This is a genomic window from Aeromonas sp. 30P (assembly GCF_051919805.1).
Taxonomy (GTDB): Bacteria; Pseudomonadota; Gammaproteobacteria; order Enterobacterales; family Aeromonadaceae; genus Aeromonas; species Aeromonas veronii.
In genome coordinates this window covers 130,001-187,220 of record NZ_JBQBEA010000001.1, presented here as the reverse complement: position 1 = coordinate 187,220, position 57,220 = coordinate 130,001, and the positions used below count along the sequence as shown (strand labels likewise).

At 59.8% G+C, this 57,220-nt stretch carries 50 protein-coding genes, 1 tRNA gene, 3 rRNA genes and 1 pseudogene (2 of these 55 cut by a window edge); 17 read left to right on the top strand and 38 right to left on the bottom strand.

Going from position 1 to position 57,220, the window contains the following annotated elements; all coding sequences use genetic code 11:
* Nucleotides 1-744: the 5' portion of an aspartate aminotransferase family protein gene (locus ACTG2B_RS00875; protein WP_439995041.1), read on the bottom strand. The gene continues 588 nt to the left of window position 1, outside the view; the window shows 744 of its 1,332 coding nt (coding positions 1-744); its start codon is at nt 742-744; its stop codon lies beyond the left edge, outside the window.
* A 186-nt stretch (nt 745-930) separates the two neighbouring features.
* On the opposite strand from ACTG2B_RS00875, the gene ACTG2B_RS00870 reads away from it, so the two are divergent.
* The 6 genes from ACTG2B_RS00870 to ACTG2B_RS00845 all read left to right on the top strand — a co-directional run bounded on the left by ACTG2B_RS00870 (nt 931) and on the right by ACTG2B_RS00845 (nt 7,479).
* The gene (locus ACTG2B_RS00870) at nt 931-1,473 is read left to right on the top strand and encodes a cupin domain-containing protein (RefSeq protein WP_005339643.1); all 543 of its coding nucleotides are present in this window, start codon (nt 931-933) and stop codon (nt 1,471-1,473) included.
* Nucleotides 1,474-1,597: 124 nt separating this feature from the next.
* On the top strand, nt 1,598-3,091 hold the full coding sequence (locus ACTG2B_RS00865; protein WP_439995040.1) for an aldehyde dehydrogenase: 1,494 nt from the start codon (nt 1,598-1,600) through the stop codon (nt 3,089-3,091).
* Nucleotides 3,092-3,217: 126 nt separating this feature from the next.
* Nucleotides 3,218-3,388, top strand: coding sequence for a hypothetical protein (locus ACTG2B_RS00860; RefSeq protein ID WP_005341999.1), 171 nt, complete (start codon nt 3,218-3,220; stop codon nt 3,386-3,388).
* Nucleotides 3,389-3,513: 125 nt separating this feature from the next.
* Entirely contained in the window at nt 3,514-4,446 is a 933-nt protein-coding gene (gene rarD / locus ACTG2B_RS00855) for an EamA family transporter RarD (protein ID WP_439995039.1), read from the top strand.
* A gap of 181 nt (nt 4,447-4,627) precedes the next feature.
* Nucleotides 4,628-6,247, top strand: coding sequence for a methyl-accepting chemotaxis protein (locus ACTG2B_RS00850; protein WP_439995038.1), 1,620 nt, complete (start codon nt 4,628-4,630; stop codon nt 6,245-6,247).
* 122 nt (nt 6,248-6,369) lie between these two features.
* On the top strand, nt 6,370-7,479 hold the full coding sequence (locus ACTG2B_RS00845; protein ID WP_439995037.1) for a YeeE/YedE thiosulfate transporter family protein: 1,110 nt from the start codon (nt 6,370-6,372) through the stop codon (nt 7,477-7,479).
* Between the two features lie 78 nt (nt 7,480-7,557).
* On the opposite strand, the gene ompA is transcribed toward ACTG2B_RS00845, so the two are convergent.
* Nucleotides 7,558-8,652, bottom strand: coding sequence for a porin OmpA (ompA, locus tag ACTG2B_RS00840; protein WP_439995036.1), 1,095 nt, complete (start codon nt 8,650-8,652; stop codon nt 7,558-7,560).
* 125 nt (nt 8,653-8,777) lie between these two features.
* Complete coding sequence (locus ACTG2B_RS00835; protein WP_439995035.1) at nt 8,778-9,344, bottom strand: TetR/AcrR family transcriptional regulator; 567 nt, start codon at nt 9,342-9,344, stop codon at nt 8,778-8,780.
* A gap of 76 nt (nt 9,345-9,420) precedes the next feature.
* Between ACTG2B_RS00835 and ACTG2B_RS00830 the strand changes: the two genes are divergently transcribed.
* Nucleotides 9,421-9,873, top strand: a complete 453-nt coding sequence (locus tag ACTG2B_RS00830; RefSeq protein ID WP_236327023.1) for an HPP family protein — start codon at nt 9,421-9,423, stop codon at nt 9,871-9,873.
* Between the two features lie 43 nt (nt 9,874-9,916).
* Here ACTG2B_RS00830 and ACTG2B_RS00825 read toward each other — a convergent pair whose 3' ends face one another.
* The 3 genes from ACTG2B_RS00825 to ACTG2B_RS00815 all read right to left on the bottom strand — a co-directional run bounded on the left by ACTG2B_RS00825 (nt 9,917) and on the right by ACTG2B_RS00815 (nt 11,490).
* Entirely contained in the window at nt 9,917-10,075 is a 159-nt protein-coding gene (locus ACTG2B_RS00825) for a hypothetical protein (protein WP_429202387.1), read from the bottom strand.
* A 133-nt stretch (nt 10,076-10,208) separates the two neighbouring features.
* Nucleotides 10,209-10,913, bottom strand: coding sequence for a tetratricopeptide repeat protein (locus ACTG2B_RS00820; protein ID WP_439995034.1), 705 nt, complete (start codon nt 10,911-10,913; stop codon nt 10,209-10,211).
* On the bottom strand, nt 10,900-11,490 hold the full coding sequence (locus ACTG2B_RS00815) for a hypothetical protein (RefSeq protein ID WP_429202348.1): 591 nt from the start codon (nt 11,488-11,490) through the stop codon (nt 10,900-10,902). Before ACTG2B_RS00815 ends, ACTG2B_RS00820 begins: the two co-directional genes overlap by 14 nt.
* Nucleotides 11,491-11,929: 439 nt before the next feature.
* Between ACTG2B_RS00815 and ACTG2B_RS00810 the strand changes: the two genes are divergently transcribed.
* Nucleotides 11,930-12,922, top strand: a complete 993-nt coding sequence (locus ACTG2B_RS00810; RefSeq protein ID WP_439995033.1) for a helix-turn-helix transcriptional regulator — start codon at nt 11,930-11,932, stop codon at nt 12,920-12,922.
* Here ACTG2B_RS00810 and ACTG2B_RS00805 read toward each other — a convergent pair.
* From ACTG2B_RS00805 to ilvG, 8 genes are all read right to left on the bottom strand, one after another.
* On the bottom strand, nt 12,919-13,446 hold the full coding sequence (locus ACTG2B_RS00805; RefSeq protein ID WP_254204752.1) for an McrC family protein: 528 nt from the start codon (nt 13,444-13,446) through the stop codon (nt 12,919-12,921). The genes ACTG2B_RS00810 and ACTG2B_RS00805 overlap by 4 nt on opposite strands.
* A 174-nt stretch (nt 13,447-13,620) precedes the next feature.
* The gene (locus ACTG2B_RS00800) at nt 13,621-14,196 is read right to left on the bottom strand and encodes a hypothetical protein (protein ID WP_216947707.1); all 576 of its coding nucleotides are present in this window, start codon (nt 14,194-14,196) and stop codon (nt 13,621-13,623) included.
* A 134-nt stretch (nt 14,197-14,330) separates the two neighbouring features.
* On the bottom strand, nt 14,331-14,960 hold the full coding sequence (locus ACTG2B_RS00795; RefSeq protein ID WP_216947706.1) for a hypothetical protein: 630 nt from the start codon (nt 14,958-14,960) through the stop codon (nt 14,331-14,333).
* A gap of 175 nt (nt 14,961-15,135) precedes the next feature.
* Nucleotides 15,136-16,656 carry a threonine ammonia-lyase, biosynthetic gene (ilvA, locus tag ACTG2B_RS00790; protein ID WP_323969229.1) on the bottom strand — a complete coding sequence of 507 codons (1,521 nt, stop codon included), beginning with the start codon at nt 16,654-16,656 and terminating at the stop codon, nt 15,136-15,138.
* A 3-nt stretch (nt 16,657-16,659) separates the two neighbouring features.
* Nucleotides 16,660-18,501 carry a dihydroxy-acid dehydratase gene (gene ilvD, locus ACTG2B_RS00785; protein WP_429202353.1) on the bottom strand — a complete coding sequence of 614 codons (1,842 nt, stop codon included), beginning with the start codon at nt 18,499-18,501 and terminating at the stop codon, nt 16,660-16,662.
* 143 nt (nt 18,502-18,644) lie between these two features.
* The gene (locus ACTG2B_RS00780; RefSeq protein WP_118880123.1) at nt 18,645-19,589 is read right to left on the bottom strand and encodes a branched-chain amino acid transaminase; all 945 of its coding nucleotides are present in this window, start codon (nt 19,587-19,589) and stop codon (nt 18,645-18,647) included.
* A 12-nt stretch (nt 19,590-19,601) separates the two neighbouring features.
* The gene (ilvM, locus tag ACTG2B_RS00775) at nt 19,602-19,892 is read right to left on the bottom strand and encodes an acetolactate synthase 2 small subunit (RefSeq protein ID WP_042079763.1); all 291 of its coding nucleotides are present in this window, start codon (nt 19,890-19,892) and stop codon (nt 19,602-19,604) included.
* A complete protein-coding gene (ilvG, locus tag ACTG2B_RS00770) occupies nt 19,889-21,535 on the bottom strand; it encodes an acetolactate synthase 2 catalytic subunit (protein ID WP_439995032.1) in 1,647 nt (548 codons plus the stop codon). Before ilvG ends, ilvM begins: the two co-directional genes overlap by 4 nt.
* A 384-nt stretch (nt 21,536-21,919) precedes the next feature.
* Between ilvG and ACTG2B_RS00765 the strand changes: the two genes are divergently transcribed.
* The 3 genes from ACTG2B_RS00765 (at nt 21,920) to ACTG2B_RS00755 (ending at nt 25,432) form a co-directional block, all read left to right on the top strand.
* The gene (locus ACTG2B_RS00765) at nt 21,920-23,434 is read left to right on the top strand and encodes a YifB family Mg chelatase-like AAA ATPase (RefSeq protein WP_439995031.1); all 1,515 of its coding nucleotides are present in this window, start codon (nt 21,920-21,922) and stop codon (nt 23,432-23,434) included.
* 126 nt (nt 23,435-23,560) lie between these two features.
* A complete protein-coding gene (locus ACTG2B_RS00760; RefSeq protein ID WP_005339610.1) occupies nt 23,561-24,460 on the top strand; it encodes an acyltransferase in 900 nt (299 codons plus the stop codon).
* A gap of 6 nt (nt 24,461-24,466) precedes the next feature.
* A complete protein-coding gene (locus ACTG2B_RS00755) occupies nt 24,467-25,432 on the top strand; it encodes an acyltransferase (protein ID WP_439995030.1) in 966 nt (321 codons plus the stop codon).
* Here ACTG2B_RS00755 and ACTG2B_RS00750 read toward each other — a convergent pair.
* Both ACTG2B_RS00750 and ACTG2B_RS00745 read right to left on the bottom strand, forming a co-directional pair.
* Complete coding sequence (locus tag ACTG2B_RS00750; protein ID WP_129504936.1) at nt 25,357-25,863, bottom strand: DUF523 domain-containing protein; 507 nt, start codon at nt 25,861-25,863, stop codon at nt 25,357-25,359. The genes ACTG2B_RS00755 and ACTG2B_RS00750 overlap by 76 nt on opposite strands.
* Nucleotides 25,860-26,510: an NUDIX hydrolase gene (locus tag ACTG2B_RS00745; protein WP_005339607.1), complete on the bottom strand. Its 651-nt coding sequence runs from the start codon at nt 26,508-26,510 to the stop codon at nt 25,860-25,862. The genes ACTG2B_RS00750 and ACTG2B_RS00745 overlap by 4 nt, the downstream gene beginning before the upstream one ends.
* 74 nt (nt 26,511-26,584) lie before the next feature.
* On the opposite strand from ACTG2B_RS00745, the gene ACTG2B_RS00740 reads away from it, so the two are divergent.
* Both ACTG2B_RS00740 and pncB read left to right on the top strand, forming a co-directional pair.
* A complete protein-coding gene (locus tag ACTG2B_RS00740; RefSeq protein WP_005356142.1) occupies nt 26,585-27,220 on the top strand; it encodes a nicotinamidase in 636 nt (211 codons plus the stop codon).
* 101 nt (nt 27,221-27,321) lie between these two features.
* A complete protein-coding gene (gene pncB, locus ACTG2B_RS00735) occupies nt 27,322-28,500 on the top strand; it encodes a nicotinate phosphoribosyltransferase (RefSeq protein WP_005339605.1) in 1,179 nt (392 codons plus the stop codon).
* Nucleotides 28,501-28,571: 71 nt separating this feature from the next.
* Here the strand turns inward: pncB and ACTG2B_RS00730 are convergent, their stop codons facing one another.
* The 9 genes from ACTG2B_RS00730 to rph form a co-directional block, all read right to left on the bottom strand.
* On the bottom strand, nt 28,572-29,180 hold the full coding sequence (locus ACTG2B_RS00730) for a thiol:disulfide interchange protein DsbA/DsbL (RefSeq protein WP_005339604.1): 609 nt from the start codon (nt 29,178-29,180) through the stop codon (nt 28,572-28,574).
* 137 nt (nt 29,181-29,317) lie between these two features.
* Entirely contained in the window at nt 29,318-30,307 is a 990-nt protein-coding gene (locus ACTG2B_RS00725; protein ID WP_040095068.1) for a serine/threonine protein kinase, read from the bottom strand.
* Nucleotides 30,308-30,410: 103 nt separating this feature from the next.
* Nucleotides 30,411-31,862, bottom strand: a complete 1,452-nt coding sequence (gene ccoG, locus ACTG2B_RS00720; protein WP_005357450.1) for a cytochrome c oxidase accessory protein CcoG — start codon at nt 31,860-31,862, stop codon at nt 30,411-30,413.
* A gap of 155 nt (nt 31,863-32,017) precedes the next feature.
* On the bottom strand, nt 32,018-32,281 hold the full coding sequence (locus ACTG2B_RS00715; RefSeq protein WP_005339598.1) for a YihD family protein: 264 nt from the start codon (nt 32,279-32,281) through the stop codon (nt 32,018-32,020).
* Nucleotides 32,282-32,311: 30 nt separating this feature from the next.
* On the bottom strand, nt 32,312-33,466 hold the full coding sequence (locus ACTG2B_RS00710) for a diguanylate cyclase domain-containing protein (protein ID WP_439995029.1): 1,155 nt from the start codon (nt 33,464-33,466) through the stop codon (nt 32,312-32,314).
* Between the two features lie 127 nt (nt 33,467-33,593).
* Nucleotides 33,594-33,983, bottom strand: a complete 390-nt coding sequence (gene cueR, locus ACTG2B_RS00705; protein ID WP_005356117.1) for a Cu(I)-responsive transcriptional regulator — start codon at nt 33,981-33,983, stop codon at nt 33,594-33,596.
* Nucleotides 33,984-36,413 (bottom strand): heavy metal translocating P-type ATPase, encoded by a 2,430-nt coding sequence (locus ACTG2B_RS00700; RefSeq protein WP_439995028.1) that lies wholly within the window; start codon nt 36,411-36,413, stop codon nt 33,984-33,986.
* Between the two features lie 178 nt (nt 36,414-36,591).
* Nucleotides 36,592-37,257: an orotate phosphoribosyltransferase gene (gene pyrE, locus ACTG2B_RS00695; protein WP_421286503.1), complete on the bottom strand. Its 666-nt coding sequence runs from the start codon at nt 37,255-37,257 to the stop codon at nt 36,592-36,594.
* A 75-nt stretch (nt 37,258-37,332) separates the two neighbouring features.
* Nucleotides 37,333-38,049 (bottom strand): ribonuclease PH, encoded by a 717-nt coding sequence (gene rph, locus ACTG2B_RS00690; protein ID WP_005339589.1) that lies wholly within the window; start codon nt 38,047-38,049, stop codon nt 37,333-37,335.
* 147 nt (nt 38,050-38,196) lie between these two features.
* Between rph and ACTG2B_RS00685 the strand changes: the two genes are divergently transcribed.
* A complete protein-coding gene (locus ACTG2B_RS00685; RefSeq protein ID WP_139460233.1) occupies nt 38,197-39,060 on the top strand; it encodes a YicC/YloC family endoribonuclease in 864 nt (287 codons plus the stop codon).
* Nucleotides 39,061-39,180: 120 nt separating this feature from the next.
* Here ACTG2B_RS00685 and ACTG2B_RS00680 read toward each other — a convergent pair whose 3' ends face one another.
* The gene (locus ACTG2B_RS00680; protein WP_439995027.1) at nt 39,181-40,086 is read right to left on the bottom strand and encodes a LysR substrate-binding domain-containing protein; all 906 of its coding nucleotides are present in this window, start codon (nt 40,084-40,086) and stop codon (nt 39,181-39,183) included.
* A 120-nt stretch (nt 40,087-40,206) separates the two neighbouring features.
* Between ACTG2B_RS00680 and ACTG2B_RS00675 the strand changes: the two genes are divergently transcribed.
* Both ACTG2B_RS00675 and fghA read left to right on the top strand, forming a co-directional pair.
* Entirely contained in the window at nt 40,207-41,334 is a 1,128-nt protein-coding gene (locus tag ACTG2B_RS00675) for an S-(hydroxymethyl)glutathione dehydrogenase/class III alcohol dehydrogenase (protein ID WP_439995026.1), read from the top strand.
* A gap of 48 nt (nt 41,335-41,382) precedes the next feature.
* Nucleotides 41,383-42,219 (top strand): S-formylglutathione hydrolase, encoded by an 837-nt coding sequence (gene fghA, locus ACTG2B_RS00670; protein ID WP_439995025.1) that lies wholly within the window; start codon nt 41,383-41,385, stop codon nt 42,217-42,219.
* Nucleotides 42,220-42,269: 50 nt separating this feature from the next.
* On the opposite strand, the gene ACTG2B_RS00665 is transcribed toward fghA, so the two are convergent.
* Nucleotides 42,270-42,992, bottom strand: coding sequence for a head GIN domain-containing protein (locus ACTG2B_RS00665; RefSeq protein WP_041209455.1), 723 nt, complete (start codon nt 42,990-42,992; stop codon nt 42,270-42,272).
* 395 nt (nt 42,993-43,387) lie between these two features.
* Between ACTG2B_RS00665 and ovoA the strand changes: the two genes are divergently transcribed.
* On the top strand, nt 43,388-45,535 hold the full coding sequence (gene ovoA, locus ACTG2B_RS00660; RefSeq protein WP_439995024.1) for a 5-histidylcysteine sulfoxide synthase: 2,148 nt from the start codon (nt 43,388-43,390) through the stop codon (nt 45,533-45,535).
* Between the two features lie 79 nt (nt 45,536-45,614).
* On the opposite strand, the pseudogene ACTG2B_RS00655 reads toward ovoA, so the two are convergent.
* From ACTG2B_RS00655 to ACTG2B_RS00605, 11 genes and pseudogenes are all read right to left on the bottom strand, one after another.
* Nucleotides 45,615-46,564 (bottom strand): annotated as a pseudogene (locus tag ACTG2B_RS00655) (bile acid:sodium symporter family protein).
* 293 nt (nt 46,565-46,857) lie between these two features.
* Nucleotides 46,858-48,303 carry an amino acid permease gene (locus tag ACTG2B_RS00650; protein ID WP_439995023.1) on the bottom strand — a complete coding sequence of 482 codons (1,446 nt, stop codon included), beginning with the start codon at nt 48,301-48,303 and terminating at the stop codon, nt 46,858-46,860.
* Between the two features lie 166 nt (nt 48,304-48,469).
* On the bottom strand, nt 48,470-48,808 hold the full coding sequence (locus ACTG2B_RS00645) for a tRNA-binding protein (protein ID WP_005342042.1): 339 nt from the start codon (nt 48,806-48,808) through the stop codon (nt 48,470-48,472).
* 76 nt (nt 48,809-48,884) lie between these two features.
* A complete protein-coding gene (locus ACTG2B_RS00640; protein WP_102989700.1) occupies nt 48,885-50,330 on the bottom strand; it encodes an amino acid permease in 1,446 nt (481 codons plus the stop codon).
* A gap of 103 nt (nt 50,331-50,433) precedes the next feature.
* The gene (locus ACTG2B_RS00635; RefSeq protein WP_439995022.1) at nt 50,434-50,889 is read right to left on the bottom strand and encodes a beta-galactosidase subunit beta; all 456 of its coding nucleotides are present in this window, start codon (nt 50,887-50,889) and stop codon (nt 50,434-50,436) included.
* Nucleotides 50,886-53,960, bottom strand: coding sequence for a beta-galactosidase subunit alpha (gene ebgA / locus ACTG2B_RS00630; protein WP_439995021.1), 3,075 nt, complete (start codon nt 53,958-53,960; stop codon nt 50,886-50,888). The genes ACTG2B_RS00635 and ebgA overlap by 4 nt, the downstream gene beginning before the upstream one ends.
* Before the next feature lie 321 nt (nt 53,961-54,281).
* Complete coding sequence (gene ebgR / locus ACTG2B_RS00625) at nt 54,282-55,247, bottom strand: transcriptional regulator EbgR (RefSeq protein ID WP_019446210.1); 966 nt, start codon at nt 55,245-55,247, stop codon at nt 54,282-54,284.
* A 165-nt stretch (nt 55,248-55,412) separates the two neighbouring features.
* Nucleotides 55,413-55,527 (bottom strand): 5S ribosomal RNA (gene rrf / locus ACTG2B_RS00620).
* Between the two features lie 27 nt (nt 55,528-55,554).
* Nucleotides 55,555-55,630, bottom strand: a tRNA-Thr gene (locus tag ACTG2B_RS00615).
* A gap of 46 nt (nt 55,631-55,676) precedes the next feature.
* A 5S ribosomal RNA gene (gene rrf, locus ACTG2B_RS00610) occupies nt 55,677-55,791 on the bottom strand.
* A gap of 124 nt (nt 55,792-55,915) precedes the next feature.
* Nucleotides 55,916-57,220: ribosomal RNA gene (locus ACTG2B_RS00605) — 23S ribosomal RNA — on the bottom strand (it continues 1,587 nt past the right edge of the window).

The window sequence follows — 57,220 nt, the reverse complement described above, 5'->3', positions numbered from 1 at the left end:
CTTGGTGCAGATCTCCCGCAGCCGCTTGAGATAGCCTTTGGGGGGCATCAGCACGCCGGTACTGCCGGCGATGGGCTCGACGATCACCGCCGCGATATTGCTGGCATCGTGCAGAAAGACGATCTTCTCCAGCTCGTCGGCCAGCGCCACATCCTCCTCGGGCAACCCTTTGGTGAAGGCATTTTTGGCGATATTGAGGGTATGGGGCAGATGATCCACCCCGGTCAGCAGGGAGCCGAACCACTTGCGGTTGCCGGGAATCCCCCCCACCGAGATACCGCCAAAGCCGACCCCGTGATAGCCACGCTCGCGACCAATCAGCCGGGTTCGGGTGCCCTGACCGCGAGCCCGCTGCCAGGCCAGCGCGATTTTCAGCGCGGTATCGACCGACTCGGAACCAGAGTTGGTATAGAAGACGTGGCCAAAGCCCTTGGGAGCGATCTCCACCAGCCGGTTGGCCAGCTCAAACGGCAGCGGGTGGCCCATCTGGAAAGTGGGGGCAAAATCGAGGTGGGAAATCTGCTGGGAGACCGCCTCGGCAATCTCGCGCCGACCATGGCCCGCGTTGCAACACCAGAGTCCGGCTGTGCCATCCAGTATCTTGCGGCCATCCTCTGAGTAATAATACATCCCCTCTGCCGACTTCAGGATGCGCGGCGCCGCCTTGAACTGCTGGTTGGCGGTGAACGGCATCCAGAAGGCGGACATGTCGGAGGGCGTATTGATGTCGCTGATCGGTTTCATGGTCACCTCATCCTTAAGGTGTTTAGCAACTGTCGGCCAATGCCTATTAAATTAAACACCTGAATCCATAAAAAAGGGCCCGTTATCGCCCTGTCTGGTGCCACCCCTAGCTAGACGCATCAGCAGGGTGGTATAAGATATTTAACACAATTTTAATAATAGTAAACAGTCAAGGAGTGTCTATAGATGGATATCGGTCACCGCCTCAAGGCGGTCCGCACCAAGGCGGCCCTCTCCCAGCGCGAGCTGGCCAAGCGCTCCGGTGTGACCAACGGATTTATCTCCCAGATCGAGAAAAATCAGGTGAGCCCCTCTGTCGCCTCCCTGCGCAAGGTGCTGGAAGGGATCCCCATGTCGCTGGCCAGCTTCTTCACCGAAGAGACTGAAATGGGCACCGAAGTGATCTTCCGCGCCGCCGATATGCCGGATCTTGGCACCCATCCCATCAGCTACCGGCTGGTCGGGCACAGCCGTGCCAACCGCGCCATCGGCATGTTGCAGGAGGTGCTGCCACCGGGCGCCGACACCGGCGACGACATGCTGAGCCACGAGGGTGAAGAGTGCGGCATCGTCATCAAGGGCGAAGTTGAAGTGACCGTGGGCGAGCAGATCTACCTGCTAGGCGCCGGGGATGGCTACTACTTCGACAGCCGCACCCCCCACCGTTTTCGCAATAGCGGCGAGCAGGAGTGCGTGCTGATCTCGGCCAACACCCCCGCCAGTTTCTGACATTCAGACGCGCATCGGCAGGGGAGCAATGTTTAATGAATTGTTACAAGATGGATTTACAAGCGGCAGGATGTTTAGCATATTGATACGCGGAAACTGACTTTTGCCGGTTCAAGGAGTGAACATGAGTGACCTGACCCTGGCCCAGTGGCAACACAAGGCCGCCCATCTGACCCTGCCCTCGCAAGCCTTTATCAACGGCAGCTATCGGGATGCCGTCAATGGCGCCATCGATTGCATCAACCCGGCCAACGGCAAGCTGCTGACCAAGGTGGCGGCCTGCGATTCCGCCGATGCCGAGTTGGCGGTACAGGCCGCTCGTGATGCCTTCAACGACAAGCGTTGGAGCGGCCTGCCGCCGAAACAGCGCAAACAGATCATGCAGCGCTTCGCCGAGCTGATGCGCCTCAACAAGGTGGAGCTGGCGCTGCTGGAGTCGCTGGATATGGGCAAACCCATCGGCGACGCTATGGGCTATGACGCCCCCGCCGCCGCCAACTGCATCGCCTGGAACGCCGAAGCGATCGACAAGATCTACGATCAGGTCGCCCCGGTCGAGGAGTCCGCCCTGGCACTGGTGACCCGCGAAGCGCTCGGGGTAGTCGCCGCCATAGTGCCCTGGAACTTCCCGCTGGTGATGGCCTGCTGGAAGCTGGGCCCGGCGCTCGCTACCGGCAACTCGGTCATTCTCAAGCCTTCCGAAAAATCCCCCCTGACCGCCCTGCGTATCGCCGGTCTGGCCAAGGAGGCGGGTATTCCGGACGGCGTGTTCAACGTGCTGCCAGGCTTTGGTCATACCGTGGGCGAGGCGCTGGCCATGCATATGGATGTGGACTGCATCACCTTCACCGGCTCCACCAAGATCGGTAAACATCTGGTGGAGTGCTCCGGCAAGTCCAACCTCAAGCGCGCCTTTATGGAGTGCGGCGGCAAGAGCCCCAACATCATACTGGCCGACGCACCGGATCTGGACGCCGCGGCCAAGAGCGCCGCAGGTGCCATTTTCTACAACCAGGGCGAGGTGTGTACCGCCGCCTCTCGCCTGCTGGTGCAAAACAGCATCAAGCCACAATTTATGGAGCGACTGCTGGCCCATGCCCGCGAGTGGATCTCGAGCAACCCGCTCGACCCTGCGACCCGCATCGGCGCCATGGTGGATCACATCCAGATGGAGCAGGTGCTGCGCTATATCGAGATTGGCAAGCAGGAGGGGGCCAAGCTGCTGCTGGGCGGCAACCGCACCAATATGGAGAGTGGTGGCTTCTATATCGAACCCACCATCTTCGATGACGTGACCCCGCAGATGCGCATCTTCCGCGAGGAAATCTTCGGCCCTGTGCTGGCGGTGACCGGCTTCGATACGCTGGAAGAGGCTATCGCGCTCGGCAACGACACCGACTATGGGCTGGCGGCGGCGATCTGGACGGCGGATCTCAACAAGGCGGTGAAAGGCTCCCGCGCCCTGCGCGCCGGTACCGTGTTCGTCAACAACTGGGACGGTGGTGACATGACCATGCCATTTGGCGGCTTCAAACAGTCCGGTAACGGTCGCGACAAGTCACTTCATGCGCTGGAGAAGTACACCGAGCTGAAAAGCACCTGGATTCAGCTGGAATAACACGACAAAGCAGCACTATCGGATCAAAAAGGGGGAGAAATCCCCCTTTTGCATTTTTGGCCTTCCATCACCGGGCTCAATCCTTATAATGATAAAAAAGCCAACATGTTAAATATAAAGACAAAAATGCTATTTTTTCTGGGAAGCGTACTTTTTCTGGTGATCGGTTTGCCCCTGCTGTTCTTCGTGCTGGGGCACGGCGAGGCCTACGTGACCTGGGGCCCCTGGATCTCCGCCATCGCCCTGATGTTGTGGTTGTTGATGGACGTCGACAAGATCCGCCGCGGTAAAGGCTGACCGGCCAGCAACACACCTCCTTTCCCTCAAACTTCGTTTATTCGCTTCTTTCCCCGCAAAAGGATCGCTACACTGATTTTTTGCGATGTTTTCCCGCATCCAACGCTTCAGTAAAGGTCATCCGCATGCCGCAACAGATCCAGCGTCAGGGCGTCATCTACGCCCTGTGCGCCTATACCCTTTGGGGCATAGCCCCCATCTATTTCAAGACCATCTCTGCTGTTCCGGCCGCCGAGATCCTGACCCACCGGATGATCTGGTCCTGCGTGCTGCTGATGGTACTCACCCTGGCAGGGCGCCAGTGGCACAAGGTGCAGGCGGTGCTGCGCCAGCCAAAAGTGTTGCTCACCCTGGCGTTCACCTCGGTCACCGTCGGCGGCAACTGGTTGCTGTTCATCTGGGCCATCAACAACGGCCATATGCTGGATGCCAGCCTCGGCTACTACATAAACCCGCTGTTCAACGTACTGTTGGGTATGGTGTTTCTGAGCGAGAAGCTGCGCCGCCTGCAGTGGTGGGCGGTGGCGCTAGCCTTTGCCGGGGTGGCGATCCAGCTTATCGCCTTTGGCTCCTTGCCCTGGATTGCGCTGGTGCTGGCGTCGAGCTTTGCCATCTATGGGCTGGTGCGCAAAAAACTGGCCCTCGATGCCCTCACCGGTCTGCTGATCGAAACCATGATCATGCTGCCGCCAGCGGCCATCTATCTGTGGGGCTTTGCCGACAGCCCCACCAGCCATCTCACCCAAAACGACTGGCACCTCAACCTGTTGCTGATCGCCGCAGGCGCCGTCACCACGGCCCCCCTGCTTTGCTTCACCGCCGCCGTCACCACGGCCCCCCTGCTTTGCTTCACCGCCGCCGCAACCAAGCTCAAGCTCTCCACCCTGGGCTTCTTCCAGTACATAGGCCCCAGCCTGATGTTTATCCTCGCAGTCACCCTCTATGGGGAAGCGCTGGCGATGGACAAACTGCTCACCTTCGCCTGCATCTGGAGCGCGCTGGTACTGTTCAGTCTGGATGGGCTGCGCAGCGGCAAAGCCGCGCCAAACCGGACCTGACGCCGCCTCACCACCAGCGACCCCGGCTCATCAGCCGGGGTTCTTTTTCGTGCCACCAGCGGTCTTCAGACTGATACTTCCCCTTCTCCAGAGCCGACTCGCTATCAACAGACCACACCCGAGTCTCACCATCCCGCCAGAGAGCTATGCTATCCATGGAACGGAGCCGAATGGAGGCAACATGCTCAAGCATATTCACGACAGATCCCTGCTCTTTGGTCAGGTTCTGGGGATCATGGTCATTATCACGCTGATCTCCATCAGCTTTTTCGGGCTTTATTCGGTCCGGAGCGCAGCCGATCAGATGGGACAGGGGAAGGATGTGGTAGCCGATATTCTGCCGCCGCCTCTCTACCTCATCGAATCCCAGTTGCAGGTCTACACCCTGCTCCATGCCAAACCGGAGGAGCGGGAGGCCCTGCTGCAAACCCTCGCTCGACTGCAGCAAGAGTTCGAGAGCCGTAACCGCTTCTGGCAAGAGAGCAGCCTGAACGAGCCCCTCAGGGAGCTGCTGCTGGGGGAGCAAAAAGTGCAGGGGGAACTGTTCTGGCAGTTGCTCAACGACAAGTTTGTCCCCGCCATCAAGGCGGGGGATCTGGCGCAGGCGGGCGCGCTTGCAGCACGCCTGCACACCCTCTATAACGCCCACCGGATAGGGGTGGACGCCACCGTCATCCGCGGTAACGAGTATGCCGCCGAGCAGATGGCACATCTCGCCAACACCACCCGACTCTGCTACGCCCTGCTGTTGTGCGCCGCACTGCTGGGGGCCGGACTCATCTTCTGGCTGGGACGCCCCACCCAACAGCGGCTGCTGGCCGCTGGCAAGGCCACCGCCGCCATCGCCGAAGGGGAGTTGAACCGCCCCATGCCGGAGCCGGGCCTCGACGCCATCGGCGAGTTGATCCGCCAGATCGGGGCCATGCGTGACCAACTGGCAACCCTGGTGGAGTCGCTGCAACGCAGCGCCAGTACGCTGGATGATCGCGCCACCAGCCTGACCGCCATAGCACAACGGCACACCGATGACAGTCAGGCGCAGGTCGGGGCGGCCCACCATATCGAACAGGCCATCGAACAGCTCACCCACTCCATTGAACAGGCGGGTAGCCAGCTGCATCAGGTGGGGGAGCAAACCCTGCTGTCAGCAGAGCGGGCACAAAAGGCGACACTCGCCATCCACACCGTGGAACAGGTGATCGGGGAACAAGTCACGGGAGTGAAGCAGGTCTCCCATACCATTTCGGATCTGGCTGGCCTCTCGCAGCAGATTGCCGGGCTGGCAGGCGCCATTCACGATATTGCGGAGCAGACCAATTTGCTGGCACTGAACGCCGCCATTGAAGCGGCGCGGGCAGGTGAACAGGGACGCGGTTTTGCCGTGGTGGCCGATGAAGTACGCTCGCTGGCGACCCGCACCGGCAGCGCCACCACAGAGATCAACACCATCATCGGCAAGATCCAGGATGTCAGCCTGCGCGCCGCCAGCGAGATGGATACCGAGCTGGCCCGGGTCGAACAGGCGGTCACTCACACGATGACAGCGCGCCAAAGCGTCGCCCGGATCGCGCAGAGCTGCGAGGAGATCAACCAGCGCATCGCTCAGGTCGATCAGTTGATGAGCGATGAGACCCGGCTGGTGCAAGGGATCCACCATCAGGTCGGGGAGATGTCGCGGTTGGCGGCCGAGGCCAACCAGAGCGCCAGTCAGGCCGCCGAAGAGGCGACCATGGTCGCCCAACACGCCCGCATCCTGACCAGGCAGACTCACCACTTCCATCTCGACACCACCCGCCATTGATCCCCGGCGCTGACGGGAGTCAGCGCCCCCCTTTTTCTCTGCATTGGTTAAATGGGTAGCATTAGACTCCATGAGGGAATAGGATCCGCCCCTCTGAAAACCAACTGCAAGGATCAACTGACATGACTCGAAAATGGTCGCTCCCCATCGTGGTAATCGCGGGGGGAGCGTTACTCTGGCTTGGCAACACCTTTGGTATGAAATGGGCTCTGATGGCCCTGATCGGATTCGGCTTCGGCTTCACCCTCTCCTTCAGTCGCTTCGGCATCGTATTCGGTTGGCGCGAAATGCTGACCAAACGCAACAGCTACTACGTGCGGGTTCACCTGCTCACCATCGCCATCGAAATTCTGCTGTTCACCACCTTCCTCTCCTTTAGCCACGCCCTCTTTGGCGATGCCATGGTGGGTAACGTGATGGCTATCGGCATTCCTTTCATCGTCGGTGCCTTCCTGTTCGGCATCGGCATGCAGCTGGCTGGCGTCTGCGCCACCGGCACCCTTTACTGCTGCGGCGAGGGACAACCCCGCTTCTGGCTGGTGCTGATCTGCTACGGCATCGGCACCCTTATCAGCAACCAGTTCCGCCCCGAACTGGAGGCTACCTTCTCCAGCCATGTGGTATTGGCCCGGGATCTGACCGGCAATATCTGGAGCGGCATGCTGCTCAACCTGGCGCTGGTCGCTGCGCTGTTCCTGCTGTTTCGCAAGAGCGAGCTCAAGCGCACCGGCGAGCTCAAGCCCCTCTTCAGCGGCGGCAATCTGTTCTGGCGCGATGGCCGCTTCACCGTGCTGACCGGCGGCATCATCATCGCTCTGCTCAACTCGTCCGTGGTCGCTCTGCACGGCTCGGCCTGGACCATCACCGGCGCCGTCTATGACATGGCGCTGCGCGGTGCCTCCCTGTTTGGCCTGTTCGAGGGGAACCCGAAACTGGCCCAGCCGCTCTTTATCAACCCCATGGTCGGCATGTTCTGGCTCGGTATTCTGGGGGCCATGCTGGCGCGCAGCCTGAGCGGTGGCGGCAACTTCGCCCCGATGCGGCTCGGCAACAGTCTGGCCTCCATCATCGGCGGCCTGCTGATGGGGATGGGCGCCATGTACGCCGCCTGCAACCTCGGCGGCTTTTTCGATGGCACCGCCTCTGGCAGCCTGCACGGCTGGGTCTGGATGCTGATGGCCCTCGCTGGCAGCCTCATCGGCATTCGCCTGCGCCCGCTGTTCGGGCTCTGAGGCTCAACATCGTAAACACCCCATAAGAAACGGGAGGCTAAGCCTCCCGTTTTTACATTTATCGACCCGTTGCTCTGCTTATTGGACAGGCTGGGAGACCCCTTCCAGATGGATTTCTACCCGGCGATCCGGTGCCAGACAGGCGATCAGCTCCTGCTTGGAGCGGCTGGCACAGCTGCTGCCAGTGACCGGATTGGCCTTGCCACGTCCCTCGACTCGTACCTTGTCGGCATACAAGCCTTTGGACACCAGATAGCTGGCCACGCTCTGGGCCCGCTTCTCGGAGAGCGCCAGGTTGTAGTTGTCGGAGCCGATGCGGTCGGTATAACCGATGACAGTTGCGACACCATCTTTCGGATTGGCCGCCACAATCTGGCTGAACAGGGCATCGAGCGCCTGATTGGCAGCCGGTTTCAGGGTCGCCTTGTTGAACTCGAACAGCACATCGGAACTCAGACTGAAGGTCTTGGGCTCAACCACGGCTACAGGTGCCGGTTCGGCTGCCGGAGCGGGCGCCGGTGCTACCACCTCGCCACCTTGCTGACCGAAGCGATAGAGCATCCCGAACGAGATCAGGCCGTTATCCATCTCGATACCGGAGCGATCGAGAGAGGCATCTCCCAGCGGCGTGGTGTACTGGTACTCCAGACGGGCAGCCCAGTCACGATCGATGGCATATTCGGCACCCAGCGCACCAACGAAGGCGGCGCCATGCTTCTTGCCGGTCTCGCTGGTATTGGCGAAGCTAATCTCGCTATCCGTCCAGGCATAGGCACCGCCCAGTCGGCCATAAAGATCGAGCACATTCGTTGCCGGGAAGCTGATCTTCATGGTGGCCTGAATCATCTGGCCTTTGGCTTCGGTATTGAGGGTATTGGCGCCAGTACCCGAAGTGGTGTCGTATTTGCCAAGCCAGTCATAGCCCAGCTCGAAACCTAGGTTGGGGTTGAGCTGGTAACCGGCAAACAGGCCCAGGCCCAGATCATCCGTGTTCTCGCTGGTATTACCCAACGTCTGGGCAATCGACTCGGCATACTGGTTGTGGTCAACGCCATAGTAATTGGACCAACCGGCCTTGCCACCGACATACCAGGTATTGTCCTGAGCGGCGGCCTGCACGGCTCCGGCCGCCAGCAAACCACTGACCAATACGGCAAGCATGGATTTATTCATATTTTCGCCTCTGCAATAAGTCGTTATGGGCGCCTGAGTGCGCACTTTCCCTGTGTGAAGCCGTCAGGCGGCCTCTCCGCTATTCAGGGTATCCCATCCGAACGCAGCCTCAAATGACCAAGCCATCAGGAGTGTGAAGCGGCCTGCATTATCGCGGTATCGTCGGTCAAAATGGTCTTTGCCAGCATTCTGGCCTGCTCCAGCGCCAGTGGCTGCTGATAGCTGTGAGCCATCACGATCGCCCCCTCCAGCAACAGGCAAAGCTCGGTGGCCTGTGCCAGAGAACAGTTGAGCTGGTTTATCACCCAGCCCAGTAACGCCTGCTTGTGGGCCATCACCAGCTTGCGCACCGGATGGCGCGGGTCGGCAAACTCGGCACTGGCGTTGATAAAGTTGCAGCCATAGAAATCAGAGCGGCCAAACCACTCTGCAAAGCCGTCAAACAACGCCTGCAGGCGATCTTCACGTCCGCTCACTCCGGCCAGCCGTTGGTCAAGCAGGGCGAAGAACTCCCGGTCACGAGCGAGCAGCACCTCCTCTATCAAGGCATCCTTGGTCGGGAAGTGGCGATAGAGGGTGCGCTTGGTACTCCCCGCCTCGGCCCAGATGCGATCTATGCCGGTGGCATGAAAGCCATGACGGTTGAACAGACGGTAGGCCGTCGCTACCAGTTGTTGACGCTTCTCGCTCATCATTTCCCTCTTGAAGTACACCGATCTGTCTACCTGATGTGCCTAAGCAGTTCTGACAAACCAAGAGGAAAACATGATGACAAAATGGTATGGCCCGCTATGGGCAGGTGTGGGCGCCGCACTCACCATCGGCATATTGGGATGGCTCAATCTTAGCTGGCATGTCGCGCTAGTCATGGCACCTTTCGGGGCCAGCTGTGTGTTGTTGTTTTCCCTGCCCGATAGCCCGCTGGCGCGCCCCAAAAATGTGCTGGGTGGTCACCTGCTGACGGCCTGCGTCGGACTGGTGATCGGCATGCTTCCCCTCCCCGCAGAAGTGCAGATGGCTCTGGCAACCGGGCTGGCCATCGCCCTGATGCAGGGACTAAATATCCTCCATCCTCCAGCGGGCGCCAATCCCTTGCTGATCCTGATGACAGGACAAGAGCCAGCCTTCCTGTGGCAAACGGTACTGCCCGGCACCCTGCTACTGATGGCGCTGGCTTATGGATTTCAATGGCTCAGACAGAAGTGGCCAATTACAGCCTAAAAACAGAGGGAGGCCAACACCTCCCTCTCTCCTCATCGCAGCATCAACTGGCCAGAAACAGCCGGTAGGCGGGGGCGTCGCTCACCTCTTTCCAGCCGTAGCCAATCTCGCGCAGGTAGTCGTAGCGGCGGACTATATCTTCATCCTGCAGCTTGAGAGAGGCAGGTGTATGGAAAGTGGTCTGTTTTGTACCAACGGCCAAGCTGGCAACTGTTGATCAATCATGGGGGTGATCTCGGCCCAATAATCTGAGGGCAAGAAACATCGCTCTTCAGGCAACAGGTCATCAGGCAACGATGACAGCTCTGCAATCAAGGTACGTAGCTGGCAGCAAGTCACGCCCCCCTTAGGGCAAGCCTTCCCTGCTCAACTTCTCGAACCAGCCAGGAAATTGCCGTTACATGCCGCATCACACATGCCATCTCTAACCATTGAATCCCCCGCTTACCCTTCTTGGCTTCCAGTAAAGCAAAACACATGACACTCGCCTTGTGCCGCAAACTGACACCTTTCTTGAGCCATTCACGAGATGCCTTCTGCTCTGCCGGCGATCCGGACTCAAGCAATCTGGCAAGGCAGTAGATAGCCCATGTATGCCCCCTGGTTGCCGCCCGGCGATACCAATACATCGCCAACCTCTCATCCTGACGGCCTCCCCGCCCATGCTGGATGTTAAAAGCCAGAGAATACATCGCACTATCTGACCCGGATTGTGCTGCCTGCAGAAAACAGGCGTTTGCCTGCTCCCACTCTCCCGCCAGAGAGTGGATATCGCCCAGGGCACACATAGCGATTGCGCTTCCCTGCTGCGCAGCGGTCTCATACCAGTGGCAGCCTTCCATCGGGTGTTCACTGGTGCCCGCCAACATATTCATGGCATCGGCACAGCCTTCGCTCGCCCCCTGTAGCCACAATTGGCGAGCGTGATTTTTATCGATCTGTTTACGTTCATTTGACGACCCGACCCCGTAATAGAATTCAATCCCGAGATTGCATAGTCGCGCCAATCGCCGCCTTTTAGCTTTATCAAAGCAAGACATTGCGTGGATGCCTTGACAACAATAAGCAGCTTGCCTGCGGTAGGTAATTAAACAAGGCGTTGTGTAACACCTTGGGCGCCAGCAATGCTTTGAGTTGCTGATACTGGTTCTCAAAATCCTCTAACGTCATCCCCATGCATTCCTCCTCTGAAGCAATCCTCAGTGAGTAATCAATTCCTTGCAGAGACGCGGCATGGCGCGGCAAATCATTCTGCGCCAACAACCAACCATAACGATGAGACTGCAATAATGTCTGAACCTCATGACATTGACCTGGTTGCAAATAATCATCCGGTGCCATCCAGCCATACAACCAATTGATAACAGCCACCCCATCAACCCCAGGAGCATGTAGCTGTGACTGGTGTTCCGGGGTCAGAAACGAGGGGGATAACCAGATAGTAATCCTGGTGCGGTTTGCCACCCATTCCAAAAAGGCGAGAGAGGGAGACGCCAGGTCAATCACTACAGCAACAGGGGTATTGGCATCTGTATGTGCCAACTCATCCGGGGTGCGATAAAGGATGCCTTCAGGCTCAACACCTATTGGCGGCGACTCGGTAATCAACATCAGCATGGGAACATTCCGGGTTAATCGGCTGGCAGTTATTGAATAACACACTGACGTCATCCGGTGACGCTTGCCGCAACAACTCTGAGTGACGCAACTCCCGTTTATAACGTTGCACACATCACAGCAACCAAGTTAGCAGGAGAGTTCAATGAGTCATTACTTCACCATCCTCTGTCCACATTGTGGTACGACAACCACAGTTTCCACCGCCGTAGCACGTAATGGTACCGGTGTCGGCCAGTGTCGCAATTGCCGAAAATTGGTGCGTATTCAGGTCGATCATCGTGGTGGAATCGTAAGAGTTAAATGACATCAGACCTAACAACAGCTTGTTCTGGCAACAAACTTGGCTCTGGTTCAGAAAATATCAACGCGTCACTTGAGTCAGACTAAAATCGGGGGCTAGTATGCCCCCTCTTCAATAGGCTCTGACTCCATTGCCATGTCCGATACCCAAACCCAACGCCATTTCGCCATCCTTAGCTATTTGCCTTACGAACCCCAATCAATTTCTACGACAGAAATCGTACTCAAACTGGAGCGCGATGGCTTTGATGTCACACTGCGCAAAGTGCAGCGCGATCTGGAGAGCCTGAGCTGCCGTCATAGCATCCTCAGCGATGAGACAGTGCGTCCGTATCGCTGGTCACGCAAACAAGGCAGTAAAGGTTGGCTGGATATGACGCCCAGTACAGCCTTGGCACTTTGTATGGCCAAGCAACACCTTCAGGGGCTGTTGCCACGCCAGTTACAAGGTAATCTGGCCGATTTCTTTGCCCAAGCGGAGCAGCGGCTCGCCAATTCCCACGAAAAGCTGGCGATGTGGCCCAACTGCATTGCCTCCCATCCGGCAGGTTTTCAGTTATGTCCACCCAAAGTGAATACGCTGGTACTGGAAGGTGTCGAACAGGCGCTGCTGGAAAAACGGGTTATCGATATCGAATATACCCCCCGCCCGCCAAACGTGGCCAAGCATTATCTGGTTAATCCTCTTGCCCTGGTAACCAAGGGGTCAACCCTCTATCTCATCGCAACGCTGGTAGATAACGGGGAATATCGAAACTTTGCCCTCCATAGAGCAACCCAGATCGAAATCATTGATAAGCCAGCCACCACGCCCCCGGGATTTAGGCTTACCGACTATCTGGCCAAGGGGAACCTGGCCTTCGCCCGACACCGCAGCATTGAGCTGGCATTGCGAGTGGATTATATCAAGGGGTATCACCTGCAAGAGAGCTGGCTAAGTGAAAATCAGCGCATCGAACCAGACGGCTCATACCATTTCATCATCCATGCCACCGTCAATGACACGGAGGAGTTGTGTTGGTGGCTGATGTCTATTGCAGATATCAGCGAGGTGATATCTCCGCCCGACTTGCGCGACACCATGCTGGCCAGACTGCGTAAAGGGCTGGCCAATTATGCTGTCCGCTAGCTGGCCACGGGCTGCCGTGACGACGAACGTATCTCATCGGGAAGGTGCATCTGCCCGGAATCCAGGTCAAACGGTACGGCCCAGAGCCGCAAAGGCTGCCTGGCCGCATTGGCCAACAAGAATAGTCCAATGACCCGGTTCAGCCCACGCCATTTGGGGTAAATAAGGAGCATATCCCCCACCCCCTTCTGATAGGTCTGCCCATAGGCCAGCATTTGATAAAAATCTTGCTGGCAAAGGCCGAACTTGTCTCGACGATTATCCTGCTCGAGCCGTTTCCACTTGGTATCCATGACCCGCAGGCTGGCGTGCCCTTCCAGCAGCAAATCCGGCTTTAGCTGAAACATGGCTCCCTCAGCATGACCCAGCTGACCATAGTGGCAAAGATATTCAGCGCTCGATTGAGTTTTCAGGCCAAGACCTGAGGGGAGCTGACGCCTCAGTTGGCGAGCAACATAAGCCTCAAATAGTCGCTCCATAGGATAGAGCAGGCTGAGCCCTCGCCACTGCCCGTGGAGCGCCATCGGCACCTGTCGATGCAAAATGATGATGGAGGGTCAAATCCCCTACAACATGTTCAAGAAGGGTCTGAAATTGATACCGAAGGAAGTGCGCACTAAAGTAGCGTAAACAAAACACCGGTTTGATGCCGGTGTCAGGCGATAACTAGATCTGTACAACAGGATATTCACTTGAATTTAACTTGCGTTAAAGTTTACGTTTATAAGTGGTTGCCTTTCATTATTTGAATTCCACTCCTGTGCAATTTTTATTAGCTGTTTTTCAAGAAAATCAATTTCATCAATGTTATTTACGGGTAACAAGGCGAACCAAATTTTATCGATACCCTCCTGAGCAAATCTCAGAGAACCATTGAGTCGCACAAGACTATTTCCATGGTTTTTTCGATACCAGTCACGGATCTCAATGGGAAAGCCGGCGAGTCCGCACTCAAGGAGAAGTGGGGCATATTTTTTTGCCAAATTACACTGGGATTTGCTTCCCCATATGTATCGCCCAAATCGCTTCTTGAAGCTTGTCGTCGTTTTACCTATGTAAACAGGGGAATGGTCTCCGCCCCATATATATATACCTGGTGAATTAAAAATTTCCTTGTCTTGCTCTCTTGCCAACTTGCCATCTTCCCAAAAAACCCTTTTATTGGTTACACTTCCTGACTTCCACAGGTCATTTTCCATTAGTGTATTTATATAATGAGAGAAAGCATCATAGAGCGCGACACCATTATTACTTTCTTTTAATAACTCATGCATTTAATATTCCTTTTGGGAATGCTTTTCATTTTTATGTAGTATGTAGAAAATCGGAACTGGCGTTTGTGTATCAGTGCTACTTGACATATTGATGTCATCTTTCCACAAGTATGCCAATACAGGTCAGGTCAATGTCACTGAACAAATAACTCTCGTTTTAGTTGATGATGTTGAGTCCAAATTTTTTTATTGCTTGTACTGACTTGAATAAAGCAAAAAATGCACGATTCAACATCAGCTAAACTCATAGATGTAGCTCTAGCCAAGATGGTGCAAAAATGATGATAGTGCTTGTATTGCTCATCACTACAGCCATAGTCACCCGCTTCGCGGATACGGGAATCGAGCACAGGAAAGTTATCATTAAAGAATCGGACGAACTTGGTTGCATAAGTATCGCCAATACCTTTGATTTTTTTTATCTCTTTCAAGCACCCAAAATCTAGTCGACTGGCTAATACATAAGCTTGTTTAAGTATCAGATTATAATCGCGCTGGTTATCGATGAAGTGTGTCGAGCTACGGCCCCAGATCCGATAGCCGCCCCCAAAGGTCACAATGACAGCATGCAATAATGGCTCCATCATCTCTGCCTCGAAGCCACTCTCTATCCAGAGAGAGACGCTCTGTTTTGCTGTTTCAGTATCGACAGAGTGATTGAATGTATTGAGAAGTTGCGGCATCTGATCAATATGAAAAGAGGCCCCTTTGGGGAAAATAGAGGAAACGGGAAATACAACACGATTATCCAGCAACTGCAACATAATGACCTCTAAGCGAAAAGATTGAAATTCCTAACTCTTGCTAGAGGCATTATCTGCAATCAAGCGTCATTTCATGACGCTTGATTGTTTTGATGAAAACAATATTTATTGCTCAATTTAAAAACAAGCTGGGCATAACGCCTCCCTCCCGACGAGTTGTTGAAGCCCCCCTTGCTCAACTGGCCAGAAACAGCCGGTAGGCGGGGTCGTCGCTCACCTCTTTCCAGCCGTAGCCAATCTCGCGCAGGTAGTCGTGGAAGGCGGCCACGTCCTCGTCCGGCAGCTCGAAGGCGCAGAGCACCCGGCCGTAGTCAGCACCGTGGTTACGGTAGTGGAACAGGCTGATGTTCCAGCGACAGCCCAGAGTCTCGAGGAAGCGCATCAGGGCGCCAGGCTGCTCCGGAAACTTGAAACTGTAGAGACGCTCACCAAGGGGCCGGGCCGGGCGGCCGCCAATCATGTAGCGCACGTGGTTCTTGGCCAGCTCGCTCTCGGTCATGTTGACCACCGGATAGCCGTTGCCGCCGAGCTGATCGATGATCTGACCCAGCTCCTCGTCACCGCCGGTGAGGCGCACCGAGACGAACAGCGACGCCTGCTCGGCATCCGCATAGCGATAGTTGAACTCGGTCACCATGCGCGGCCCGAGCTGACGGCAGAAGTCGAGGAAGGCCCCCTTGCGCTCGGGGATGGTCACCGCCAGCATGCCCTCGCGCTTCTCGCCAATCTCGCAGCGCTCCGACACGTAGCGCAGGCTGTGGAAGTTGACGTTGGCACCGGACAGAATGGCTGCCATCCGGCCACCCCTGACCTGCTCCCGCTCGCTGTAGGCCTTGAGGCCCGCCAGCGACAGGGCACCCGACGGCTCGGCGATAGCACGGCAGTCGTCGAAGATGTCTTTCAGTGCCGCGCAGATCTGGTCGTTGGAGACGGTCACCACCTCGTCCAGATACTGGTTGCAGAGGCGGAAAGTCTCCTCGCCGATGCGCTTGACCGCCACCCCGTCGGCAAACAGCGAGACCCGCTCCAGATTGACCGGTTCACCGGCCGCCATGGCAGCCTTGAGACAAGCGGAACCCTCCGCCTCCACCCCGATCACCTTCACATCCGGCAGCAGTTGCTTGATATAGACCGCCACCCCGGCGGCCAACCCGCCCCCCCCCACCGGCACGAATACGTGGGTGAGGTGGGTATCCTGCTCCAACAGCTCCTTGCCGATGGTGCCCTGCCCGGCGATCACCTCGACATCGTCAAACGGCGGGATCAGGGTGTAGCCCTCAAGCGTGGAGAGGCGGCGACTCTCGCCATAGGCCTCATCGAAGCTGTTGCCAAACAGCATGACGTTGCCGCCCTGCCGGCGCACCGCGTCGATCTTGATATCCGGCGTGGTCTTGGGCATCACGATGATCGCCTTGATACCGAGCTTGGCGGCCGACAGGGCGACCCCCTGCGCGTGGTTGCCAGCAGAGGCGGCGATAACGCCGCGCGCCTTCTGCTCCTCGGTCAGGGTGGCGATCTTGTGGTAGGCACCGCGCAGCTTGAAGGAGTGGACCGGTTGCAGATCCTCCCGCTTCAGGCTGACGTGGTTGCCGAGCCGCTCGGAGAGTTTCTTCAGGGTTTGCAAGGGGGTGACCCGCGCCGCCTCGTAGACGGGGGAGAGCAACACCTTGCGTAGATAATCCGCCGCAGAGACCATGATTTATTCCCCCAGCATTGAGCGATCGCGCACCGCGCCTTTATCAGCGCTGGTGGCGAACATGGCGTAGGCGCGCAGGGCAAAGGAGACCTGACGCTGACGATCGAGCGGCTTCCAGCCACGGGCTTCAACGGCAACACGGCGGGCAGCCAGCACGCTGTCGGCCACCTCCAGCACCATGCTGCGGGCCGGGATATTGATGCTGATGATGTCGCCATCCTCCACCAGACCTATGGTGCCGCCGGAAGCAGCCTCCGGCGAGACGTGGCCGATGGAGAGGCCCGAGGTACCGCCGGAGAAACGGCCATCGGTGATCAGGGCACACGCCTTGCCCAATCCCATGGATTTCAGATAGGTGGTGGGATAGAGCATCTCCTGCATGCCCGGGCCCCCTTTCGGCCCTTCGTAGCGGATCACCACCACCTCGCCCGCTTTCACGGTACCGTCGAGGATGCCGCTCACCGCGCTCTCCTGACTCTCGAATACCCGTGCCGGGCCACGGAAGGTGAGGTTCTCCTCATCCACCCCGGCAGTCTTGACGATGGCGCCGTTGACCGCGAGGTTGCCAGAGAGCACCGCCAGGCCGCCCTCCTGGCTGTAAGCGTTGTCCAGCGAGCGGATGCACCCTTCGGCGCGGTCCAGATCCAGCTCCGGCCAGCGGCAATCCTGACTGAACGCCTTGGTGGTGCGGATCCCGGCCGGGCCAGCGCGGTAGAAGTCCACCACCTCCTGACTCGGCTGGCGGCTGACGTCATACTCATTGAGCTGTTCGACGAGGGAGCAACCCAGCACGGTACGGGTATATCCATGCACCAGACCCGCTTTTTCCAGCTGACCCAGAATGGCGACCACGCCGCCGGCGCGGTGTACATCTTCCATATGGTACTTCTGGGTGGAGGGTGCCACCTTGCAGAGCTGTGGCACCTTGCGCGACATGCGGTCGATATCGGCCATGGTGAAGTCGACGCCCGCCTCCTGCGCCGCCGCCAGCAGGTGCAGCACGGTATTGGTGGAGCCGCCCATGGCGATATCGAGCGCCATGGCGTTCTCGAACGCCGCCTTGGTGGCGATGTTGCGCGGCAGGGCGGTCTCGTCATCCTGCTCATACCAGCGCTTGGCCAGGGTCACGATACGCTGGCCCGCCAGCTTGAACAGCTGCTCGCGATCGCTGTGGGTCGCCAGCATGGAGCCATTGCCCGGCTGGGAAAGGCCGAGCGCCTCGGTCAGACAGTTCATGGAGTTGGCGGTGAACATGCCGGAGCAGGAGCCACAGGTGGGGCAGGCGCTGCGCTCCACCTGTTCGCTCTGGGCGTCCGATACCTTGGGATCGGCGCCCTGGATCATGGCATCCACCAGATCCAGCTTGATGATCTGGTCGGAGAGCTTGGTCTTGCCCGCTTCCATCGGGCCGCCGGAGACAAAAATGACCGGGATATTGATGCGCAGGGCCGCCATCAGCATCCCCGGGGTGATCTTGTCGCAGTTGGAGATACAGACCATGGCGTCGGCGCAGTGGGCGTTGACCATATACTCCACCGAGTCTGCAATCAGCTCGCGCGATGGCAGGGAATAGAGCATGCCGCCGTGGCCCATGGCGATGCCGTCATCCACGGCGATGGTGTTGAACTCCTTGGCGACGCCGCCGGCAGCTTCGATTTCGCGTGCCACCAGCTGGCCCAGATCCTTGAGGTGGACGTGGCCCGGTACGAACTGGGTGAAGGAGTTGACCACGGCGATGATGGGTTTGCCGAAATCCTGATCGGTCATTCCGGTGGCACGCCACAGGGCGCGGGCCCCGGCCATGTTACGTCCGTGGGTGGTGGTGGCGGATCTCAACTTCGGCATGTCTCTACTCCCTGAATGCCCATATGGGCTCGATGCGTTATGCGGTGATGATACGAGTGGATCGGAATCGATCCTGGTGAAGACTCCTCTGGGAAGCGCTCACCGGAAGCGACTCGGGGAGGCATGACGCCTCCCCTCTCTCATCAGTCGTTGACTGGGGTCAGCCAACCCCACTTGTCTTCGGTCTTGCCATTGAACAGGCCGAAGAAGGCGTTCTGCAGCTGCTCGGTCACCGGGCCACGGCTGCCAGCGCCCACCTTCATCCGATCGACGGAACGCACCGGGGTCACCTCGGCCGCCGTGCCAGTCATGAAGATCTCGTCTGCGACATAGAGCGCTTCGCGGGGCAGCGCCTGCTCGCGCACCTCGTAACCGAGATCGCGGGCCAGCGTCATGATGGTGTCGCGGGTGATGCCGGGCAGGATGGCAGCGGTAGCGGGCGGGGTGAACAGTACGCCGTTCTTCACCAGAAACAGGTTCTCCCCCGCCCCTTCGCTCAGATAGCCGTTCACATCCAGCGCCAGCCCCTCGGCGAAGCCGTTGCGCTTGGCTTCGCGGCTGATCAGCTGGGATGACAAATAGTTGCCGCCCGCCTTGGCACCGGTGGGAATGGTGTTGGGAGCGAGCCGGTTCCACGAGGTGACACAGACATCCACCCCATTTTTCAGCCCCTCCTCCCCCAGATAGGCGCCCCACGGCAGGGCCGCCACCATCAGGTCGGCCTTGGCATCCAGCGGCGGATGCAGCCCCAGCCCCACGTTGCCGACAAAGGCCAGCGGGCGAAGGTAGCCGCTCTTCAGGCCGTTCTCGCGCACCACGGTGCGGCAGGCTTCATTCACGTCGGACTCGCTGTAGGGGACGTCCATCCAGTAGATCTTGGCGGAGTCGAACAGGCGGCGGGTGTGTTCCTGCAGACGGAAGATGCAGGTGCCTTTGGGGGTATCGTAGGCACGCACACCCTCAAACACCGAGGAGCCGTAGTGCAGGGCGTGGCTCATCACGTGTATCTGGGCATCCTGCCAGGGCACCAGTTTGCCGTTGAACCAGATGTATTGGGGATGAGTGGCGGATTGGGAAGGCTGTGACATTGGCTTGGCTCCTTAAGCTCTGATCCGGGGTTGCTGTTCCAGTGCATCGACCCGGGAGACGTCCACCAGCTTAACCAGCTGGCTCCACAACTGCTGGATGGGACGCACCGACTCGACAGTAACCGTGATCCGCAGCTGTTGGCAATCCTGCTCCGCTCTCGTTTCCATAGTGAGGGCGCAGAGATTGAAGCCACGGTGACGCACCACCCGCAGCACCCGCTCCATCACTTCCGGTCTGGGCTGGGCATGGATATGCAGGGTGTGCTGTGCAAATGCGGGCTGGGCAAGGGTGTGCGGGTTCATGGGCGTTGCTCCATCATCTTGTGGTTGGCGACTCCCGGCGGAACCAGGGGCCAGACGTTTTCTTCCTCTGAAATAGCCACATGCAGCAGGTAGGCACTCTCGCTTGTCAGCAGGCGATCGAGGGCGCCGGCTATCTGCTCCTTGCATGTGATGGTCTCGCCGGGGATGCCGAAAGCAGCAGCCAGGGCGACGAAATCGGGGTTGTCGGAGAGGATGGTCTCGCTGTAGCGGCCGTCGAAGAACAGCTCCTGCCACTGGCGCACCATGCCGAGGCGCTGGTTATCCAGCAGCACCATCTTCACCTTGAGCTGGGCGCGGCGGATGGTGCCGAGCTCTTGCACGTTCATCATGAAAGAGCCATCACCGCTCACCAGCACCACTTCATCCTCCGGGCGCGACATCTTGGCCCCGATGGCGGCCGGCAGACCGAACCCCATGGTGCCGAGACCGGCGCTGGAGAGGTGGTTGCGCGGACTGGTGAAGCGCATGTGCTGGGCCACCCACATCTGGTGCTGACCCACGTCGCAGGCGACCACGCTGCTCTCCGGCAGCCGAGCTGAGAGCTGCTTGAGCAGGGCCGGCGCATAGATAGCCTGACCCGGGTGGTCGTAGCGAAACGCATATTCGCGGGCCATGTTCGCGCAGTGCTCACGCCAAGGGGCGATGTCGAGAGTCATGGCGAGGCGTGGCAACACCTGCTTGAGATCCGTGGTGATACCCACCTCGGCGGCGCGGCGCTTGCCGAACTCGGCGGCATCCACATCGAGATGGATCACCTTGGCCTCGGGGGCGAACTCCTCCAGCTTGCCGGTCACCCTGTCGTCGAAACGGGCACCCACCACCAGCAGCAGATCGCACTGCTGCACCGCATAGTTGGCCGCCTTGGTGCCGTGCATGCCGAGCATGCCGAGGTAAACGGGGCTATCGGGGTCGAGCGCGCCAATCCCCTTGAGAGTGGTGACCGCAGGCATGCCGGTTGCGGCAGCAAAGTCGCGCAACTGCTGCTCGGCATTGGCCATGCCCACTCCACCACCGACGTAGAGCACCGGGCGCTCGGCAGCAGCGATCAGAGTGCGGGCTGCGGTCAGTTCCGAGGGGTTGAGCGCCTCCGGCTCTTCCACTGCAAACAGCGGGCTCTGGGCAGGCACGGCGGCCAGTTGCACATCCTTGGGGAGATCGATCAGCACAGGGCCGGGGCGCCCTTCGGTGGCGATGGCGAAAGCCTCTGCCAACACCCGCCCCAGATCGGCGGCATCGGTCACCATGAAGGAGTGCTTGGTGCAGGAGAGGGACATGCCGAGCACGTCGACCTCCTGAAACGCATCGGTGCCGATGGCAGAACAGGGCACCTGACCGCTGATGGCCACCAGCGGCACCGAATCGAGCAGCGCCTCCGCCAGACCGGTTACCAAATTGGTGGCGCCGGGGCCGGAAGTAGCGATGCAGACCCCCACCTGACCGGAGGCGCGAGCATAACCGACCGCGGCCATGGCGGCACCCTGCTCATGGCGGCAGAGCTGATGGGCCAGACCACCGTCATACAGAGCATCGTAGACCGGCATGATGGCCCCGCCCGGGTAACCAAACACCTGGGTCACACCCTGTTTCTTGAGAGCCTGTACCAAAAACTGCGCGCCGTTCATGTGGAAAATCCTGTCCTTTGGTCGAAAAAAAACCCCCGAGCTGTGAGGCTCGGGGGTCGCTTGTTTCGTTCTGTCCGGTGGTGGGTCTATCCCTTGTTCCGTGCAGCTAAACGAGCCCCGAGCGGTGAGATAATAATCACCACTAGGACCACAATAATGCTGACGAAACGGGAGGCCATGTTCATAGTTACAACCGGAAATCCTGTGAAATTGGGGCGGTTTCTACCGCGAATGGCTATTAGAACTAGCACGGTGATTTTTATTGGGCAAGCCTTTTTTCTGTGACAACCCACTGATTTTGGCTATTCCTCAACCGGAACTCTGGAATAAAAAACCAACAACAAGCAGTTAGTCAGAACATATATCAACTCAAGGACGGGATTTATGTCATTAGCTGTGGTTTATAGCCGTGCCAGCCTCGGGATCGCGGCCCCGCAAGTTACGGTGGAAGTTCACCTCTCCAACGGCCTGCCCGCCTTCAACATGGTCGGCCTGCCGGAAACCTCGGTGAAGGAGTCGCGGGATCGGGTGCGCAGCGCCCTGCTCAACGGCAATTTCGAGTTCCCGAGCAAACACATCACGGTCAATCTGGCCCCCGCCGATCTGCCCAAGGAGGGAGGCCGCTTCGATCTGGCTATCGCCATCGGCATTCTCGCCGCTTCCAAGCAGATACCTGCAAAATATCTGCTCGATCATGAATTTTTAGGGGAATTGGCCCTGACCGGAGAGATCCGCCCTGTGCTCGGGGTGCTGCCCGCCGTGCTCGCCTGCCGGGATGCGGGGCGCACCCTGCTGGTACCGCGAGAGAACGGCCCGGAAGCCTCTCTCATTCAGGATGCCGAGGTGCGCACCGCCCACCAACTGCTGGCCGTCACCGCTTGGCTGGCAGGCCAATACGAGCTGCCGCTGCCGGATCCCCAAAGCGCGGAGAGCCTGCCCGATGTACCGGATCTGCAGGATGTGATCGGCCAGTCTCAGGCCAAGCGGGCGCTGGAGATCGCCGCTGCTGGCAGCCACAACCTGCTGTTCATCGGCCCGCCCGGCACCGGCAAGAGCATGCTGGCCAGCCGCTTGCCCGGCATTCTGCCACCGCTCAGCGAGCAGGAGGCGCAGCAGACCGCCGCCATCCACTCCATCGGCGGCCTCACCCCGCGCGCCGGTCACTGGCACCACAGACCCTATCGCACACCCCACCACAGCGCCTCAGCAGTGGCGCTGGTCGGCGGTGGCAGCCACCCGCGGCCCGGCGAAATTTCGTTGGCCCACAACGGGGTGCTGTTTCTCGACGAGCTGCCCGAATTCGAGCGCAAAGTGCTCGACTCCTTGCGCGAGCCACTGGAGACGGGCCATATCACCATCAGCCGGGCCGCCCGTCAGGTGGATTTTCCCGCCCGCTTCCAGCTGGTCGGCGCCATGAATCCCAGCCCCTGCGGCCACTATGGTGACGGCCAGACCCGCTCCAGCCCGGATCAGATCTTGCGCTACCTCGGCAAGCTCTCCGGCCCCTTTCTCGACCGCTTCGACCTGACGGTGGAGGTGCCACTGCTGCCCAAGGGGAGCCTGACCGGCAAGGCAGAGCGGGGGGAGTCTAGCCAGCAGATCCGCGATCGGGTACTGGCGGCACGGGAGCGCATGCTGAGTCGCAACGGCAAGCTCAACAACCTGCTGGATAGCAGCGAGATTGAGGATATTTGCCGACTATCACCACAAGATGCCGAATTTTTGGAGAGTGCCATCCAGAAGCTGGGGCTCAGCATCCGAGCCTGGCATCGCATCCTGCGGGTGTCACGCACCATCGCCGATCTAGCAGGGCAACCCGCCATCGGCAAGGAGCATCTTATCGAGGCGCTCGGTTATCGCGCCATGGACAGGCTGCTGTCGCGACTGCGCAGCAGCTGACAGAAGGGAAAGGGTGAGTCCAACCCCGTAAAGGCTCTGAATGGTCTCACGGGCAATCGGCTGATATTATGGCCACAGATCTGACCACTTGATGGCCCTTCATCGACAGCAAGACGGACCCGACTCATGCCCAACAAGCTGACAGAGCGACTGCGCGGCAGCCTCTCCACCCTGCTCTATTTTTTCAACACCCTCTTCTGGTTTGTCCCCATCTTCTCGCTGGGTCTGCTCAAGCTCCTGCTCCCCCTCAAGGGGTGGCGCACCCTCTGCAACTGGCTGCTGGATGGCTGTGCCAGCTGCTGGATCGGTTTCAACAATCTGATCCAGAAAACCATCATCAAAACCCCTTTCGAGGTGGTCGGAGTGGACAAAGGGCGCCGGAATGAGTGGTATATGGTGATTGCCAACCATCAATCCTGGGTCGACATACTGGTACTGCAGCGGGTTTTTAACCAAAAAATCCCCTTCCTGAAGTTTTTCCTCAAGAAAGAGCTGATTTGGGTACCTTTTCTCGGTCTGGCATGGTGGGCGCTCGACTTCCCCTTCATGCGGCGATATTCCAGGAAATTTCTGGAAAAGCATCCCCATCTGAAGGGAAAAGACATAGAAACAACCCGTAAAGCCTGTGCCAGGTTCCGCCACATTCCGGTGAGTGTGATGAACTTCGTCGAAGGCACCCGCTTCACCAAGGGCAAACATCAGAAGCAGGGTTCGCCCTATCGTCACCTGCTCCACCCGAAAGCAGGCGGCATCGCCTTTACCTTGGCAGCCATGGGTGACCAGTTGCATCAACTGGTGGATGTCACCATCGCCTATCCGGACGGCATTCCCAGCTACTGGGACTTCATGTGTGGCCGGGTCGGGCAAATCAAGGTTCAGGTCCGCTATTTGCCGATCGACCGCAAGCTGGTGGGGGATTACTTCAATGACCCCGAGTTCCAACAAGAGTTTCAACAGTGGTTGAACGGGATCTGGCACGAAAAGGACCAGACCCTGAGCCAACTGCTGGCAACCAAGGCGCAGTAAACATTCATGCTATCCCTGCTTCCCGGCCCGCTGGTGCTGATCATCAGCGCGGGCCTGACCATCCTTTTCACCGCCTTGTGCGCCAGCCTGATCCTGCTGGTGTCGCTGGCCAAACTGTTGCTGCCGATCCCGGCCTTTAGCCGCGCCTGCAGCCGGCTCAACAACCGCTTCATGAGACTGTGGCTGGCCTGCAATGCGCTGGTGATCCGCCTCACCACCCGCATTGACTGGCAGGTGGAGGACAATACCAAGCTGCGCAAGGATGGCTGGTATCTCATCATCAGCAACCATATGAGCTGGACCGATATCGTGGTGCTCGGCCACCTGTTCCGCGACCGGCTGCCGGTGCCCAAGTTCTTCATGAAGCACGAGCTCATCTACATCCCGCTGCTGGGGCTCGCCTGCTGGGGGCTCGATATGCCCTTTATGCGTCGCTACTCACGGGAGTTTTTGCTGAAGAACCCGCACCTGCGCGGCAAGGATATCGAGACCACCCGCAATGCCTGCGAGAAGTTTCGCGATATCCCCACTACCGTCATCAACTTCGTGGAAGGGACCCGCTTCACCGAGCAGAAACGGGACGCATCACGCTCCCGCTACCGCCATCTGATGCCGCCCAAGGCGGCGGGGCTGGCCTTTACGCTGGCAGCCATGGGCGAGCAGTTCGACAGCCTGATCAACGTCACCATCCGCTATCCGGACAACGCCGAGACCCCGTTCAAGGACTTCCTGATGGGACGGGTAAAACGCATTCAGGTGCGGATTGAGGAGCTGCCGGTGAATGAACAGCTGATAGGAGATTACTTCAACGACAAGCAGTTCAAGCGCGGTTTTCAGGAGTGGCTAAACCAGCGCTGGCAGGAGAAGGACGAGGTGCTGGAGGGGTGGCAGAGCGGTCAGGTGCCGCTGCCGGTTGCCGCCAAATCCGGGGATGAATCCAAAGAGAGTGCCGAGGCCAACTCGGCCAACTGATCTTCGGAAAAAACGGCAATACCGTGGCGGCGTAGCAGGGCGGTAGTCTTGCCCTCGCCCGCCACAGAAACCCCTTCAAAGCGGCCGTTATAGATACGGCCGCTGCCACATGAGGGGCTCCCCTCTTTCAGCAGGGCGAAGCGAATGCCCTGCGTCTGACAGATTTCCAGCGCCAGCTCGGCGCCGCGATCAAACTCTTCAGTCACATCCAGCCCGCTCGCCGTCACTACCAGCTCGCCCTGTCGCTCGGCAGGGGGGCGTGGGGTCGGCAAACCGCCAGCCACTTCGGGGCAGAAGGCCAGCACCCGCCCCTCGGCACCCAGCTCACTCAGCCAGTCGCTGACAATCCCCTTGCTCTGACCGTCGTAACGCACCGGCTGACCAAGCAAGCAGGCACTCACCAGCACCTTGTGCACGCCGGTCTCACTCATGCTTCCGCTCCATGCATCACCTGATCGAACATCACGCAGCAGGGGCTCTCCAGCCGATAGAGAATGGCGGGGCGCTGTTTGCCGGTGCGCTTGCGGCCGGTATCCACCAGAATGTCGGCGCGATGGATCCGCTTGCGAAATGCCGCCGTATTCATGGGTGTTTGCAGGATGATTTCGAAGGCGCGCTGCACCTCGGATAGGGTGAACTCGGGCCCCAGCAGTTGCAGCGGCAGGGTGCTGTAGCGGCTCTTGATCCGCAGCCGCTCCAGCCCCTTGGCGATAAGCTGGACATGGTCGAAGGCGAGGCTCAGCCCCGGCAGGTTGGCGAGCGGATGCCAGCAGCCGTGGATCGCTTCCACTTCCGGATCCACCAGACAGAGATAGACCAGGGTCGTGGACCAGCCGCGGGGATCCCGCTCCAGATTGCCGAGGGTGCAGACCTGCTCGCTGTAGCAGTGACCGAGCCCCCATTCCGCCAGCAGACGGCGCTGGGCGGCATCCAGATCCCGATCCCGGGTCTCGTCGATGCGCAGCGCAGGCAGTTGCCAGCAGTGGGCAAAGGGGGGGCGATCGCGGGTCTCGAGCAGCAGCTCGAGCCGCTCCTCATGCAACCGCAGCACCACCATATCCAGACTCATTCTCAGCATGCCGATCGCCCTGCTCGCCTTCCATTAATGTTTGGTAGATAATATCACACGAATAGTATGTGCAGGAGCCAATCATGGGAACCGTCGCCAGCCTGGATATTGATGCGCAGAAGGGCTTTACCCCCCTCTGCCCGAACGAACTGCCCGTCGCGGGCGGTGATGATATTGTGGCTGCGCTCAACGCTCAGGCCACCCTCGCCACGCTGCGGATCGGCAGCAAGGACTCTCACCCCGCCAATGCCGACTGGGCCGTCTCTGACCCCGCAGGCATGCTGTTGCCGCTGGATCTGCCCAACGCAGACCTCACCTGGCCGGTGCACTGTGTACCGGGTAGCAAGGGCTTCGAGCTGCTCGACGGCCTGCCCGCTCCCATCGACTATGACTTCTTCGTCTGGAAGGGGGTCGAGCCTGATCTGCATCCCTACGGCACCTGCTTCCACGACCTGGCTGAACGGCGCAGCACCGGACTCATCGAATTCCTGCAAGCCCGCCAGGTCGATACCGTGCTGGTCGGCGGCCTCGCCACCGACTACTGTGTCAAAACCAGCGTGCTGCAACTTCGCCGCGCCGGTTTCCGGGTGATCGTCCATCTCGATGCCTGCCGTGGCATCGCCCCCGCGACGGTTGCCAGCGCCCACACCCAGATGATTGAGGCTGGCGCCGAACTGGCCCAGACCCTGATCGATGTACAACGCCTGCTGGACGCCTGATATGCCACCGATTCTTACCAGCCTGCTCGACACCGATGCCTGCACGTTACATATGCGGCAGGGGAGCGCCATCGTGCTCACCAGTCTGCGAGGAGCCTGATATGCCCCCAATCCTCACCAGCCTGCTCGACACCGACGCCTACAAGCTGCATATGCAGCAGGCGGTGTTCCATCGCTATCCGGATGCCGAGGTGGTGGCCGAGTTTCACAGCCGCAATGAAGAGGATCTGCTGCCCATGATGGGGCAGATCGAGGAGCAACTGCGCCTCGCCGGTTCCCTGCGACTGACCAAGCCAGAGCTCGATTTTCTGGCCGAGCGTCCCTTCTTCACTCCTGACTACCTCGACCACCTGCGCCGCAAGCCGCTCGACGCCTCGCTGCTTAAAGTGTTCGAGCAGGATGGCCGCATCAATGTGCGGGTCGAGGGCCCCTGGCAGGATGTGATCCTGTGGGAGATCCCGGTGCTCGCCATCATCAGCGAGATGCGCAACCGCTTCCGCTATCCCCAGTTCGGCGTCAGCCATGCGCTGGAGCGGCTCGATCAGAAGATCGACAAGCTGGAGAAGGAGCTGAGCAGCGACGAGATGAGCGAGTTCAACCTCATCGACTTCGGCACCCGCCGCCGCTTCTCTCACGCGGTACAGGATGCGGTAGTGGGTCGCCTCAAGGAGCGGCTGCCGGCGTTTCGCGGCACCAGCAACTACATGCTGGCCCAGAAGTACAAGCTGCCCGCGGTCGGCACCCAGGCCCATGAGTGGTTCCAGGCGCACCAGCAGCTCGGCTTCCCGCTGGAGCACAGCCAGCGCGCCGCCCTCACCAGCTGGCTGGACGAGTTCACCGACCATCTCGGCATCGCCCTGACCGACTGCATCACCATGGATGCCTTCCTGCGGGACTTCGACTTCGAGCTGGCCAGCAGCTATCAGGGCTTGCGCCACGACTCCGGCGATCCCGTGGTGTGGGGCGAGAAGGCGATCAGCCACTATCAGCGCCTCGGCATCGACCCCACCGACAAGACCCTGGTCTTCTCCGACGGGCTCAACCTCGACAAGGCGGTGCAGCTGTTCCGCCACTTCCGTGGCCGCATCAATACCAGCTTCGGCATCGGCACCAAGCTCACCTGCGATCTGCCCGGTGTCAGCCCGATGAACATCGTCTTCAAGCTGATCGAGTGCAATGGCGGCCCGGTTGCCAAGATCTCCGACAGCCCGGGCAAGACCCTCTGCCGGGATGCGGAGTTTATCCGCAACCTCAAACAGGCGTTCCACGTCGGGGTCTGATCTTTCCGAGCACCAGAAAACAAAAAGCCCGCCGGTTCACACCGGCGGGCTTTTTATCGACTCAAGGGGTATCAGTCTTTCTTGGCCAGCAGGAACTGCACCAGCTTGTTGAACTGCTCTTGAGAGGTTATGGATTCAATCTTCACCATGTACTTGCCGTTCACCAAGAAGGCCGGTACACCGCGAATGTTGTAGCTCTCGGTGTTGCGATCGAACTGGGAGACCATGCCGGAGACGGCGAAGCTGTCGACGGCACCGTCGAACTCTTCAGCCGGTACGCCGTTGTCCACGAAGATCTTCTTCACATCGTCACGGCTCATCGGCGGCTGACGTTGGGTGTGGATCTTGGTGAAGATGGCCGGAGTCAGCTTGGCTTCGGCATTGAGCAGACTTGCAACGGCGTAGGCACGCTGCATCTCGGGGCCCATCTCGCGACCGAGGAAAGCAACCGGGTTCTTCTTGAGGGGCACACCCTCTGGCAACCCGGCCTTCAACTGTTCAACGATCGGTTCGAAGGTAGCGCAGTGCGGGCAGTAGTAGGAGAAAAACTCCATCACTTCCGGCTGGGCACTGCCAGTCTGTTTGACCACATCGTAGTTGACGCCTTCCTTGAACTCGGGGGCGGCGTGAACCATGGGGATCATCAGCATGGCAGCAAGGAAAAATAGAACTTTTTTCATGATGTTTCCTGTTAAGGGATCACTGTGAGGCACGCCCGGCGAACCGAAGCAGTGCCAAGCCTATTGTTTCGCCATGCTGACGTCAATGGTCAGGGCCGGAGATCGAGTCCCACTGGCCGCGCAAGATCCCTTCTATTTCACCAGTTTGGCATCAGGCTCAACGGTGGCGCCTTGAGTGCCTCCAGCTGATCGTGCAGTGTCGCTATCTGTTGACGCCAGTAGTGATCGGTATTGAACCAGGGGAAGTGACGGGGGAAGGCGGGATCTTCCCAGCGCCGTGCCAGCCACGCCATGTAGTGAACGATGCGCATCGCCCGCAGCGGCTCGATCAGCGCCAACTCCCGAGAGTCGAACTCCATAAACTCCTCGTAGCCCGCCAGCAGGGTGTCGAGCTGGATCTGCTGCTCGTGGCGCTCGCCGCTGAGCATCATCCAGAGATCCTGAATCGCGGGACCGGTGCGGCAATCATCGAGGTCGACAAACATGGGGCCATCGCGCCAGAGGATGTTGCCCGGGTGGCAGTCGCCATGCAGGGAGATCTGCGCCACATCCAGGGTCATGGCGTCGCTGACATGCTTGATCAGCTCATCGAGCACCCCGAAGAATTGCTTCGCCAGCCCGCTTGGCAGCCATTCGCCAGACGCCAGCAGCTGACGCGGTTCGTGCAGCATGCTCTCCACATCGAGCCGTACCCGATGGTGGAACGGCTTGCTGGCGCCAATCTGATGAATGCGGCCGAGGAAACGCCCCACCCACTCCAGCTGATCGAGGTTATCCACCTCGAACTGGCGGCCACCGACGCTCTGCCAGATGGCAAAGGGGTAGCCCTCATGCTCCAACAGGGTCTCGCCTGCGAAGGCGAGCGGCGCGGCGACCGGGATCTCAGCCTCCGCGAGGCGGGTGGCAAACTCGTGCTCCTCGAGGATCTGGGCCCGGCTCCAGCGGCCGGGACGGTAGAACTTCACCACATAGCGGCGACGATCCTCATCCTGAAACTGATAGACCCGGTTTTCGTAACTGTTGAGCTCGATAAGGCCGGAGTCGAGCCGCAGGCCACTGAGATCGAGCGCATCCATGATGAGGTCGGGATTGAGGTCGGAATAGTTGAAACGCATGTCATCCACCATAAGAAAGGGGCGCCGTTGCGCCCCATTCTATCACCACTGCCCGGCATTACCGTGCTCGCTGGTGACCGGACTGGTGTCATGCCCGGCCCGCAGCCACACGCAGTTATAACCGGCTGATAAACTTGCTGCCCTGGCGCAGGTTGCCCTTGCTGTCATCGGGCGCCGCCCCCTCCCGTTTCAGCACGAACTGGATATCCAGCGCCGGCCGTTTCAGGTTGTAGGGATCGACCGCCAGACTGACCGGCAGGGTGTAGATCTCACCCGCCTTCAGGGTCACTTCACGGGGGCCGAACCACTGATACTCGGGCAAGCCCTCCACATCCAGCTGGTAGGTCTGGGACTGCAGGGTCTTGTTGAGGATCTTGAGGGTGTAGGTATTCTCGATCAGCCCCTCGCTGTTTTCGCGGAACAGCTGGTTGCGATCCCGCAGGATATCGAGCCCCATCGGCATGATGGACATGGCGTTGTAGACAAAGACCCCCAGCATCACTGCCATCACCAAGCCGTAACCTATCAGCTTGGGCCGCGCCACATGGGTGGAGTCGTTAGCCAGCTTGTGCTCTGTGGTGTAACTGATGAGCCCTTTCGGGTAGCCCATCCGCTCCATGGTCTGGTCGCAGGCATCAACACAGGCGCCGCAGTTGATGCACTCGTACTGCAGGCCGTCGCGGATATCGATACCGGTCGGGCAGACCTGCACGCAAAGATCGCAGTCGATACAGTCGCCCAGCCCCATCGCCTTGGGATCTGCCTTGCGGGAGCGGGCGCCACGGGTCTCGCCACGCTTGGTGTCATAGCCGACGATGAAGGTGTCCTTGTCGAACATGGCGGACTGGAAGCGGGCATAGGGGCACATGTGGATACACATGATGGCACGCATCCAGCCAGCGTTGCCGTAGGTAATGATGGTGAAGAAGATCACCCAAAACAGCACCCATCCGCTGGCCTGCAGGGTGAAGAGGTCCGGCACCAGTTCAGTTACATCCTGGAAGTAGGCGACGAAGGTCAGGCCGGTCACCAGTGAGATCGCCAGCCAGGCCAGATGCTTGGCTCCCTTGCGGGCCAGCTTCTCGCCGCTCCAGGGCGCCTCGTCCAGCTTGCGCCGCTTGTTGGCGGGCCCTTCCAGCTTCTCTTCAAACCAGATGAACATGAAGGTCCAGACCGTCTGCGGGCAGAGATAGCCACACCAGACCCGACCGAGGAAAGTGGTAATAAAGAAGAGTCCGAAGGCGGCAATCATGAAGAGCCAGGCGAGCAGGGTCAGATCCTGCGGCCAGATGGTGGCGCCAAAGATATGGAACTGCTGGTGACCGAGGTCGAACAGCACCGCCTGTCGCCCGTCGTAACGCAGCCAGGGCAGCAGCACAAACAGCGCCACAAAGAACCAGCCCATGGCCTTGCGCATCCGCTGCCAATACCCTTTCTGGGCCCGCACATAGATGCGGTTGCCCGGGTTGAATCTGTCGTCGCTGGCTTTGAACGTATTGGGGTTGAAGGTCCCGGTTACGCCCTTGTCGGTGACGTCCTTGATATCGATTTTATCGTGGTCGGCCATTGCAAGACATCGCTCCCTTATTTGTTATGGAGCGGATTATATCTTAAACAGCATGCTAATTGTGTGGATTAGATGTATCTAATATTGGGATTGGATCGCAATTTTCGGCAACAAAAAAGCGCATCACCACGAGGTGATGCGCTTCCACTAAAGATTCACTTGATTCCGCGAGCCTTGAGCAGTGCCTCTTTGAAATCGGGCACATGATCCTTGGCCAGACCGGGGATCATCGCCTGCTTGTCGGATTCCCGCATCTTGAGGTGATAGATCAGCATGTCGTCGGTCAGCTCGGACAGAGGCCCTTCAAATCCCGCTTCTTGGGCCAGTTTGGCAACAAACTGCACCAGGCTGAGATCCTGTTCCTTGATCCAGGCAGGCTGCAACAACTCCAGCAGCTCTTCGATACGATGACATTGCATAGACAACCTCTTTAATCTGTCACGTTAAATTCAGGCAACCTTACCCATCAAGGCTACTTCGATTCGATCCCGCCCATTATGCTTGGCCTGATAGAGTGCCGCATCCGCTTTTTGGATCAAATCGGCGATTTTCATGCTGTTGTCCGGTATCAGTGTCGCAACACCAAAACTACATGTGACCCGACCGGAGACCAGTGACTTCTGGTGCGGGATGGCCAGCTCCTTGAGCGCCTGCCGCACATTGTCCGCCACCTGCAACGCCCCCTGCATGCCGGTGCAGGGCAGCAGCAAGGCGAACTCTTCGCCCCCGTACTGGGCCGCCAGATCGTCCTCGCGCCGCTCCACCTCGGCCAGCAAGCCAGCCACCTGTTGCAAACAGTCATCCCCCAGCTGGTGACCGTAGAGATCGTTGAACTGCTTGAAGTAATCCACATCTACCAGCACCAGCGACAGCGGCGCCCGGGCACGATGGCAACGGCGCCAGGCGCGCTCCAGAGAGTCGTCGAGATGGGCGCGGTTGGCGATGCCGGTCAGGCCGTCGAGGCGGGAGGTGAGACGCAAATGCTCGGAGACCGCCTTCAGCTCGGCCACCAGCTCGGCGTTGGAGAAACGGTGGTGGAGCGAGGCGATCTGATCCCGCCGCATCCGGCGCAGCAGGGTCGGCAGAAAGACAAACAGATATCCCGCCAGCATGCAGGAGACGATTCGTTCCTGCTCGTTGCCATTGCCCAGCTCGAACAGCATCGCCATGCCCAGCGGCAGGGCGGAACCATAGAGGGTGCGGCGGCTGCCAAACAGCATGATGGCGCTGCCGGTAAGAATGAGGCTGGAGAGCATCATCATGGCGGCCCGGTAGGTATCGGGCAACTTGTCCATGTAGAGCAGCACCCCGAGAGCCCAGATGATGGAGGTGATGGTGGCTCCGATAAAGAGCTCCCGCTCCAGCACTGGCAGCGGTGTCTGGTGCAGGCGGGCTCGACGCCAGCGCAGGTGCCAGCCCCGACCCAGCAGCCACAGGAAAGTGCCTGCCAGCCAACCGAGCGCTTCAATGGCGGGTAGATAGTCGTGAAACAGCAGACTCCAGCCAAATGCCAACACGCCCAAACAGGGGAGACTGAACGATGCATGGGTATAGAGCTGGGCCATGATGGCCTGCTTAACCTGGCGTGTCACACTCTGGGTCAACTGAGTACTCCTGTACAAGAGCCGAGCAGTCTACCATTACCCCCTGACCCGCAACAATAAAGCGCCGCTTATTAAGAAGTTAATCAATCAATAACGATTTCTTCTGCGCTGGCAGGTGAGTCCTTGCTCACCCCTTCTCCAATTCGTCGAGGATCGGGCACTCGGGATTTTCATCCCCGTGGCAGCAGCAGACCAACCCTTCCAGGGAGGTAAGCATGGCCTGCAGCCCGGCGATGCGAGCGCGCAGATCGACGATCTTCTCCTGCGCCAGCTTCTTCACCTGGGCGCTGGTTCTGTGTTCGTCCCGATAGAGCGCCAGCAGCTCCTGACACTCCTCCAGATTGAAGCCGGTCTCCCGCGCCCGTTTGACGAAACGCAGCTCACGCAGCGCCCCCTCGGTGTAACTGCGATAACCGTTGTCACTGCGTACCGGGGCTGTGATGAGGCCAATGCTCTCGTAATAACGGATGGTCTTGGCGGTCAGCCCCGTGGCCTTGGCAACCTTGCTGATGTTCATTTATGCCTCCTTACTGATCGGGTTGGATGCTGGCCCGTGCGCCGCCCTGGGCTGCCAGCGTTTCAATAACAGGGAATTGCTCAAAACGGTAATGCTGCTCAGGGCCATGGCCGCCCCCGCTAACTCGGGGCTGAGGTAGCCCAGTGCCGCCAGCGGAATACCGATGATATTGAACACGAAGGCCCAGAACAGATTCTGCTGTATGGTGCGCCAGGTGGCCGCCGAGATATCGATGGCATCGGCCACCAGCCGCGGATCAGAGCGCATAAGGGTGATGGAAGCGGTCTCCATCGCCACGTCGGAGCCGGAGCCCATGGCGATACCGACGTCCGCCGCCGCCAGCGCCGGGGCATCGTTCACTCCATCCCCCACCATGGCCACCAGCCCGCGGGTTTGCGCCCGCAGCGCCTCCACTTTCTCCACCTTGCCCGCTGGCAGCACGGAGTCAAAGGCCCCGTCCAGCCCCAGCTTGGCGGCGATATGGGCCACCGGCGCCGGTGCATCGCCACTCACCAGCCAGCTGGCGATACCGCGCTGGCGCAGGGTGGCGATGGCTTCCGGGCTCTCGGGGCGCAGGGTATCGGCCAGTGCGGCGATACCAGCCACCGTGCCGTCGATGGTGACCCAAACCCGGGTCGCGCCATCGGCGGCTTGTTCATCCTGTTGCGGCGGTTCAATGCCGAGCTGGGCCAGCAGGGAACCATTGCCGATGGCGACACTGTGGCCCGCCACCTGACCGACTATGCCGGCACCGACCCGCACCTCGACCGCCTCCGGCTGAGGCAGCGCCACCCCGCTGCCGACCGCCTCGCGCATGGCCAGCGCCAGCGGGTGTTCGCTCGCCTGCTGCAGGGCGGCGGCCAGATGCAACTGCTCGCCATTGCCGCTCCAGCTGGCCAGCACAGGCTTGCCTTGAGTGAGCGTGCCGGTCTTGTCGAAGATCAGCGCCTTGATGGCGTGGGCCTTCTGCAGGGTATCCACATCCTTGATCAGAATGCCGTGGCGCGCCGCCACGCCGGTACCGGTGACGATGGCCGCCGGTGTGGCCAGCCCCAGCGCACAGGGGCAAGCGATCACCAGCACCGCCACCGCTGCCAGCAGGGCCTGACCGAAGTCGTTGCTGATGGCGTACCACACCAGCAGAGTGAACAGGGCGATGGCCATCACCACAGGTACGAAGATGGCGGAGACCTTGTCCACCAGCTGTTGCAGCGGTGCCTTGCCCATCTGGGCACTCTCCACCAGCGCAATGATCTTGCTGAGGCTGGAATCCTCCCCCACCGTAGTGGCTTCAATTTCCAGCACGCCGGAGCGGTTGATGGCGCCGCCCAGCACCTTGTCGCCCTCGCCGCGCGGCACCGGCAGGCTCTCGCCGGTGAGGATAGACTCATCCAGCTCGCTGGCGCCGCTCACGATTCTGCCATCCACCGGCACCCGCTCACCCACCAGCACCCGCAGCCGATCGCCGCGTAACACTTCGTCGACGGCGACACTCAGCCAGCTCTCGCCACGCCAGACGGTGGCGGTTTCCGGCCGCAGCGCCATCAGTTCGCGAATGGCGGACTGGGTGCTGCGGCGGGCTCTCGCCTCCAGCAGTTTTCCCAACGAAATCAGGGTAATGATGATGGCGCTCGCCTCGAAATAGAGCTTGCCGCTGGCGGCCATCCCCAACGTCAGCAGCAGATAGAGGCTGTAGAAGTAGGCCGCACTGGTGCCGGTGGCCACCAGCACATCCATATTGGCTGCGCGATTCTTGAGAGCAAGCCAGGCGCCGCGATAGAAGCGTCTGCCTACCCAGAACTGCACCGGGGTGGCGAGCAGCAGCTCCAGCCAGGCGGGTAGATGCCAGGGGAACAGTCCGGCCATGGCCAGCATCCCCACCAGCAGCGGCAACGTCAGCAAAGCCGAGACGATGACCCGGGTTTGAGCCTGACGGGCTGTGGCGGCCTCCTGCGCTTCCCGCTCCAGCAACTGCTGGCGGCGGCCGCTGGCCGAGCCTTGTGCCAGCTGGGCGCCAAAGCCGAGCGCTTCGATCTGCTCGCGCAAAGCGGCGGGCGTCTGCATCCCGGGGACCAGCACGATCCGGGCCTGTTCGATGGAGAAGTTGACCTCGGCCGAGATGACGCCGGGCAGCGCGGCCAGCATCTTGTTCAACCGAGCCGAACAACCGGCACAAGTCATGCCGGTAATTTGGAACAAAAAGGTCTCGCTGCCGTAGTCGTAACCCTGACTCTTGATGCTGTCGAGCACCGCAGGCAGACGGTCGGGGCTGGCCAGCTCGATGGCCGCCTGCTCCAGCGCGAAGTTGACGGTGGCCGATACCCCGTCGAGTTTGTTGAGGCTGGTCGCGATGCGGCCTGCGCAGTTGGCGCAGCTCATGCCGCTGAGCGGCAACTGCAGATGAATGGGTGATTGAAGATGAGTGGTCATGTTGTTCCTCCCCGGAACCCGTCGGCACAACAAAACGCCGACTGGCAAACCCTAACCTTTACTGTAAGGGCAAGCTCAAGCCACATGATCCACTTTTTGCAGATGAAAAAACGGCGCTCGTTTGCTGCCAGAGAACAAACGGGCGCCGCATTCAGCTATTGCGCGGTGTGAGCGAAGCTCAGATACCGTACTGGGCGCGGTAAGCCTTCATGGCCGCCAGTTGCGCTGCCAGCTCCGGCTGTTCGGCCTGCTTCTCTTCCAGCTTTTCTTCCAAATAAGCGATCAGGTCGCTCATCTGGATGATGGCGATGATGTGGGCGCCGTAGTCACGCTCCACCTCCTGAATGGCGGAGAGCTCGCCCTTGCCCTTCTCCTGACGGTCCAGCGCGATCAGCACGCCCGCCAGCGAGGCGCCGTTGGCCTGGATCAGATCCATGGATTCGCGGATAGCGGTGCCGGCGGTGATGACGTCGTCCACCAGCATGACGCGCCCCTTGAGCGGGCTGCCTACCAGATTGCCGCCCTCGCCGTGATCCTTGGCCTCCTTGCGGTTGAAGCACCAGGGCACGTCCACATCGTGCTGCTCCACCAGCTGCACGGCGGTGGCGGAGGCGATGGGGATCCCCTTGTAGGCCGGGCCAAACAGCACATCGAACTCGATACCGGCATCCATCAGGGCGGCGGCATAGAAGCGGCCGAGACGGGCCAGATCGCGGCCGCTGTTGAACAGACCGGCGTTGAAGAAGTAGGGGCTTTTACGACCGGATTTCAGGGTAAATTCACCGAATTTGAGGACCTGTTTTTCCAGGGCGAACTCGATAAATTGACGCTGGTAGGCTTTCATTCTGGCTCCTTGCTTGGCTTGTCGTTGTCTTGTGTGGGGGTATAAAAAAACGCGGTCAATGCCGCGTTTTTAAAATCAGGAGAGCGACTGCTTCTGCAGCGCAATGATGTCGGCGATGCCGCCCTTAGCGAGCGCCAGCATCTCCAGCAGCTCTTCGTGGGTGAAGGGCTCGGCCTCCGCGGTGCCCTGCACCTCGATGATGCGACCATCTTCGGTCATCACCACGTTCATGTCGGTCTCGGCGGCGGAGTCTTCGATGTACTCCAGATCGCAGATGGCTTCGCCCTGATACATGCCGACGGAGACGGCGGCGATCATCTGCTTGAGCGGGCTTTGCTTGATCATCCCCTTCTCGACCATCCAGTTCAGCGCATCCACCAGCGCCACGCAGGCACCGGTAATGGAAGCGGTGCGAGTGCCGCCATCGGCTTGCAGCACGTCACAGTCAACTGTGATGGAGTGCTCGCCCAGCGCAGTCAGGTCTACCGCCGCGCGCAGGGAGCGGGCGATCAAACGGGAGATCTCCAGAGTACGGCCACTCTGCTTGCCGGAGGCCGCTTCGCGGTTCATCCGGGAGTGAGTGGAGCGCGGCAGCATGCCGTATTCGGCAGTCACCCAGCCCTGGTTCTTCCCTTTCAGGAAGCGCGGCACGCTGGTGTCAACGCTGGCGGTGCAGAGCACGCGAGTGTTACCGAACTCCACCAGCACTGAGCCTTCTGCATGTTTGGTGAAATTGCGGGTAATGGTAACCGGGCGAAGTTGCGCGGCACTGCGATCGCTTGGACGTGACATGGAACGGACCTCTGGGCTGGCTCAAATTGGCGGGGGATTATAAGTGATCCCGCCCCAAATATCAGCCGCTAAAACCACGGCATCGGCTGACGAGCAGGGCCGGGCTGAGTATACTGGCCGCACACTTCATCAAGCCCGGAACAATCAATGATTCACAGCATGACCGCCTACGCCCGCAAGGAATTCAAGGGCGACTGGGGCACAGCCGTTTGGGAAATTCGTTCGGTCAACCAGCGTTATCTGGAGACCTACATTCGCCTGCCGGAACAACTGCGCAGCCTGGAACCGGTTCTGCGTGAGCGTTTCCGCGCCAAATTGCAGCGCGGCAAGGTGGAGTGCAACCTGCGCTTCGAGGCCGCTCAGGCCGCTGCCAGCCAGCTCCATATCAATGAAGAGCTGGCCAAGCTCATCATCGACAGCGCCAGCTGGGTAATGAAAGAGGCGGGTCAGGGCCAGCTCAATCCGGTCGATGTACTGCGCTGGCCGGGTGTCATGGCTGCCGCCGAGCAGGACATGGACGCGGTCGCCACCGAGCTGCTCGGCGGCTTTGACCAGACCATGGAAGATTTCCTCGCCTCCCGCGCCAGCGAAGGGGCCAACCTCAAGGTGCTGATCGAACAGCGTCTGGCCGGTATTCAGGTGGAAGTGAAGAAGGTGCGCGTCCACCTGCCGCAGATCATCGAGTGGCAGCGCCAGAAGCTCACCGACCGTCTGGCCGAAGCCAAGGTGGAGCTGGACCCGGCCCGCATCGAGCAGGAGATCGTGTTGCTGGCCCAGAAGATCGACGTGGCCGAAGAGCTGGATCGTCTGGAGATGCACATCAGCGAAACCAACAAGATCATGAAAAAGGGTGGCGCCTGCGGTCGTCGTCTCGACTTCATGATGCAGGAGTTCAACCGCGAGTCGAACACCTTGGGCTCCAAGTCCATCAACGCCGAAGTGACCCAGTCCGCAGTCGAGCTGAAAGTCCTTATCGAGCAGATGCGCGAGCAAATTCAAAACATCGAGTGATGAGTCGCTGACTATCCGGTTGTTGCCTGCAAAAGAGCCCTTGATTCCTCAAGGGCTCTTTTATTTTCAGGCCATCGCATCTGTCGCCCGCCGCCGGTGAGTCAACGGCTGGGGAGCACCCTAGCCTATCGGCATCACCAGCGTCGGTTGGTGAGGGTCGCTCAGCCGCTCGGCGAGGTAGTCCACCAGCAGCCGCACCTTGGGGGAGAGGTGGCGGTTATGGGGATAGAGAGCCCAGATCCCCTCAGCCGGGGCCCGCAGTTCAGGCAGCAACTCGATCAGCTCGCCTCGGGCCAGATGGTCGCTCACGTAGTAGTCCGGCAGCTGGATGATGCCGATCCCCTTGAGCGCCGCATCCAGCAGGGCGTGGCCGCTGTTGCACTGCAACAGGCCGCGCACCCGCACGCTGTGGGGACGGCCATCCAGAGTGAAGTGCCACTCATCGCTGTTGCCCACCAGACAGGTGTGGCGGGTCAGCTCGGAGAGGCTGTTGGGTATGCCGTGGCGGGCGGTATAGGCCGGTGAGGCGCAGACATAGGGCACCCGCTGCGCCAGCTTGCGCGCCACCAGCGTCGAATCCTTGAGATGGCCGAGCCGCAGCGCCAGATCGTAGCCTTCGTGCACCAGGTCCAGCAGCTGGTTGGTGAGGTTGAGGGTCACCTCCAGCTGGGGGAAACGCACCATGAAGTCGTTCACCAGCGGGGCGATGCGGCTCTCGCCGTAGGAGACGGGGGCCGTAATGCGCAGCGACCCTTGCGGCACCGCCTGATGGCGCCCCACCGCCAGCTCAGCCTCGTAGAGGTTGTCCAGCAGCTGACGGCAGTGGCGATAGTAGATCTCGCCAAGCTCGGTGAGCCGCACCTGACGGGTGGTGCGCAGCAGCAACTTGGCCTGCAGCCGATCCTCCAGCTGTGCCACCTGACGGCTGACTTGCGCCACCGACACTCCCAGCTTGCGCGCAGCCGGGGTAAAGCCCCCCTGCTCCGCCACGCTGACAAATTCACAGATCCCTTCCCAGCCGAACATTATTACCTGTGTGTAAAAGTGATTTGATATTTGCCCTCATTATCACCAAATCGGCGGGAAACTACACTGAATGCCCGAACTCATCTCTGTTCACCCTGCTCAACAAGAAGGATGTCATTCATGGCACAGGTTCAAAGCATCAAGTGTAAAGCCGCCATCGCCTGGGGCCCGGGTCAGCCCCTCTCCATCGAAGAAGTAGAAGTCATGCCGCCGCAAGCGGGCGAGGTGCGGGTGCGCATCGTCGCGACCGGCGTCTGTCACACCGATGCCTTCACCCTCTCCGGTGAAGATCCGGAAGGGGTCTTCCCCTGCATCCTCGGCCACGAGGGGGGCGGCATCGTCGAATCCGTCGGCGAAGGCGTCACCAGCGTCAAGATGGGCGATCACGTGATCCCGCTCTACACCCCCGAGTGCGGCGAGTGCAAGTTCTGCAAATCCGGCAAGACCAACCTATGCCAGAAGATCCGCGCCACTCAGGGCAAGGGGCTGATGCCGGACGGCACCACCCGCTTCTCGAAAGATGGCCAGCCCATCTATCACTACATGGGCACCTCCACCTTCAGCGAATACACGGTACTGCCGGAGATCTCCATCGCCAAGGTAGACCCGGCCGCCCCGCTGGAAGAGGTCTGCCTGCTCGGCTGCGGCGTCACCACCGGCATCGGCGCAGTGATGAACACCGCCAAGGTGAAAGAGGGTGAGAGTGTCGCCATCTTCGGGCTGGGTGGCATCGGCCTCTCGGCAGTGATCGGCGCCCGTCTGGCCAAGGCCGGTCGCATCATCGCCATCGACATCAACGAGAGCAAGTTCGAACTGGCCCGCAAGCTGGGCGCCACCGACTGCATCAACCCGAACGATTACGACAAACCGATTCAGGAGGTGATCGTCGAGCTGACCGATGGCGGCGTCGACTTCTCCTTCGAGTGCATCGGCAACGTCAAGGTGATGCGTGCGGCGCTGGAGTGCTGCCACAAGGGCTGGGGCGAGTCGGTCATTATCGGCGTCGCCGGAGCAGGTCAGGAGATCAGCACCCGTCCGTTCCAACTGGTGACCGGTCGGGTCTGGCGCGGCAGCGCCTTCGGCGGGGTACGCGGTCGCAGCGAACTGCCGAGCTATGTGCAGCGCTACATGCAGGGCGAGTTCCGCCTCGATGACTTCATCACCCACACCATGCCGCTGGAGCAGATCAACGAGGCATTCGATCTGATGCATGAAGGCAAGAGCATCCGCACCGTCATCCACTACTGAGCATGATCGCCCCGCCCGCCATCGTGGGCGGGGTACAGGAGTCCTTCGATGAATCTGGAGATTATCAGCAGCAACAAGAGCTTCGGAGGCTGGCACAAGCGCTATCGCCACAGCGCCAGCGTGCTGGGCTGCGAGATAAATTTTGCCATCTATCTGCCGCCTCAGGCCCTCACCGGCCAGAAGGTACCGGTGCTCTACTGGCTCAGCGGCCTCACCTGCACCGATGAGAACTTTATGCAGAAGGCGGGTGCCCAGCGCATCGCCGCCGAGCTCGGCATCGCCCTGGTGGCGCCGGACACCAGCCCCCGCGGCGACGGCGTAGCGGACGATCCCGGTTATGACCTCGGCATGGGCGCAGGCTTTTACGTCAATGCCAGCCAGAGCCCCTGGCAGGCGCACTACCAGATGTATGACTACGTCACCCGCGAACTGCCTGACTTGATAGAGACCCACTTCCCGGTCTCGACCCGCCGCGCCATCAGCGGCCACTCCATGGGCGGTCATGGTGCGCTGATCGCCGCGCTGCGGGAGCCGGGTCGCTACCGCTCGGTCTCGGCGTTCAGCCCGATCTGTCACCCGAGCCGCAGCCCTTGGGGCCAGAAGGCGCTCGGCGCCTATCTCGGCAGCAATCCTCTGCTGTGGCAGGAGTGGGATGCCTGCCAACTGCTGCGCCACCAGCCGGTCACGCCGCTACCAACCTTGGTGGATGTGGGGCTGGATGATCCCTTCCTCGCCGAGCAGCTGCATATCGATGCGCTGGCAGAGGTGGCCGCCAGCAAGGGGTGGCCGCTGGAGCTCAACCGCCACGAGGGCTATGACCACAGCTACTACTTCGTGGCGAGCTTTATCGAGGCGCACCTGCGCTTTCACGCCCGCCACCTCTGATCAAAACAGGCCCGTTGCGGGCCTGTTTCAGTTGTGGTGATCGGTTGATATCAGCTACCGGCGCGGGTCACTCCGCCGGAGCCCACGATCTGCTGCTCCACCTCGGGGTCACCCCAGTAGGTGATGTTGCCAGTGCCTGCGATGCCGATCTTGAGCGTTTTCTGGGCCCGCACCTCCACATCACCGCTGCCGGCGATATTGACCTCGACCTCGTTGCCACGCATTTCGCTGCCCAGCACATCGCCAGCACCGGCAATGTTCAGCTCGATGCTAGTGGCAGAGCCGCTCCCCAGATCCAGGCTACCTGCACCAGCGATATTGCCTTTCAATCGCTGTACCTCCAGCTGGCTGGCGACGATACCACCGGTTCCCGCCACTGACAGCTCCAGCGCCTCACCCTTGAAGCCACTCAGATCGCCGTTGCCGGTACCTGCCAGCGCCATTTCACTGAGCTCTGGCAGGGTGATGGTGATCTCCAGCGGTTCGGTAGGCCGCAGTCGGTAACCATCCTTCACCTCGATCTCCAGCTTGCTGCCGCGCTCGGTCAGCTCCAGATACGGCAAGAGATTTGCCTGCCCCTTGATCAGGATCCCGCGCTGCTCCCCCGCCACCAGATGGAGTGTAGCTGGAGTTCCCGCCAGCACCCGGGTCACCCGCTCGCCCAGCGCCTGCTGGCGCTCGACCGGGACACCTTCCCCCTTGATCTCGGTGTCGGCAAAGACGTTGCAACCTCCCATCACCAACGCCACCAAGACGCCAATCATCCACCGCATAACTGTTCTCCTTTTTATTTATTGATAAGCCACCTGACAGGCCCTGTTCGAAACCACAAAAATAGAGGCCGTATGAAACCACAGATAGCAATGGCCATGCCAGAATCTAACTATATGATTTTCAATAAAAATAAAATCAACAGTAAGAAGTGGTACGCATTAAAAAGAGCCATTTAGACCACCATTTGGCGAATCTGACCATCCCCTAACAGGCAGGTGGAGAGCTGGCTGGCGAGCCGTCCTACCGGTCACTATGCTGACAGCCCGTGGAAGTTTTTAATTGCCCTGCCGGCCTGTTGAGCCAATAGTGGTACTTCGTGCGTACCAAGCTCTCCATTGCGGTAATGTCATTACCACTGTCTTGTCAGTCTTCACTGCCAACAAGGAGTCAGAGCGTGACCCAAGCAAGCCCTCTCTATGCCACTGCCACCGGTCTGCCGGAGCCGACTCGCACCCCGTTGCTGACCGGCAGCGATCCCGAGCAGAAACGGCGCGAGCTGCTCACCTACTTCTGCCAGACCTTCGATCTCTACGACTCGCTGTTCGACTGTCTGGCCGATGAACGGGCCTGGTTCAACAAGGCGATCCCCCTGCGCCATCCGCTCATCTTCTACTACGGCCACACCGCCGCCTTCTTTATCAACAAGCTGCTGGCGGCACGCCTGATCGATCAGCGGCTGGATGCCCGCATCGAGGCCATGGTCGCCATCGGGGTGGACGAGATGAGCTGGGATGATCTGGACGAAACCCACTACGACTGGCCCAAAGTCAGCGAGCTGCGCAGCTATCGGGCCAAAGTCCGTACGCTGGTGTGCGATTTTATTCGCCAGATGCCCCTCACCCTGCCCATCGGCTGGCAGAGCCCGGCCTGGGTGATCCTGATGGGGATAGAGCACGAGCGTATCCACCTCGAGACCTCCAGCGTGCTGATCCGCCAGTTGCCGCTCGCCTGGGTGCGGCCGCAGCCTTATTGGCCCGCCTGCACTGAAGCCCGCCACCGCATTGATCAGGTACCCGCCAACAGTCTGCTGCCGGTGGCCGGCGGCAAGGTGCGCCTTGGCAAGCAGGACGCCACCTACGGCTGGGACAACGAATATGGCGAGCGCCATATCGAGCTGGCCCCGTTTCAGGCCAGCCGCATGCTAGTGAGCAATGCCGAGTACCTCGCCTTCGTCCAGGCGGGCGGCTACGGCCAGCAACAGTGGTGGGATGAGGGATGGGGCTGGTGCCAGTACGCCAAGGCGCAGATGCCCACCTTCTGGGTGGGTGACCCTGCCAAACCCGAACAACTGCAACTGCGGCTGATGACCGAGCAGGTCGCCATGCCCTGGGACTGGCCGGTGGAGGTCAACCAGCTGGAGGCGGCCGCCTTCTGCCGCTGGAAGGCGGCACGGACCGGACTTCCCATCCAGCTGCCGAGCGAGGCGGAGTGGATGCTGCTGCGCGAGCAGCTACCCGGCGATCAGCCGGACTGGACGGAGGCCCCCGGCAATATCAATCTGGCCCGCTACGCCTCCCCCTGCCCGGTGGATGCCTGCCCGCAAGGGGAGTTCTTCGATCTGGTGGGCAATGTCTGGCAGTGGACCAGCACCGCCATCGACGGTTTCGACGGCTTTAAAATCCACCCGCTCTACGACGACTTCTCTACCCCCACCTTTGATGGCAAGCACACCCTCATCAAGGGCGGCAGCTGGATCAGCACGGGTAACGAAGCGCTCAAATCATCCCGTTACGCCTTCCGGCGTCACTTCTTCCAGCATGCGGGTTTCCGCTATCTGGTCTCCCGTTATCAGGAACCCGTTATCGTGAATCCCTATGAAACCGACACGCTCGTCGCTCAGTACCTCGACTTCCAGTACGGCCCGAGCCACTTCGGGGTAGCCAACTACGCCAAGACGCTTGCTGATCTTGCTGGCGAGCTCTGCAGCAACCACCAGCGGGCGCTGGATATCGGCTGTGCCACCGGCCGCGCCAGCTTCGAACTGGCCCGCCACTTCCAGCATGTGGACGGGGTGGACTACTCGGCCCGCTTCATCGATGTGGCGCTGGCCCTCGCCAGCCAGGACAGTTTCCGCTACGCCATTCCGCTGGAGGGTGAACTGGTGGAGTATTGCGAGGCGCGCCTGTCGAGCCACGGGCTGGGGGCGAGTCAGGCTGAGCGCATCCACTTCAGTCAGGGGGATGCCTGCAACCTCAAGCCCAAATATGACCACTACGATCTGGTGCTCGCCTCCAATCTGATCGACCGGCTGCGGGAGCCCGCCCGCTTCCTGCGGGATATCGCCCCCCGGCTGCGCAGCGGTGGCCTGCTGGTGCTCACCAGCCCCTATACCTGGCTGGCGGAATATACCCCACCCGCCAACTGGCTCGGCGGCATTCGCGAAAACGGCGAGGCGCTCACCACCTATCAGGCGCTGCAACGGCTGCTGGCGGCGGAGTTCGAGGAGCACTGCCCGCCGCGGGATGTGCCTTTCGTCATCCGCGAGACCGCCCGCAAATACCAGCACACGGTGGCGCAGCTGACCGTCTGGCGCAAACGCTAATCCGCCGGTCGGCATGCAGATGAGAAGAGGGAGGCCAACGGGCCTCCCTCTTGTTATGACAGCAAAAACGTCGCGAGTATCAATGCCCCTGCTCGTGATAGCGGCGCGCCAGCACGGCGCAGACCATCAGCTGGATCTGGTGGAAGATCATCAGCGGCAGCACCTCACCCCGACGCTGGCGGCCGGGAACATGACGTTGGCCATCGGCACCCCGTTGGCCAGACTCTTCTTGGAGCCGCAAAAGACGATGGTTATCTCGTCCGCCTTGTCGAAGCCGAGGCGACGGCTGATCCAGACGTTCCAGCAGAGTACCAGCACCAGCAAGACGCAGCTCAGCAGCACGATACTGGCCAGATCGTACCAACTTACTTGACGCCAAATCCCCTGCACCACCGCCTCGCTGAAGGCGACGTAGACCACCAGCAGGATGGAGCTCTGATCCAGCTTGCCGATGAGCGGCCGGTGGCTGTCGACCCAGCGACCGAGCAGCGGGCGCGACAGGTGGCCCACCACAAAAGGCAGCATCAGCTGCATCATGATGGACTGGATGGAGTGCCAGGTGTCGATCCCCTCCCCCTGTACGTGGATCATCATCCCCACCAGCACCGGCGAGAGAAAGATACCGAGGATGCTGGAGGCCGAGGCGCTGCACACCGCCGCCGACACATTGCCGCCAGCCATGGAGGTAAAGGCGATAGCCGACTGCACGGTGGCAGGCAGAGCGCAGAGATAGAGGAAGCCAAGGTAGATGGCCGGGCTCAGCCAGCTCGGCACCAGCGGGGTGAGCAGCAGCCCGAGCAGCGGAAAGAGCACGAAGGTGCTGAGCATCACCACCAGATGAAGCCGCCAGTGACCGAGGCCCGCCAACAGGTTCTGGCGCGACAGCTTGGCGCCATGCATGAAGAACAAGAGCGCCACCGCCAGCTTGGTCAGCAGACCGAACCAGACGGCCACCTGCCCCTCGCAGGGAAAGAGGGAGGCCAGGGTGACCACCGCAATCAGCACAACAGTAAAGGGATCCAGACGCACGAAAGGTCTCCATCAGAAGGGCATCCTGCTGCCGTGGCGACAGTCAGGATTGGGGAGGACAAGAAACAGAGCGGGAGATGTCTGGCACCTCCCGCTAAAACGAACCTCCAGCTTACCCCGATAACAGAGAGGCGCAACGTTGTGCAGCGGTTAATTGTTCATCAATGCTTAACGCCTTTGCTTTGTCGAATAGCGGAAGTTGATGAGCCGCGGCCAGATAGCGCCAAACCGGCGCGAAATGGATAAAAAAACGGGCGACCCAGGCCGCCCGTCTCGCTTTTTCGTTCTGCCGATCAGCGCTGGCTGGCCAGCTTGCCGTTGCCGGTTTTCTTCTCATTGCCGGAGAGCTTGCGAGCCTGCCGCTTCTCGAAGCGGGAGATCCACCAGTAGGCCAGCGCCGAGAAGACCGCGGTCATAAAGACGTTGATGAAGAAGGCGCGCACCAGATCCACCCCGGCCGGGAAGGCGGAGGCACTCATGCTCACCACGAAGATGGCGATCAGCACCGACACCACGCCCATCCCGAACTTGCGCGACCCCATGCGGAAGTCGCGGGGGGTGTCGTCATGTTTCCAGCGGAACACGAAGTAGGCCACCATGATGAAGATCGGCGGCAGCATGGCGGTACCGGCGGTGAGGTTGATGGCGGTGTTCATCATCTGCTGCACCGACTCGGAGCCGAAGCCGTTGACCACCAGCATCGCGAACACGAAGACAAACTGCCACCAGGCGGCGCGCACCGGCACGCCGTGCTCGTTGAGCTGGGTGGTCTTCTCGCCGTAAACCCCCTGCGGGATCTCGGAGAAGTGGATCTTCACCGGCGCCGAGGTCCACATCATCATGGAGCCGAACATGGCGATGAACAGCACCACGCCGACGAAGCGGCCCACCAGCGCCTCGGAGAGCCCGAAATACTGGGCCATGCCGGTGAAGATCTCCACCATGCCGCCGGCATAGGTGAGGCTCTCGCGCGGTACGAACACGTTCACCAACAGGGAACCGACCGCATACATGGCACCGATGACGATGCCCGCACTGATGATCACCTTGATGAAGGACTTCTGACCGCCCTTCACATCATTGAGATAGGCCGCCGCTGTCTCGGCACCGCCCGCCGCCTGGAAGATCCAGCACATGATGCCGAGGGTCGCCCAGTTGACGGTGGGAGTCATCGCCTCCAGCGTGATGGGCTGGGCCGGCACATGATCGCCACTCAAAGCCATCAGGGCGCCCAGCACATAGATGGCGAACAGGGCAAACACACCGTAGGCCACTATTTCGGCAATTTTGCCGAGCCAGCTCGCCCCCTTGGTGGAGATGTGGGTCGCCGCCGCAAACAGCACGATGGAGATGATCGAGGTGACCATGGGCGAGAAGCTGTACTCGTACCCCAGCATGGCGTATGAGGCGTAGGCGATGACGTTGGGCAGCAGGGAGACGAACCAGAACAGGTTCACGAACCAGTAGAGAAACGAGCCCAGATAGGCCATCCGGGTGCCGAGCGGTTTTTTAAGCCAGTCGTACATCCCCGACTCGGAGTTTTTATTGGCCGAGACGAACTCGGCGATGATGAAAACAAACGGGATGAAGTAGACGATGGTCGCCAGCAGGAAGATGGGGGCGGAGCTGAGCCCCAGCTCGATGTTGTTGTTGACGATGTTGCGCACGTTGAACACGGCGGCAAAGGTCATCGACAACAGGGCAAACTTGCCTATGGTGCCGCGTACGGATTCAGACATGATGTCCTCCAGTGGACTCGCGCTCCCTGCGGGGAACGCTGTGACTCTGTGATGTGTTCGGCAAGGGTCTGTCGGCCCCGCGCTTTACTCTCTTGTTATGATCGGGCCGCGTGGGCGGCCTCGTTGGTGAACCGGTGCAGTCTCCCGCGCCGGCTCGCAATACCATTCAGACGATCGGAGTGCCCGGCGCCATCGGCACCCGGGGCTGCAACAGCACGCTCTGGCTCTCGTCCGGGGTCTCGGCGCAGAGCAACATGCACTCGGATCGCTCGCCGCGCATCTTGGTGGGCTTGAGGTTGGTCAGCACCACCACCTCGCTGCCCATCAGCTCCTCTTCGCTGTAGTAGGGCACCAGACTGGTGACGGTCTGCAGCGGCCGCTCGCCCCCCACGTCGATCTGGACGATGTAGAGTTTGTCGGCCCCGGGGTGGCGCACCACCTCCAGCACCTTGCCCACCTTCATCTCGACCCGTTTGAATTCGGCAAACTCGATCGTCTCGCTCATGCTCTTTTCCTTTTCTGGTTCAACGGTTTGCGGGTGGCCAACGGCCACCCGGTTTGATTGGAATTCAATGCAGTACCTATGGCGTCTGCATGGCAACCTGCGCTGCCGGCTGGGCCTCTTTGGCACGCGCTTCGGCGCTGAGGGAGGCCTCGTATCTGTTGTATTTCCACCAGGCGAAGCCGAGGAAGATCACGATCCCGCCGACGTTGTAGAAGATGATGGTCATGATGTCGGCACCGGTCGGGAAGGTGGAGGCGAGGAAGCCCACCGAGAAGATGGCGATCAGCACCGACACCACGGCGATGCCGGTGGTACGCGAACCCATCTTGAACTCCCGCGGCAGGTGGTCGAGCTTCAGGCGCAGATTGAGGTAGGCCAGCATGATGAACAGCGGCGGCAGCATGGAGGCGGCAGCGGTCATGTTGATGACTGTGTTCATCAGATCCTGCGCGGTGTTGGAGCCCAGGGTCGGGATCACCATCAGCGGCAGCACGATGAGGTACTGGATCCAGGCTGCACGGGCGGGCACGCCGTTCTCGTTCAGCTCGACGGTTTTCTTGCCGAAGATGCCGGCCGGGATTTCGGAGAAGAAGATCTTCACCGGGGTCGCCGTCCACATCAGCAGGGAGCCGAACATGGCGGTGAAGGAGACCAGACCCACGAAGCGGTTCATCAGGATCTCCGGCAGGCCGAAGTAAGCAGCCAGCCCTTCAAACACCTGCACCGAGCCGCCGGTATATTTCAGGGTGCCGCTCGGCACGAACACGTTGATCAAGAGCGATGCGATGGAGTAGAGCACCCCGATAAAAATCCCGGCGATGATGATCACCTTCACGAAGGATTTGGAGCCGCCTTTTACGTCATTGACGTAGACCGCCACCGACTCGGCGCCACCAGCCGCCATAAAGATCCAGGTGGTGATACCGAGGAAGGCCCAGCTGAAATCGGGGACCATGGCCTCTACCGTGATGGGGTCAGCCGGTTGCACGCCGCCCACCAGTGCCGCACCCGCCAGCAGGATGTAGGAGAGGGTCAGCAGCAGCATCAGGGACGAGGTCACCGAGGTGATGGGACCGAGCATCTTGGCGCCGTTGGTGGAGACATAGGTGGCAAAGGCAAACAGCACCATGCTCAATGCCGTGGTCGCCACCGGAGTGAGAATGTACTCGTAGCCGAGGAAGGCATAGGAGGCGTAGGCGATGACCCGCGGCAGCAGCGAGGTGAAGAAGAAGAGGTTCACGAACCAGTAGGTGTAGGCGGAGATAAAGGCCCAGCGACCGCCGAGGGAGCTCTTCACCCAGGCATAGACGCCTGCTTCGGAGTTCTTATTCAGTGACACAAATTCCGCAATGATCAGGCAGAACGGAATGAAGTAAAAAATGGTGGCCAGAAAGAACATCGGGGCCGAGGCCAGACCGATCTCGATGTTGTTGTTGATGACGTTGTTGAAGCTGAATACCGCCGCGAAAGTGAGCGACAGCAGACCAAACTTGCCTATCGTATTGCGTTTGGAATCAGACATGGTGCATCTCCAGACCTGTAGTTATCTCAGCGAAAGGGCGGGGCATGATTTGTAGGGTGAGCCCCGCCCTTCAGGCTTTTGTCAGTGCAGAACCGGCGGCTTGTTATTTGTTCTTGAAGTAGCCGCCTTCAACGGTGACCTTGATGATCACCTTTCGCACCGGCGCATCACCGACGAACCGGTAGGCTTCATCGTTCTCGAAGATCACCACCTGACCGTTGCCGACTTTCTGGCGCTCACGCACCTCGCCGGCCAGCCACTCGCGGTCTGTGGTGTCGTCATAAGCCTGCTCGACCCGCAGATCCGGCTTGGCAGCCCACTCCACCGTCTCTTCCCCTTCCATGTAGTAGTGGACGTCGAAGTAGCGGCGCTGCCCCTCGAACAGTGAGGTGGCCGGGCTGGCCCCCTCCTGCAAGCGGTAGGTGAGGGAGTCACCGATGGAGTGGCAGATACCGGGCTTGAGGTTCGGCAGGTTGTTGATGGCCTCCACGCAGCGGCCCCACTTTTTGCCCTCCCGGTAGATGTTTTTGAACAGGGTCAGGTTGTCCAGGGTGATCATGCGAGGTTCCTCCCGCCGTTGATGGTGAGATCGAGCCCGGCCAGCGCAGCCGGATTGAGGTTGCCACGGGCGATGGGCAGCAGGGTCAGGCCGAAGCTGAACGGCTCGAAGCGCACCCGCCAGGAGTCCAGCACCTCGGAGCCCCAGGAGTTGGAGCCCAGCCCCAACACCTTGTGATCCAGATTGAGGGTGAGATAGCCGCTCGGTTCCAGCTCGTTGATGTGCTGCGCCGCGTGGATATGCTCCCAGCTGTAGGGCCAGACGCTCAGGTTGATGGGGGCATCAGGCCGCACGTAGAGGCCGGCACCGTGGCGGTTGGTCAGGGTCGCCCAGCGCACCTGCTGGCGGTTGCCGTTGTCCTGCGGGAACGGGTAGTGCTCCCACATCTCGCCGACTGTGCTCTGAAAGCTGTCGATCCAGTTGCTCTGGCGGCTGTCCTGATAGTTCTCGCCCGGCCCCATGCCGTAGTAGTGCACCCGATCGAGATCCTGACGAATGCCCAGCTCGAAGCCGATCTTCGGGATGATGTCGTCATAGCCGCCGTAGGGCTGGCCGGAGAGCGCCACGTGCAGCTGGCCGTTCGGGCTCAGGGTGTAGACGTAGCTGCAGCGCATGCCGAAGTCGAACACCGGCGGCGCGATCAGGCTCTCCACCGTCACCTCGACCGCCTCGCCCAGCTGACGCCAGCTCAGAGTGCGGAAGTGCTCCTGCATGATCTGCAGGTGGTTCGGGTGCCACAGGCTCTCGTACTCCTGCTTGTGGTTGTCGATCATCGGCTTGAAGAAGGTGAGGCGCGGCGCCCGCTCAATCAGCTCATTGCCATCCTGCTGCCAGCTCACCAGCTTGCCGTCGAGGCGTGAGAAACGCAGGGCAAAGCCGCTGCCACTCAGGGTCAGATCAAGCCTCTCATCGGCAATCTGCAGCGCAGTAGCGTTGGGATTGGCAAAGGGCAGCAGCTGGCGAGTCGACTCTTTCAGCCGGAACTGGTACTGGCCCAGCTCGTGCTCCGCCGCGCTGTAGCGGGTGGCACTGGCCTTGATGACCCGCAGCTGGACGAAGGTTTCCCGCCCATCGAGCGTGGGCAGCTCGAGTTGCAACTCGGTGATGGCACCGGGAGCCACCCCTTCCAGCCGGATTTGCTGGCTGGCCAGCAGCTCGCCCTCGGCCTTCACCTCGACCAGCAGGCGGATATCGTCGAGAGTGGAGAACCAGTAGCGGTTTTCCACTTCCAGCTTGCCGCTCGCCAGATCCAGCGCGCGCACCTTGACCGGGCAGATCACCTGCTTGTATTCACGCAGGCCCGGCCCCGGGGTCTGATCCGGATAGATGAGCCCATCCATGCAGAAGTTGTAGTTGTTGGGGTAGTCGCCGTAGTCACCGCCGTACTTGTAGACCGGGCGGCCCTGCTCGTCCTGATCCAGAATGCCGTGATCGCACCACTCCCAGATGTAGTGGCCCTGAATGTGGGGGTGACGATCGAACACCTGCTGGTATTCACTCAGGCCACCCGGGCCGTTACCCATGGCGTGGGCGTATTCGCAGAGGATGCGCGGCTTCGCCATCGGAAACTCGCCAAAGCAGTTCATCTGGGAGACGCGGGAGTACATGGTACTCACCACATCCACCACCTCGGCATCGCGATCCTCTTCGTAGTGCACCAGCCGGGTCGGATCGATCGCCTTGCAGCGCTGGTACATGGCTCTGATGTTGCAGCCGTAGCCGGATTCGTTGCCGAGCGACCAGATGATGATGGAGGGGTGGTTCTTCTGAGCGTGCACGTGGCGCTCGATGCGATCCACGAACACCGGCTCCCAAAAGGGGTCGTCGGTGATGCGGCTGAGATCGCCGACGTTGGCAAAACCGTGGGTCTCCACGTCGGTCTCCGCCATCACGAACAGACCGTACTGGTCGCACAGCTCGTAGAAGCGCGGGTCGTTCGGATAGTGGGCGGTGCGCACCGAGTTGAGGTTGTGCTGCTTCATCAGCACGATATCGCGCTCTACCCGATCCATACCGACTGCGCGGCTCTTGAGGTGATCATTGTCGTGGCGGTTCACCCCGTGCAGCTTGAGGTAGTGGCCGTTGACGTAGAAAAGGCCATCCTTGACCTTGATTTCACGCACCCCGACCCGCTGCGGGATCACTTCCAGCAGCTCCCCCTGACCGTTGTAGAGGGAGAGTTGCAGCTGATAGAGGTAAGGATCTTCGGCGCTCCACAGATGGGGGTTGGCCAGATCCAGCGTGAAGCGGCAATCACACTTGCCATCAATGACGAGATGGTCGAGGGAGCCGCTGGCGATCTCGCGGCCCTGATCCAGCAGCGACCAGACCAGACGGTGCTCACGGGCTGCCGCCCCCAGATTTTCCAGCTGGATATCGCAGCTCAGGGTAGCGCTCTGATTGTCATCGGCCAGCGTGGTGCGGATGAAGAAGTCCTGCACATGGGCGGCCGGTTTGCCCACCAGATAGACATCGCGGAAGATCCCCGCCATCCACCACATGTCCTGATCTTCGATATAGGTGGAGTCGGCCCACTGCATCACCCGCACTGACAGCAGGTTCTCGCCAACCTTGGCGTAGGCACTGATATCGAACTCGGCGGTGAGACGGCTCCCCTTGCTGAAGCCGACATACTGGCCGTTCACATAGACCTCGAAGTAGGTCTCCACCCCGTCAAACTTGATGATCACCTGCTCGCCGCCCCAGGCCGGGCTCAGCGTGAAGCTGCGCTGATAGGCGCCGGTGGGGTTGTTGGTCGGCACAAAGGGCACGTCGATGGGGAAGGGAAAACCTTCGTCGGTGTACTGCAGCTGGCCATGACCCTCCATCTGCCACATGTTGGGCACGGTGATCTGGCCCCATTCGTTCATGGGGCTGTGATAGAAGGCCTCCGGCACCTGCAGGGGGTGGTCGAAGTAGTGGAACTGCCACTGGCCACTAAGGCTCAGAAAACGGCGGCTCAGCTCGCGCTGCATGGTGGCCGCCAGCGCGTGGTCGGCATAAGAGAAGAAGTAGGCACGCGGGGCCAGCCTGTTTTCACCAACGAATTGGACGTTTTCCCAGTTATTCACATGTCCTCCCGGAACAAGGCAACGTTAACTGGGTAAACTCTAGGTAAACATTTACTAAATATCAGCTTTCTATTGGTAAAGTTTTAACCTGATCACAATGAACAGATGGTTTTGTGAGCGAGATCAGAAGCGGGAGATAAAGGAGGGCAAGATATGGATGAGTGGCATAGATGTTGATAGCCGTTGGCTGAACTACAATAAAATCAACTATAAAACAATACGATATGACGTCACGGGATGATATGGGAAATAAGTTTACTTGGGAGAGGAGTCGCACCACCGCAAGATGGCGCGACTAAAAAGCAGAGCATTTTACTAAAATCAGCGAGTGGTGCCACGCAGGGTCAACTTGCTCGGTACCAGCACCCGGAGTGGAATATCACGCTCGTCTCGCAGCCGCTCAACCAGCAAATTGACTCCCTGGGAGCCCATCAACTCGGAGTGGATCCGCACCGTAGAGAGCGGCGGGAAGGTGAATTTGGCGGTCGGGATATCGTTGACGCTGATGAGCTCGATCTGCTGGGGAATCGCCAGTCCCTTCTCATGAATGGCACGCAGCACACCGATGGCGATGGAGTCGGAGGCAACGAACAGCGCCTTGGGCCAGTCACCCGCCAGCATCTCCTTCGCCAACTGGTAGCCGGAGGCACTGGAGAAGTCCCCACGATAGAGGTCGTTCTCCTGCACCACCCCCAGCCGCTGACCATAATCCCGGAAGGCCAGTTCACGCAGGTCCGGATTCTCATCCTGGCCACCGATATAACCGATACGCTGGTGCCCCTGCGCGATGAAGTAATCGACGACCTGCTGGCTGATCAGGGCGAGATCCACATCGACCGAGTCGAACTCTCCCTGTGAACGGCAGTCGACAAACACCAGCTGGCTGGAACAAGCCCTTAGCTGGACGAGACGTTCGGCTGTGAGTGTGCCGACCACCAGAATGCCATCCACGGCGCTCAGTTCGCGCCCTTCACCGCAGTTGTAGAGATGAGTCAGTTCGATATTGAGGCGGGCACTTTGGGTCTCAATGCCATAACGGATAGCGAGATAGTAAGGGTCGTTGACCTCGGTACTCTGGGGATAGGCATAGACCACCAGAAAGTGCAGCTTGCTCTTATGTACCCCCTTGCGGGCGCTGCTGGTCTTGTACTCCAGCCGTTCGGCAATCTCGAAGATCCGCTGCTTGGTCTCTTCCTTGACGCTCAGGCTGGGATCCTCGTTCAGTACCCGGGATACCGTGGCGAGAGAAACCCCCGCTTCCTGTGCAATTTCCTTCAACGTAGCCATCAATACCTCGCTGGCAGCATCACGTGTTAATCGGCAACGGCTAAAGAGTAACGGGCAATCCCTTGATAGCCCAGCACTTTTACTAAAATGCCGGCGGCAGGGCAGTTTTTTGAATTGCAGAAATGCAAAAAGGCCTCCCGAATGGGAGGCCTCTTCTAAATAGGTGCCTGACAGTGTCCTACTCTCGCATGGCGAATGCCACACTACCATCGGCGCTACCGCGTTTCACTTCTGAGTTCGGCATGGGATCAGGTGGTTCCACGGCGCTATTGCCGTCAGGCAAAAGCTTTTAAAACTAACTTGAAAATGGTGCTGATACCCAGAATCGAACTGGGGACCTCATCCTTACCAAGGATGCGCTCTACCGACTGAGCCATATCAGCACACTAACCGGTAAAGACCACGCTGGGCGTAATCTTGAAATTGGGTGCCTGGCAGTGTCCTACTCTCGCATGGCGAATGCCACACTACCATCGGCGCTACCGCGTTTCACTTCTGAGTTCGGCATGGGATCAGGTGGTTCCACGGCGCTATGGCCGCCAGGCAAATTCTTAATCTAGAAAGCTGACGTGAATAACGACTTTGCTAGTTGCTTGTCATTATCACTGAATTAGTTAGTAGTTCGCTTGGTATTTGCTACAAGCCTTAGAACACTTCTTGGGTGTTGTATGGTTAAGCCTCACGGGTAATTAGTATGGGTTAGCTCAACACGTCGCCGCGCTTACACACCCCACCTATCAACGTTGTGGTCTCCAACGGCCCTTTAGGACCCTCAAGGGGTCAGGGATGACTCATCTCAGGGCTCGCTTCCCGCTTAGATGCTTTCAGCGGTTATCGATTCCGAACTTAGCTACCGGGCAGTGCCACTGGCGTGACAACCCGAACACCAGAGGTTCGTTCACTCCGGTCCTCTCGTACTAGGAGCAACTCCCTTCAATCATCCAACGCCCACGGCAGATAGGGACCGAACTGTCTCACGACGTTCTGAACCCAGCTCGCGTACCACTTTAAATGGCGAACAGCCATACCCTTGGGACCGACTTCAGCCCCAGGATGTGATGAGCCGACATCGAGGTGCCAAACACCGCCGTCGATATGAACTCTTGGGCGGTATCAGCCTGTTATCCCCGGAGTACCTTTTATCCGTTGAGCGATGGCCCTTCCATTCAGAACCACCGGATCACTATGACCTACTTTCGTACCTGCTCGACCTGTCCGTCTCGCAGTTAAGCTGGCTTATGCCATTGCACTAACCTCCTGATGTCCGACCAGGATTAGCCAACCTTCGTGCTCCTCCGTTACTCTTTGGGAGGAGACCGCCCCAGTCAAACTACCCACCAGGCACTGTCCGCGAGCCCGATTCAGGGCCCTGCGTTAGAACATCAAACATACAAGGGTGGTATTTCAAGGACGGCTCCAGCGCAACTGGCGTCACGCCTTCAAAGCCTCCCACCTATCCTACACATGTAGGTTCAATGTTCAGTGCCAAGCTGTAGTAAAGGTTCACGGGGTCTTTCCGTCTAGCCGCGGGTACACCGCATCTTCACGGCGAATTCGATTTCACTGAGTCTCGGGTGGAGACAGCATGGCCATGGTTACACCATTCGTGCAGGTCGGAACTTACCCGACAAGGAATTTCGCTACCTTAGGACCGTTATAGTTACGGCCGCCGTTTACCGGGGCTTCGATCAAGAGCTTCGCTTGCGCTAACCCCATCAATTAACCTTCCGGCACCGGGCAGGTGTCACACCCTATACGTCCACTTTCGTGTTTGCAGAGTGCTGTGTTTTTGATAAACAGTCCCAGCCATCTGGTCACTGCGACTCCCAACTGCTCCATCCGCGAGGGACTTCACTGTCAAGAGCGAACCTTCTCCCGAAGTTACGGTTCTATTTTGCCTAGTTCCTTCACCCGAGTTCTCTCAAGCGCCTTGGTATTCTCTACCCGACCACCTGTGTCGGTTTGGGGTACGA

Excerpts from the sequence above, each read along its gene's own strand:
- ACTG2B_RS00830 (WP_236327023.1), top strand. The coding sequence starts at position 9,421 with ATGACAAAATGGTATGGCCCGCTATGGGCAGGTGTGGGCGCCGCACTC.
- ACTG2B_RS00685 (WP_139460233.1), top strand. The coding sequence starts at position 38,197 with ATGATTCACAGCATGACCGCCTACGCCCGCAAGGAATTCAAGGGCGAC.
- ACTG2B_RS00665 (WP_041209455.1), bottom strand. The coding sequence starts at position 42,992 with ATGCGGTGGATGATTGGCGTCTTGGTGGCGTTGGTGATGGGAGGTTGC.
- ACTG2B_RS00650 (WP_439995023.1), bottom strand. The coding sequence starts at position 48,303 with ATGTCTGAATCCGTACGCGGCACCATAGGCAAGTTTGCCCTGTTGTCG.
- ompA (WP_439995036.1), bottom strand. The coding sequence starts at position 8,652 with ATGAATAAATCCATGCTTGCCGTATTGGTCAGTGGTTTGCTGGCGGCC.
- ACTG2B_RS00740 (WP_005356142.1), top strand. The coding sequence starts at position 26,585 with ATGGGAACCGTCGCCAGCCTGGATATTGATGCGCAGAAGGGCTTTACC.
- ACTG2B_RS00850 (WP_439995038.1), top strand. The coding sequence starts at position 4,628 with ATGCTCAAGCATATTCACGACAGATCCCTGCTCTTTGGTCAGGTTCTG.
- ACTG2B_RS00765 (WP_439995031.1), top strand. The coding sequence starts at position 21,920 with ATGTCATTAGCTGTGGTTTATAGCCGTGCCAGCCTCGGGATCGCGGCC.
- ACTG2B_RS00795 (WP_216947706.1), bottom strand. The coding sequence starts at position 14,960 with ATGTTGCAGTTGCTGGATAATCGTGTTGTATTTCCCGTTTCCTCTATT.
- rph (WP_005339589.1), bottom strand. The coding sequence starts at position 38,049 with ATGTCACGTCCAAGCGATCGCAGTGCCGCGCAACTTCGCCCGGTTACC.
- ACTG2B_RS00810 (WP_439995033.1), top strand. The coding sequence starts at position 11,930 with ATGTCCGATACCCAAACCCAACGCCATTTCGCCATCCTTAGCTATTTG.
- ilvA (WP_323969229.1), bottom strand. The coding sequence starts at position 16,656 with ATGGTCTCTGCGGCGGATTATCTACGCAAGGTGTTGCTCTCCCCCGTC.
- ACTG2B_RS00715 (WP_005339598.1), bottom strand. The coding sequence starts at position 32,281 with ATGCAATGTCATCGTATCGAAGAGCTGCTGGAGTTGTTGCAGCCTGCC.
- pncB (WP_005339605.1), top strand. The coding sequence starts at position 27,322 with ATGCCCCCAATCCTCACCAGCCTGCTCGACACCGACGCCTACAAGCTG.
- ACTG2B_RS00755 (WP_439995030.1), top strand. The coding sequence starts at position 24,467 with ATGCTATCCCTGCTTCCCGGCCCGCTGGTGCTGATCATCAGCGCGGGC.
- ACTG2B_RS00820 (WP_439995034.1), bottom strand. The coding sequence starts at position 10,913 with ATGTCTTGCTTTGATAAAGCTAAAAGGCGGCGATTGGCGCGACTATGC.
- ilvG (WP_439995032.1), bottom strand. The coding sequence starts at position 21,535 with ATGAACGGCGCGCAGTTTTTGGTACAGGCTCTCAAGAAACAGGGTGTG.
- ACTG2B_RS00805 (WP_254204752.1), bottom strand. The coding sequence starts at position 13,446 with ATGGCGCTCCACGGGCAGTGGCGAGGGCTCAGCCTGCTCTATCCTATG.
- ACTG2B_RS00675 (WP_439995026.1), top strand. The coding sequence starts at position 40,207 with ATGGCACAGGTTCAAAGCATCAAGTGTAAAGCCGCCATCGCCTGGGGC.
- ACTG2B_RS00645 (WP_005342042.1), bottom strand. The coding sequence starts at position 48,808 with ATGAGCGAGACGATCGAGTTTGCCGAATTCAAACGGGTCGAGATGAAG.
- cueR (WP_005356117.1), bottom strand. The coding sequence starts at position 33,983 with ATGAACATCAGCAAGGTTGCCAAGGCCACGGGGCTGACCGCCAAGACC.
- ACTG2B_RS00635 (WP_439995022.1), bottom strand. The coding sequence starts at position 50,889 with ATGATCACCCTGGACAACCTGACCCTGTTCAAAAACATCTACCGGGAG.
- ACTG2B_RS00725 (WP_040095068.1), bottom strand. The coding sequence starts at position 30,307 with ATGGTGGATGACATGCGTTTCAACTATTCCGACCTCAATCCCGACCTC.
- ACTG2B_RS00865 (WP_439995040.1), top strand. The coding sequence starts at position 1,598 with ATGAGTGACCTGACCCTGGCCCAGTGGCAACACAAGGCCGCCCATCTG.
- ACTG2B_RS00640 (WP_102989700.1), bottom strand. The coding sequence starts at position 50,330 with ATGTCTGATTCCAAACGCAATACGATAGGCAAGTTTGGTCTGCTGTCG.
- ilvM (WP_042079763.1), bottom strand. The coding sequence starts at position 19,892 with ATGAACCCGCACACCCTTGCCCAGCCCGCATTTGCACAGCACACCCTG.
- ACTG2B_RS00760 (WP_005339610.1), top strand. The coding sequence starts at position 23,561 with ATGCCCAACAAGCTGACAGAGCGACTGCGCGGCAGCCTCTCCACCCTG.
- ACTG2B_RS00700 (WP_439995028.1), bottom strand. The coding sequence starts at position 36,413 with ATGACCACTCATCTTCAATCACCCATTCATCTGCAGTTGCCGCTCAGC.
- ACTG2B_RS00730 (WP_005339604.1), bottom strand. The coding sequence starts at position 29,180 with ATGAAAAAAGTTCTATTTTTCCTTGCTGCCATGCTGATGATCCCCATG.
- ilvD (WP_429202353.1), bottom strand. The coding sequence starts at position 18,501 with ATGCCGAAGTTGAGATCCGCCACCACCACCCACGGACGTAACATGGCC.
- fghA (WP_439995025.1), top strand. The coding sequence starts at position 41,383 with ATGAATCTGGAGATTATCAGCAGCAACAAGAGCTTCGGAGGCTGGCAC.
- ACTG2B_RS00815 (WP_429202348.1), bottom strand. The coding sequence starts at position 11,490 with ATGCTGATGTTGATTACCGAGTCGCCGCCAATAGGTGTTGAGCCTGAA.
- ccoG (WP_005357450.1), bottom strand. The coding sequence starts at position 31,862 with ATGGCCGACCACGATAAAATCGATATCAAGGACGTCACCGACAAGGGC.
- rarD (WP_439995039.1), top strand. The coding sequence starts at position 3,514 with ATGCCGCAACAGATCCAGCGTCAGGGCGTCATCTACGCCCTGTGCGCC.
- ACTG2B_RS00835 (WP_439995035.1), bottom strand. The coding sequence starts at position 9,344 with ATGAGCGAGAAGCGTCAACAACTGGTAGCGACGGCCTACCGTCTGTTC.
- ACTG2B_RS00745 (WP_005339607.1), bottom strand. The coding sequence starts at position 26,510 with ATGCTGAGAATGAGTCTGGATATGGTGGTGCTGCGGTTGCATGAGGAG.
- ACTG2B_RS00860 (WP_005341999.1), top strand. The coding sequence starts at position 3,218 with ATGCTATTTTTTCTGGGAAGCGTACTTTTTCTGGTGATCGGTTTGCCC.
- ACTG2B_RS00780 (WP_118880123.1), bottom strand. The coding sequence starts at position 19,589 with ATGTCACAGCCTTCCCAATCCGCCACTCATCCCCAATACATCTGGTTC.
- ACTG2B_RS00845 (WP_439995037.1), top strand. The coding sequence starts at position 6,370 with ATGACTCGAAAATGGTCGCTCCCCATCGTGGTAATCGCGGGGGGAGCG.
- ebgR (WP_019446210.1), bottom strand. The coding sequence starts at position 55,247 with ATGGCTACGTTGAAGGAAATTGCACAGGAAGCGGGGGTTTCTCTCGCC.
- ACTG2B_RS00800 (WP_216947707.1), bottom strand. The coding sequence starts at position 14,196 with ATGCATGAGTTATTAAAAGAAAGTAATAATGGTGTCGCGCTCTATGAT.
- ACTG2B_RS00870 (WP_005339643.1), top strand. The coding sequence starts at position 931 with ATGGATATCGGTCACCGCCTCAAGGCGGTCCGCACCAAGGCGGCCCTC.
- pyrE (WP_421286503.1), bottom strand. The coding sequence starts at position 37,257 with ATGAAAGCCTACCAGCGTCAATTTATCGAGTTCGCCCTGGAAAAACAG.
- ACTG2B_RS00750 (WP_129504936.1), bottom strand. The coding sequence starts at position 25,863 with ATGAGTGAGACCGGCGTGCACAAGGTGCTGGTGAGTGCCTGCTTGCTT.
- ACTG2B_RS00680 (WP_439995027.1), bottom strand. The coding sequence starts at position 40,086 with ATGTTCGGCTGGGAAGGGATCTGTGAATTTGTCAGCGTGGCGGAGCAG.